Below are 57,671 nucleotides of genomic sequence, written 5' to 3'. Positions count from 1 at the left end.
TGGCCGGGATTGGTTCTATGATAACAACCGCTATCTGATCCTTAAACTCTTCGAAAGCCTTCAACACCGCATCCTGATCGTTCAATGCCACCACGATGGTTTCATCGGCAAAGGCTTTGGGCACGCCGGCAGATGAAGTTTCGCCAAAGGTTACTAATCCGGAGCCTGCTTTTACCAGTAACGCATCGGTATGGCCATGGTAGCAGCCCTCAAATTTTAATATCTTATCGCGCTTGGTGTAACCTCTCGCCAGCCTGATGGCCGACATCACCGCTTCGGTACCCGAGCTTACGAAACGTATTTTTTGGATATATTTATTATTGCTGAGGATAAGCTCGGCCAGTTCGTTCTCCAAAGCTGTTGGTGCGCCAAAGGACATACCCTTCTGCATCACTTCCATCACCTTATTGCGTACCGATGCATGGTTATGACCCAAAATCAGCGGCCCCCATGAGCAGCAAAAATCAATAAACTCATTACCATCGGCATCCCATATGTGGCTGCCATCGCCTTTTTCGATAAAAAGCGGGGTACCGTATACAGATTTAAATGCCCGCACAGGCGAGTTAACCCCACCCGGGAAATAGGTTTTTGCTTTCTCGTACAGTGCTGCAGATTTAGCTCTGCTGATATCAGGTATTTGCATGTTTTTCTTTATTCTATTTCAATCCGTAATTGCGAGGCACGAAGCAATCTCCCGATTTGCAAAGCGATAATCCTTAGCTTAGAGATTGCTTCGTTCCTCGCAATGACGCGGTGGTTGTAGTTTCATTCCCCCCTTGTCATTGCGAGCCAGGGGCGTGCGCTGGACTCGTGCGGCGCGGCAATCTCATTAGCAGGGCGGAATTGCATAGTGCACCTTATGCTGAGGTTGCCACGTCGCTATCGCTCCTCGCAATGACAAATTTTGTTACAACCACTTATTCAACAACACTTCTTTAGCGTGATAGGTTAGTATCGCTGTTGCGCCCGCCCGGCGGATGCTGGTAAGCACCTCCATAGTGGCGCGTTGTTCGTTAAGCCAGCCGTTTTGTACTGCTGCTTTTATCATGGCATATTCGCCGCTTACGTTGTAGGCAGCAACCGGTAATTCGGTGTTGTCTTTTATTAGTTTTATAACGTCCAGGTAGGCCAGGGCGGGTTTTACCATCAGAAAATCGGCGCCTTCCAACTCGTCCAGGTTGGCTTCTATCAACGCTTCGCGCTGGTTGGCGGGGTTCATCTGGTAGGTTTTTTTATCGCCGAATTTTGGTGCCGAATTTAAGGCATCCCTAAAGGGACCATAAAAAGCACTGGCATATTTTGCCGAATACGACATGATAGATACATGGCTAAAGCCCGCATCATCCAACGTTTTACGGATGTAGCCTACACGGCCGTCCATCATATCGCTTGGGGCAATAATATCTGCACCGCTGCGGGCGTGTGCCAGGGCCATTTTGCCTAAAACTTCCAGCGTTTCGTCGTTCAGTATCTCGCCGTTCTCTACAATACCATCGTGGCCGTCGCTGCTGTAAGGGTCCATCGCCACATCGGTTACTACGCAAGCTTCGGGGAACTCCTTTTTTACGGCACGGATGGCACGCAGGTAAAGACTCTCCTCGCGGTAGCTTTCGGTGGCGTATTTGTCTTTAAAGTCGTCGTGTATATTGGGGAACAGGTCGAATGATTTCAGGCCCAAATTGAGGCAGCTGTCCACCTCGCGCAGCAAATTATCTATCGAATAACGAAAAATACCGGGCATAGATGCCACTTCCGTCTTCTGATTCTCCCCATCCACAATAAACAGCGGGAATATCAGGTTAGCTGCACTAACATGTGTTTCCTGCACCATCTGGCGGATCACTTCACTCTTCCGGTTTCTTCTTGGTCGTTGTAACATAAATTCAGTCCATAGACCATGGTCGATAGTCCATAGTCAGCTTCAAAACATATTCTCTTCGTCTATGGACTATCGACCATCGACTATTGACTTTTCTTATATGCCAAACACCGCTTCTGCCAGGCCTATTTCATCAGGAGAGAAAGGCAGCTTGTAACTTACGCCCATTTCTTCAAATTTTTTGCCGGTAGATTTGCCAATGGCTATTACTTTTTGTTGCGGCTGCAGCAGGTTGTCTACAAAATAGGCTTCCACATTGCTTGGGCTGGTAAATACCAGTATATCGGCACCTGTCGGTTCTACGTTTTCTTCCTGTACAGTTTCGTAAACGGGCAGGTCGATAATTTTTGTTTCTGCCGATAAGCCCTGCTGTATACTCCTCATGGGGCTATCTGCGCCGGGGAACAGTATGGCCGTGCCGTTGGCTATGGCCGCAAAATCGGAAGCTACATCGGCTGTATCGGTGCTTTCGCCTACAAAATCGGCAAAGTGGCCGTTCTTGCGCAGCATATCTTCCGAGCCGGTACCCATCACCCCAAACTTCACACCTTTGGGGAATTGAGGCTCCAGTTGAAAAAAGTATTCTACCGCGTTTTTACTGCTAAAGAACACCCAATCGATATTTTTAAGGATATAACTATCGAATTTATTGATGGTACGCACCGTGCGTATCAACGAACGGGCCTCTATCTCTATTTTATTTTTTTCTAATGCCTTGCGGAAGTAACTGCCGGCAGAAATATCGCGTGAAATGAATACTTTCGACGGAAACTGCCTGTCTTTAGCAAATTTTGCTACGATCAGTTCAGGAAGGCCTTCAAGCGTATCGGTTTCTATAAATAGCCTGTCGGGGAAGCTTTCGCCATCCTCGGCCTTGCTGGTAAAAACCTGGAATTTATCGTTCTCCTTACGGCAGTAAACACCAAGTGGCAAGTGGCAGCCACCGCCAAACAGCTTTAAAGTATTACGCTCAACAGAAAGCTCTGCCGCTACATCAGGGTGGTTAAGATCCTGCAAGGCTTCGTATAATATATGGTCGCGTTCGCGTATCTGTATGGCCATTACGCCTTGCGCAGGCGCAGGTATAAATTCGGTTGGCCCAAGTTCTTCTACATGAAATTCACTGAGATCAATACCCAAACGCTTCACACCGGCTTTGGCCAGCATAATGGCATCGTATTTTTCGTCGCGCAGTTTGCCTATACGGGTGGGCACGTTACCACGCAGTTCTTTTATCTCCAGATCGGGGCGCACGGCCAGCAATTGCGCTTTGCGGCGGTTAGATGATGTACCTACCAAGCCGCCAAACTTTACAGATAGTTTTTGGCGAACATCGGTGCAGTCTTTTAAAACCAGCAGCAATTCGGCTGGGTCTTCCCTTTCAGAAACTGCGGCAATGATGAGGCCCGGAGGATTTTCGGTAGGCAAGTCTTTGTGCGAATGCACGGCAATATCAATGGTACCAGCCAGCAATTCTTCTTCCAGTTCTTTGGTAAAGAAACCCTTACCTTCCAGCTTATCGAAGCTGAGGTTAAGGATGCGGTCGCCCTGAGTTTTGATAATCTTAAGTTCGGCGGATATGTGTATCGCTTCCAGGCTATCTTTCACAAAATTGGCCTGCCATAAAGCTAATTCGCTGCCACGCGTTCCTATAATTATTTTTCTGTCCAAAGGGGTAAATTATTTAGCTGCAAATTTAATTTTTTATGGGGATGATAAGGAACAACAGTTGCACGAATTGCAACAATATGACCTAATAGAGGTAAAAGGCTAAAGGTAAAAGCAAAAAGGCGGGTGCTGCCGGCAATTAGGCTATGGCTTTTTTGTTTTTCATCGCCATAAGTGTAGCCAAAACAGCAAATATGATGTACGGTACTAAGTATATCCAAATAAGCTGCCGGGGTGTTCCGCCCAGTCCGAGAATAAATAATAGTGCAATTGCGGAAAAAAAACTTAAAAGCATTAGTGCTAAGGGCAATAGCAAAATCAACCAGCCTTTAAATTTAACATCATTAAAAACCAACACTGTAAAAAAGAGGTATGACAATAATACAGAGAATTTAACAGCCGCTTCTTCTGCGCCACCTTTGTAGTGGACGAATTTTGAAAAATTATTACCCCAATAAAGGGCAAAGCCTATCATTATAAGTACATATACTGCTATAACTAGCAGTTTGCGTTTTTGTTTAAACATCATTAGCCGTGTTAAACCTGGTTTTGCCGATATATCTTTTATTGCAGCGGGCGCGATAGGTATGTAGAAAACCCATCAATTTGCCCGGCTTAATATCCAATTCGGAAATGTCTATTTCTTTGTATCCATCGGGGGAAGAAAAATAGAAGTACGCGGTATCGCCCAAACCGCGAGGCGCCAATTTGGTGTTTTCGCCTGCAATATCTACCCAATAATAAAATTGATTATTGGCCAATTTAACACCATCGTTGCTTAATGTTAACTGCGGCGTACGGTTGCTCAAATGCCGGATAGCCATTACGGCCAACCCCAAACCAACAACAATAAATGACCATGCCAGCCAGGTTAAATCATCTGTACCGTACAGAAAAATACCTGCCGCAACCAACCCTGCACCAACCACTATGTTGCCAAACGCTTTGGTTTTAGCGTAATATATCTCTATTTGCGGAGGCACTAATAAGTCAATGTCAAAAACATTTTGGTTCTCCAACACATCCTCTTTATCAAACTTATGCTGTAACGAAGCCCATTGCAGCTTTCGACTGGCCGACCAAATTTCCGTTTTATTGAAAATGCTACCATCCGGCCATATTAACTTTTCTTTTATTGCTCTGCTTTTAAGTTGGTGTACGTTGCGCACATTGGCAAATGCCCATAGTCGCCATTTAGGTATGGCAACACTCCAGTATAACCAGGCGGCAATAAAGCTTAACACCACAATGCCTGTAGTTAACCAGCCGTTAAATTGGAACTGTATAAACAACCAGATAGTAATAGCGGGAGGTACTAATTGAATAAAATATACCGGGTAGGTAACCATTCGCTTGCCGCGGGCTAAGGCTTCACCAACGGATACGGTTTCGAACATGGGGATAAGGTTTTTGATGCCCTTAAATATAGGAATGTTTGGAATTTATTGAGTAGGGTTACCGCGAGTTTAGCGCAGCATCACTCGCGGTAGCCCGGCAAACAAGAATTATTTACTATTACCTTTAAACTCCCACGGTTTTTGATAATAAGCCAGCAAGATACTAAGATCTAAAGGACTGATGTTTAAATGTTCCACCCTAAGTTTAACTTTACCGCCAGGGTATTTGTATTCTAAACATGGCCGTGCGCCTCTCCCCAATAACTCTCCCGATATTCTTACATCATGGATTTCTTCCCATTCATAAAATGGCGCATTATTGGCTCGCATCCCTTCTAAGTTAATTACTATTTGCGGGCTATCATTCAAACAGATCTTCCCTTTTAGGTAAAGATGGTAAGCAGCAAACAAACAAAACGGCAGCCCAAACCAATACGAGCGTATGTAGAGGAAAGGTATGCCGAAGCTTAAAAAGATAAATAAACCAATGGCCTTAACAAGGGCATCGTCTTTAGAATAGATTATCCTTGTTTCCTGCGGAACAGGGTTACATACAATAATTTTAGGGGTAAAAAGATGCATAGCTTTATGAGAATAAAGCTAACAAATTTTAAAAAGATAGGTAGCGTTTGAATTAATTACTGTTAATCAATATATCCTTTGCCATTATCATAGGCACGCTGATATATTTCTTCTCCATATAGTTCATCACCTTTTCCAGTATCTCGCGCGATTCTTTATCAAGGCTTTGCACCTCTTCGGCAAATACGGTATTAACGGCGTTGTGGCGTATCTCTTTTATCTTCTCGGGCACCTGGCGCATGGCCAATTCTATGCGGCGCTGCTTCAGCATCACCAAAAACTCATTGATGTTTTGCTCAATGATGGCTTCGGCATGTGAAAGTTCATGGTAACGCTCCTGCAGGTTCTTTTTGGCAACCTCGTTAAGAGAGTGTACTTCTATAAAGTTCACATCGTATTGCTCTAAAACTTCTGCAGCAGTATCGTTCGGGATGGCCAAATCTACAATGGTTTTCCTATCAGTATCGCCATTCAGCAACGAAGCGTAAATTTCTGTAGTAATAATGGGCTCTACTGCCGAGGTACAGGTTATAATAGCGTCGAAACCTTTTTTATAAGTTTTCAAGTCCTCCAATTCATAAGCATCGCCGCCCAGGTCATTGGCCAATTGCTGCGCTTTGGATAGCGTTCGGTTAAAAACCGAAAAATTACTAAACTTATGTTTCTGCAGGTATTTAGAAATGTTGCGGTTGGTTTCGCCTGCACCAATGATGAGTACACGTGCGTTAGCGCAAAGCTTCAAATCTTTAAGTTTACGATAAGCCAGGGATACAACCGAAATTGGGTTTTTAGAAATATTGGTGTAGGTATAAACCTCCTTGGCGGTTTTTACTACGCAATCCATTATCACGCGCAGTTTATCGCCGGTGAGGCCGGCCTCACGGCCACTATCGTATGCTTTGCGCAGTTGCGCAAGTATCTCTTTCTCGCCAACCACCAAACTCTCCAGCGAACAAGAGGTGCGCAACAGGTGCTCCATTGCAGCGTGGTCCTCGTAAATAGAGGCGGCATCTAAAAAAGTATCCATCGCATTGGTACAAAGGCCAATGCCCAGCGCATCTATAAACTCCTGAGCAAAATCCCTATCTACCTTTTGCGGGGTTGATAATACAAACTCTACACGGTTACAAGTAGCCAGGTAAAAAATTTCGTTTATGCCAAAACGAACTTTAACTTCATGAAGCTTGTCGGTAAGGTTCTCCTGGCATATAACCAACTTCCCCAATTCCTTCAACTCAATTTGTTTATGCGTAAAAGCTATTACCTTTAGATACTTCAAAGCAGTTTTAAATTTGACCCAACAAAAATAGCATACTGTGTAGGATGCAATGTCAAGGCTTTGTCAAACAGAGGTATTTAGAATGCTTATAAATAAAATGAATTTTACAATATAAGCAATCTCATTTTACAATAATTTCGTTTTTAATAATATTATGGCGGTAAAAATTACAAATATTAAAAAAATAAGCTTAGTGATTTTGGTCATATTCTATTTATTAGCCGGGGCCAACCACTTTTACAACCCATCATCGTATTACCGTTTAATTCCGAAGTACCTCCCTTATCCCGTAGCATTAAATATTTTAGCCGGTATTGCTGAAATTTTATTCGCCTTGTTGTTGCTATTGCCAAAAACAAGGCGTTTAGCGGTTTATGGCATTATGTTAATGTTGCTTGCCTTTTTACCGGTACATATCCAGATGGTTATTGATGCGCCTTTTATATTGGGTACGTTAGCTATATCCCCTTTGGTTGCCTGGATAAGGTTGGTAGTATTGCAGCCGTTGCTTATATTGTGGGCGTGGTGGCATCGCAGGTGAGCGGTGAATAGTTGATTAGAGAATAGTTGCACAAGCTCGAAACCACTCACCACTCACTTAATCAACTACTCACAAAACACAAACAATTACAAACAAACACCGTTACCCAAAACATATGGATCTGCAAAGTATTGAACTTCGTAACCTGGATGTACAGGATTACCAGGAACTGAAGAAATCGATGAAATCGGCGTACATGGATATGGACGAGGATTACTGGGATGCCGCATCGATAAAAAAACTGATAAAACTTTTCCCCGAAGGGCAAATTTGCGTTACCGTAAATGATGTAGTGGTTGGTTGCGCGCTATCCATTATGGTTGATTACAGCAAATTTGGTGATACCCATACTTACAAACAAATCACCGGCGACAGCAGCTTTAAAACGCATACCGATAAAGGCGACGTACTTTACGGCATCGACATCTTTGTGCACCCCAAATACCGTGGCCTGCGCCTGGCCCGCCGTTTATATGATGCCCGCAAGCAACTTTGCGAAAACCTCAACCTCAAAAGCATCATAGCCGGCGGCCGCATTCCCAACTACCAAAAATTCCAGAACGACCTTACGCCTAAGCAATATATAGACAAGGTTAAGTACAAAGAAATATACGACCCTACCCTATCGTTTCAGCTGGCCAACGATTTCCACGTGCGCAAGATATTGCGCAACTACCTGCCCGAGGATAGCCGCTCAAAAGGTTTCGCTACGCTGATAGAGTGGAACAATGTTTATTTTGAAGAGCCAACCACCGCCATTAACAATAAAACCGTTGTGCGCATTGGTTTGGTGCAATGGCAAATGCGCCCTTACAATAACATTAGCGAGTTGTTAAAGCACGCCGAATATTTTGTAGATGCCGTGAGCGATTACCAAAGCGATTTTATCTTGTTCCCTGAGTTGTTCAACACCCCGTTGATGGCCGAGTACAACCACCTCGATTCTGCCCGGGCCATGCGCGAGCTGGCCCAGTACACGCAGCCTATTGTAGAAGCTTTCAGCAAACTGGCGGTATCGTACAACGTAAACATTATTGCCGGCAGCATGCCTAAGATAGAGGAAGATTCGCTTTACAACGTATCATACCTGTTCCGCCGCAACGGCAGTATGGAAGAGACTACCAAAATACACCCTACCCCGGCAGAAATAAACTCATGGGGCATGCGCGGCGGCGATGAGGTGATAGCCTTTGATACCGATGCCGGCAAGATAGGGATCCTGATCTGTTACGATGTGGAGTTCCCTGAGTTATCGCGCATTTTGGCCAGCCAGGATATGCAAATACTCTTTGTGCCCTTCCTTACAGATACGCAAAATGGCTACAACCGGGTTAAGTTTTGCGCCCAGGCCCGCGCGGTAGAGAACGAATGCTACGTGGCTATAGCCGGTTGCGTGGGCAACCTGCCCAATGTAAATAACATGGGGATATCCTATGCACAGTCGGCGGTGTTTACGCCTTCCGATTTTGGTTTCCCCACCAATGGCATCCAATCAGAAGCTACGCCCAACACCGAAATGATTGTAATTGCCGATGTTGACCTTTCCGTTTTGAACGAACTGCACGAGTATGGCAGCGTTCAAAATTTGAAGGACCGCCGTACGGATTTGTACAGTATTATGTTTAACGGGAAGAAGGTGTAAGCTTCCGTCGGTTTCCAACCGACAGCAATGAAGGTGGGATGCTGATTTGTATTCAACATCGGGCGCCAATCCACCTTCATCGCCGTTCCATTCATGGAACGGTATAAACAGCAAGAAGGTGTAAAACAGCTGTCTTCCGTCGGTTGGAAACCGACGGCAATGAAGGTGAGATTCTGATTTCTATTCAACTTCCATTCATGGAACGGATGGGCGCAGAATAAATCTTTTCCATCCCCATCCTTTCATTGCGGCATCATTACTAAATTGCGCTCATGATCCGCAAAAATTATTACACCATCCCCGGTGCCAAAGGCAGGGGTATGCTGGCCGATATTACTTTTGATGATGCCAACCCCAAAGCGCCGCTGGTGATATTTGCCCACGGCATACGCGGATTTAAAGACTGGGGCGCACACAACCTGGTGGCGCAGCATTTTGCCCAAAACGGCTTCCGTTACCTCAAGTTTAACTTTTCGCATAACGGCACCACGTTGGATAAGCCAACCGATTTTGCCGACCTAATTGCCTTTAGCGATAACACCTTCAGCATAGAGCTAGACGACCTTAACGCCGTGATCGATTTCGCCTGCGGCGGCTCCTATGTACCCGCTGTGCGCGAGGTTTACCTCATTGGTCATAGCCTCGGCGGCGGCATCAGTATCGTAAAAACTGCCGAGGATAAGCGCATCACCAAACTGGTTACCATGGCGGCCATCTCCAGCTTCTACAACCTATGGCCCAAACAGGCCGAAGCACAATGGAAACTGCAGGGCGTAATGTATATCGTCAACTCGCGCACAAAGCAAAACATGCCTTATAAAGTAAGTCTGCTGAATGATCTGGAGAAGAACCCCGAAAGACTTGATATACCGCTAAAAGCTGCGGCTATAAAACAACCCTGGCTCATTGTACATGGCGATGAAGATACCAGCGTACCGCTCAGCCATGCCCAGGAACTGCATGCCGCCCAACCCGCGGCACAACTGGCGGTTATAAAAGGGGCCGACCATGTATTCAACGCTACCCACCCCTACCTGCAAGCGGAACTACCTGCCACATTATTGCAATTTTGTAACGTTTGTATTGAATTCTTGAAACAATAGGTCAGTTATTACAATCAATAAGGTAGTTTTTTACGTTATTGCATCAAAATAGCTGTACTTATGAGTATATCCGGATCCCGCAAAAAAGGAAGCAAGTTCATCAATACCACCCCTACCGAATCGGCGGGCTTTGGCAAAATGACACCTATTCTGCGGGAATATATGAACAACACGGCAGAGAACACGCCGAAGAAGACCTTAGGCCCATTTAGTACTGATGTATCGGTTTATGATACGCCGCCCAAAAGCGGCCTGCGCGTAACCTGGGTGGGGCACTCCAGCCTTATTATAGAGATTGACGGCATCCGCATCCTTACCGACCCGGTTTGGAGCCAGCGCGTATCGTTCTCGCAAGCATTTGGGCCAAAAAGGTTTTACCAGCCACCCATAGCTCTGGCCGATTTGCCTAAGATAGATGTGATCATCTCCTCACACGACCATTACGACCACCTGGATAAAGCCACCATTAAGTTTTTTGCAGATAAGCAGGTACCCTTCATCTGTTCGTTAGGCGTAGCACAATACCTCATCAGCTGGGGTATAGGCAGGGCACTCATCCACGAGGTAGATTGGGGCGATGGCGTGATGATTGGCGACTGCACTATAACTGCTGCACCCGCCAGGCATTTCTCGGGCAGGGGTATTACCCACCGCGATGAAACGCTGTGGTCATCTTTTGTGATCAAAGGCCCTGTCAATAATATCTACTTCGGCGCCGATTCGGGTTACTCTCCCGATTTCAAATTGATTGGCGAAACCTTTGGCCCTTTCGACCTGACCATGCTGGAGATTGGTGCCTACGGGCAATACTGGGCCGATATACATATGGGACCGGATAACGCCTCCAACGCCCACCTGGATTTGAAAGGCGATATCATGATGGGCATCCACTGGGGCACCTTCAACCTTGCACCACACGCCTGGTACGAGCCTGCCGAACGGCTGGTGCAGTATGCCAAAGATAAAAACATCAAACTGCTCCTACCCGAGCCGGGAAAACCTATCGAGGCCGATGAGCCTTTGGTAAGCAACTGGTGGAAAAAGTTTATGAGTTAGAGAAATTGCTTTACTCATTTATAAAACAGATATTTAGCTAAACAAAAAGACGTCATGTCAATTCATTTCGGCACCCCACACGGCGGATCCGAAGGACTCCTGTTGAGTAACCGCCGTGCAAAGCGACCTTGCATTGTGGCCACTTTTATGATGGGGTGTTGAAACAAGTTCAACGTGACGTAGGTCTTGCTTATTCATCAATACTTCAGTTGTTTTTATGAGAGAAATTGTCCGCTGCCAAATTTTCGCGATATTGCTCTTTTTTTGCGCATTGGGTGCATCGGCACAAACGGTTATACCCCTTTGGGAAAAAGGCGCGCCGGGTTTCGAGAGCCGCCGCAACGAGCCGGAGCAGGCTAAGGATTATTGGGTAAAGAACATCCACAACCCCTCGCTTACGGTTTACGCCCCGCCTGCCGGTACCGCCAATGGAGCCGCTGTAGTGGTTTGCCCCGGCGGCGGCCATCGCCTGCTGGTTTACAATTCTGAAGGCGTGGCACCGGCCAAATTCTACAATAGCCTGGGCATCACCGTTTTTATTTTAAAATACCGCCTGGGCCGCGATACGCTTTCGCCCTATAAAATTGATGTGCATGCCAAGCAGGATGGTTACCGGGCCATGCGCCTGGTACGCAGCCGTGCTGCCGAGTTCGGCATCGACCCTAACCGCATCGGCCTCATGGGATTCTCTGCCGGCGGCGAAGTGGTGGATATGATTGCTTTCGGCGGATACGATGGCGACCCTAATGCCCCCGACCCGATAGACCGCGCAAACGCCAAACCCAACTTTATTGTGCAGGTGTACCCCGGGCCTTCTTATGTGCCGGCAACTATTGCACCCGATGCCCCACCTGCCTTCCTGGTGGCCGCCAACGATGATGCCTGCTGCTCGCTACCGCTTATCCAGTTGCTGCAACTCTACCGCGAAGCCAAAGTACCCGTAGAACTGCATATGTACGCCCAGGGCGACCACGCCTTTAACATGGGTACCAACCGCAAGCAAAAATCCATCAACCACTGGCCCGACAGGTTAGCCGACTGGCTGGAAGACAGCCACATATTGCAGCCTAAAAAGGATTTGAAGAAGGTGACGCATTAAGGGGAAGGATGAGTTGGAAGGTTTTAAGGTTAGAAAGTTGAAAGGTTGGGAATCTGCAAATACGATAGCTTGCTCGGTACCTTTGCCGATGAGGTAAGATGAGGATGCCGCGCCCCTGCTAAACCATTATATTGCTCCCCTCAATCCAAACCAATGATTAAGCCAGGCCTTTTTTCGTTACTGCTGTTATGTATAACTACCTGTTGTTATGCACAAGACCCTTACCAGGCAACCCGCGCGCAATGGCTTGCCAAAGCGCAGCAATTGATGCCTCAATTAAATGAGACGATAAAACGACCGGTAAGCACGGTGGCATTGGTGAAAGATGAAGGAGCCTTCCAGGGATGGGCAGCTAAGAAAACCGATTCGCTGGATATCTTCTATGCGAGCTCCTTCCGCCAGAAAAAATCAATCATCCTCGATTTTAGCGAGCACCTTACCGGGTACGTAAGCTTCGGCCTGAAGGTGCTTACCGGCACGGCCGATGCGCCGGCCCGTTTTAAGCTCACCTTTGGCGAGGTGCCTTCAGAAATCGCGACGCCTTTCGACCCCTACACAGGTGGCCTTAGCCGCGCGTGGCTGCAGGATGAAGTAGCCACCGTAATGGATATCCCCTCCACCGTAAGCATTGCCCGTCGGGTTGCTTTCCGCTACATAAAAATCGAACTGACAGGCAGTTCACAAAACTTTGATTTTGCCATAGGCGATATCCAATGCAAGGCGGTTACATCGGTTACCAATATACCTGCACCTTTGAGCACTGCAACAGCATCGGGCATCCGTGCCATAGATTCTATTGGTTTGGCAACGCTGAAAGAGTGCATGCAAACCGTGTATGAAGACGGCCCCAAGCGCGACAGGAGGCTGTGGATAGGCGACCTGTACCTCGAATCGCTGGCCAACAGCTACTCCTTCAAAAACCACGATCTTACTAAACGGTGCCTGTACCTGCTGGCCGGCCTCAGTGGCGAGAAAGGTTATTTGATAGGCACCGTATTCGAAAAACCCGAGCCGCACCCGCAGGCCAACCAGTACCTGATGGATTATGCGCTGCTGTATAATTCGGCACTAAAAGAATACCTTACGGCTACTAACGATACCGAAACCGCAAACGACCTTTGGCCCGTAGCCAAACGCCAGCTGGATATCATACGCACGTATTTACAGCCCAACGGCATGATGGATTACGAACGCGCCAACAAAGAATGGTGGTTGTTTTTCGACTGGAAAGATGGCCTCGACCGTGAAGCCGCGCTACAGGGACTGGCCATTTACACCCTCAAACAAACCTACAGCCTGGCCAAAGCCTTGCATAAAGAACAGGAACTGGCCGATGTACCCTCGCTAATCAAAAAGATGAGTGCCGCTGCCCAGAGCAATTTATATGATGCCAAAAGCGGACTAGTTTACAGCGGCAAAGCACGACAGGTTTCTTACGCCTCGCAGATATGGCTGGTACTTTCGGGCGTACTGAGTGATAAGGAGAGCAAGCAGGTATTGCTAAATGTAGCCAAACGCAAGGATGCTTTATACCCCGGCGCACCATACCTGTACCACTACTATGTGCACGCGCTCATCAACGCTGGGTTAAATGCCGAAGCAAAAGCAACCGTGCTGAATTACTGGGGCGGGATGGTGAAAAAAGGCGCGGATACGTTTTGGGAAGTTTACGATCCCAATAATCAATACCTATCGCCATACGGCTTCTTCCCCATTAATAGCTATTGCCACGCATGGAGCTGCACGCCGGTATATTTCATCAGGAAGTACCCCGAAATATTCCAAAAGCAAGATTAAGGCTATCGTAAGCTTGGAAAGGCAATACTAAACGGGATATGTCCACGGTGCCCGGCTAAAATCAAATAGCAAACCAAAAAGTTACTCCCTTTAATGGATTGTTTCTGACACCAATTTCACCATGATGCCCTTGTATTATTTGCGACGAGATATATAGGCCGAGTCCCATCCCGGAGTAATTCTGCGAGGTTTTCTCTACTCTGAAGAACCGGTCGAAAACGTGGCCTATGTTAGCTTCGGGTATACCTATCCCCTCGTCTGTAACGCTCAAACTCACCCGGCTATCGTCTAAGCGTTCAATATGAACTTCAACCGCGCTACCCTCCGGGGAATATTTAAATGCATTCGTCAAAAAATTGCTTAAAACCTGTTCAATCCGGTCATGATCTGCAAAAAGCAGGAGGGATTCATCTCCCCGGATACCAATACTATGTTTCCCGTCCGCCAGTCTGCATTGTTCAACGCACTCGGTCACTAGTTCCATCAGGTTAAATTCGCTCCTTTTCAATTCAAGTCTTCCGGCCTGTATCCTTGTCACATCCAGCAATTCATCAATCAGGTTTGTTAATTTGTTTACCTGTTTGGATGAACGCTGAACAAAGGGTGCAATACCCTTTAGGTCATCGTTTTGGGAAACCATTTTTTCTAAAACCTGCAAAGATGCTTTAACGGTAGTTATGGGTGTCTTTAGCTCGTGGCTGGCTATGCTCATAAATTCATCCTTTTTGGCCATCAACTCCTCTGTAGCTTTAATCGATACTTGTTGCAGCCTCAGCTCCTCCTCTGCTTTTTTTCGTTCAATTATTTCCGCTTCTAACTGGTCAAGCGTTCGTAAGTGATAGATCATCGGTAAAAGCCTATAAAGCGCGTACACGGTGAATAGCGATACGATAGCGGTCATAAACCTTATCAGTGCGCTTAACCGGTAAGCCGGCCACCAAAAAATGATAGCATCCAGTAAATGGGTAGACCCACACAGCAGTATAAATGCGATAAAAAGCCAAAGGATTTTTGGAAATGGAATATCCTTCCGTTTGCTGATGATGCGGAATAACAGTATAGGGATAGCGAAATAGGCAAGCCAGATAGCGGCATCAGAAAGGATATACAACCAACCGTGGAACTGGTCCCAATTTCCGCAGTACCACCTGGCGGGCCAATCGGATGTATGGAATAGCTCCGAAAAAAAGTGTTTCACCTGGCTTAACAGGCTTTGATTTATTGGATGCGACGAAACATTTTTGTTGCCGCATAAAGTACCGCATTTTGCAGGCATGTGCGTCAAGCTCTTGCTACTTTCCATTATTTAAGATTAAATTCCTCATCTAACTTGTAACTCACGCGTATCAAATAAAAAAACAATAAACAGAGCCCAGCTCCCGGCTAAGCAGCCGGCTATGGTGTTACGGCCCTATCGCACGCATAGGTAAACAGGCAGGAAAAACAAATGAAGTATCGGCAAAAACACGAATAAGCCACCACCCATCTTGTAAAAACACCGTTTAAACAATAAATCTCAGTATTGGTTTTTACATCTTTTCTAAACCTACAAAATTAATGCGATACAATAAGCCATTATTTGCTATATATTTGAAAATTAGATACATAGCATCCAATCGCCACTAGCTGATAAATTCGCCTATCGGCATCAATTTATAAATTTAGGTTATGCTGTAATTTAAGAATCGTTTACTGCTACTAATTGGTAACAGGTGCACACTGTGGTAATTAGTAATCTTAAAAAAAAATAATCATGACACCAAAAACCAAACTGCGTTTTGCAACGCCATACAGCAAAATTGTAAAAGCCATTATTGCATTATTTTTCCTGATAAATAGCATTCCATTTGTTCATGCACAGTCAGCAGGCAACACCAGCAAACCGGGTGTTTTTTATGCGGTAACAAGGCCAGGTTCAAAAGACACCTCCTATCTTTTCGGCACCTACCACCTTATTAAGAGCAGCTATATGAAAAATTTGCCCAACGTACAGAAGGCCTTGCAAAAAAGCCATGGCGTTATTACCGAAATAGTGCTCGACTCCTCTAAAATACAGCTGGCACAAACAATGGGCATGTTAAAGGGCAAGACACTAACCGGTATGCTGAATAAATCATTAACAGACAGCCTGGAAACGGAGCTAAAGCAAAGCCTTGGCATAGGGCTGGCCCAGCTGGATCAATTTAAACCTGCAAACATCACACTAACCCTATCAATGGTGTACCTGATCAAAAACAACAAAGCAATGCTTGACAAATACACCGGCCAGCCTTTGGATATTTATTTTACCGATTTTGGCAAAAGCAACCATAAAACTTTAACCCCACTCGAAACCATTGAAGGGCAAATGGACATGCTTTTCAACCACACCAGCGAAGATCAGCAGATTAAGGAATTACAATACTTTCTGAAGAATAAGAGCGAAATGATTGCCATAGGCGACCAGATGATGGCCGGTTGGCTAAATAACGACCTGGCGCAGTTGAATACACTTTACCAAAAAAGCCTAACCCTATCCGGCGAAGCAGATTACTTGTTAAAGGATAGAAATTTAAAATGGATGGATAGCTTGCCAGCCCTGCTGCGAAAGGACAGGCAGTTTATAGGGGTAGGTGCCTTACACCTGGCCGGCGAATACGGATTAGTAGCGTTGCTGCGTGCAAAAGGCTTTACCCTTACCCCTTTAAAACTTTAACCGTGAGCGAAAAAGAGTTTTTACAACAAATAAAGCAAAACCAGGGTATCATTTATAAACTGGTGGGCATTTACGCAGCAGATGCCGAAGAGAAAAAAGACCTGTACCAGGAGATATTACTGAATACCTGGAAAGGCTGGCCCTCTTATAGGGGCGAAGCTAAATTCAGCACTTGGCTTTACCGTATTTGCCTCAATACCATATTTGCGCAAAAACGTAAAGCAATGCGGGTAGAATACAAAGAATCATTAGACGAATTTGCCCGGATTGCCGATGGAAATGCCGCACCAAATGATGATGCGATGCAATTACGACAAGCAATAAGATCATTAAAAGAAATAGACCGCGCAATTGTATCCTTACACCTGGATGGCTATGATAACGCCGAGATTGCAGGGATAATGGGTATTAGCAGCAACCTGGTAGCAGTAAAACTTTACCGCAGTAAAGAACAGTTATCTAAATTATTAAAGAAACAACTATGAACGCCGACAATAGAAACTGGAAACAACTGGAAAGCAATATCGATCAAGACCTGTCGTCTATGATCGATGAATCCCGCATTCCCAAAATACGATCTCAAAACCCGCTTGTGAAAATAAAACAAAACCTCCTTATTAATATGATATGGGGAGTGTTGATTTGCTGCCTATATGTAATCGTACTTATCCGCTTTAATTATATAGAGGTTAGGCTCTGCCTGGGATTAGTGCTTGTCTTTTCATTATGGGCATTAATTACTGCTTTTATCAAGTACCGAAAGATGCACACCGGCATTTTAGCCGACAGCTCTCTGCTGCAAGAATTGAAACACCAGCATTCATCCATCGTTTCCTGGATGAAACAGCAGTCGCGGGTGGCATTGTTTGTTTACCCTATAAGTGCAGCCGGTGGCTTTATGCTTGGCGGCGCTGTAGGATCTGGCAAGTCGGTGGCACTTTTTATGAACAAACCGCTGATTTGGATCATATTTTTAGTGGTAATTGCCATACTGGTACCCCTGTGTCACCTGCTTACCAAGTGGATGTTTAAAATAAGTTTTGGCAATCACCTGAATGCCCTGCAGCAATACATTGAGGAATTGGAAACAGAAAAATAATTGATATACCCCGTAATTTTAATTAGCGTACCGATACTAATTGTTTAAAAACTATTACAACAATGGAAACCGATCAAACAACTTCACGTGCTTTCAATATCAACCGCCCATGTTATATTGTAGCAACCCTGATAGGGATAGTCTTTTTAATTTTGCGCGATTTTTCACAAGCCGCAGTGTTCTTAGGCCTTGGTTTGATATTTGACCCCTTTGATTTGAAGCAGCCTTTTCCACAAAGGCCTTTTTACCAGCAGACATGGCTTATTGTACACTTATCGATTGTACTGGCCTTAATTGCCTTAGAGGCTTACATCAAACTAAAGTAGCAGATCAAAAAGCGTAGATAAGCGCGGCAGGTACCGCGTGAAAGTTTTTAAATAAAAGCAAAACGGGTAGCCCGGCGCAATGGCCGGGCTACCCGTTTTAAATGCGTTGCAACAGTTTGCTATTTTACACGCTCAACGTATTCGCCGGTGCGGGTATCTACTTTTATTTTATCGCCCTGGTTTACAAACAGAGGCACTTTAATCTCCACACCGTTCTCGGTGGTGGCGTTTTTCATGGCGCCAGATGAGGTATCGCCTTTAACAGCAGGCTCTGTGTAAGTTATTTCCAGCTCCACGTGGTTAGGGGCAGTTGCCATAATGGGCTCCTCGCTCTCGAAGGATACAATTACATTCATACCCTCTTTAAGGAATTTAACCGCCGGGCCGAACAGGGTTTTTGGGATGCTATGCTGATCGTAGGTGGTGTTATCCATTACAACCATATAATCGCCTTCCTCGTACAGGTATTGAAAATCGTTGGTTTCTACGCGGCATATCTCTACCTGCTCGTCGGTACCCAGGCGAGCTTCTACCGCCCTGCCGGTTTTAATATTGCGGAACTTATCCAGATAAAACGCGCCACCTTTGCCGGGTGTGCGGTGTAAAACCTCGGTAACAATTACCAGTTCGCCGTTGTAGCGTAATATATTCCCTACTTTAACTTCAGATGCCTTTGCCATGTAAATTCGATCGTAAATTTGTGCGCGAAGATAAATTAATTATATAAAACGCTATCATAAAAACTGTTGGCAGCGCATTAAAAAATAACCGCACACAGCAATGCCGCGTACGGTTATCAGATCAGTTAAAGTAAAAGCTTTTGGTTTATTGTTTCACCCGTTCGCCGGTGCACTCAAACATGCCCAGCAAACTGCCGGTAACGTGGTCGTCGTCCTTTTTCTCCAGGGTGATGTTTACATCGTAGCCTTGGGTGGTAAAGAATATTGCTATGCCTTTTTCGTTCTTATCCACCTTGGTTACCGGCTCATCTTTCTTGGTTTCGGGGTTTTCCATGGTGCCGGTAAAGGCACCGTCTTTTTCGGTTATGGTGAAAAACATATGTACGTCGCCATTGGGCGTGCCTTTTATCAAAATATCCCATTTGCCTGCAAAATAAGCCGGGGGCGTAGTTTGTGCCTGCGCTTTTACCGAGATGAATAAGAAAGTCAGTAAACCGGCCAGCAGTAAGTTGAACTTTTTCATGTTTTTTTTTTAATTATGGTTTTAAAATTGGTGCTTATTTGGTACCGCTGCGTTTTAGTTCATTCTCCAGCAGCGTTAGGAAAGTCGGTTGCGCCCAGGCGCTCGCATCGTGTCCTATAGATGTATAATACGCTCGGCCTTTACCTACCTCCCGGTACCAGGCCACCGGATGGTCTTTGCCCATGCCGAAGTCTTTGTCTTTTACGAACAGTATATTACCGTTGGGATTTATCTTTTGGCCATCTATCGCGTAAATAACATGTGCACCGTGCGTGCGCGGGTTATCAAAGAATACGTACCATTCATCGGGATGCTGCCAGGTTTTGGGCAAACCCTTTACTACTAAACTATCAGTTACCGGGTTTAGCGTAACTGTTGCCTGCTGCAAATGTTTTTCTATCGGATGATGCGAGAAGCTTGCCCCTATCAGGTTCTCTGCGTACCAGGGCCATTGGTGCGAGTTATCGCCCGCGCCATGTATGCCCAGCCAGCTACCGCCGCCGCTAACATAAGCCTGCAAGGCTTTTTGCTGCTCATCATTCAATAGCCGACCTGTGCAGTTGTTAAAGATAACGATATCAAATTTGGCCAACTGCGCAGCGTTAAACACCCCGCCATCATCGGTACTGTATAAAAACCAGTTGTTCTTTTTAGCAAGGGAGTCAAAAGCTTTCTTGCCCGCTTCTATCGACTCACCGTGACGGTAGCCAGTAGATTTAGAAAACAGCAGCGCTGCCTTCTGATTCGTTGGGAATGTGATTACCGGCACCTCCGTTTCGTAAGATACCGGGAAACCATGGGTTACCTTGTAGGCAAACAGCATGATGGCACCTACCGCCAAGATTACGATGGCCAAAGCCGACCGCAGCGCTATTTTTAAAGCTTTCTTCATGTATTACTCATATCGGTTTAATAGCCGGGCGCAAGGCCGGTTTATCGCAATAGCGATTTAATCATCTAAAAATAATTATAATTGGCAACTTCATTTATTCATTTTTAATAAATGAAGGTAGGGGAATTTTATTTGTATTTATTAAAATTTAAGAAATAATTTTTTTGGCATTTTTGTACCGATGGAGAACTTACAGGAAGCACGCGATTTTTTTGAGAAAGGGTACCTGGAGTATCGTCCTAATATCAGCATCGATTGTGCCATTTTCGGCTACCACAATGGTGAGCTTAAAGTACTATTGGTAAAAAACAAGCTGATACGCAAATGGTACCTGCCGGGTGGCTTTATCAAGAAAACCGAAAGTTTGGATGATGCTGCATCGCGCATAACGGCCGAGCGCACCGGGCTGGAAAAATTGTTCCTGAAACAGGTGAAAGCCTTTGGCGATGTGGGCCGCAACTCTACGCTGGATGTGTTTGACGAGGAAGCCTTCGAACAAATAATCGGTTTCAGGATAGATGAAAGCAGCTGGCTCGCCGGCGAAACGGTAACTATAGGTTTTTACGCCATTACCGATATTGTAAACGCCAGCCCAAAAGCCGACTTTTTTTCGGAGGCTTGCCGCTGGTTCCCGGTTGATGCCCTGCCCGAGCTGGGTTTCGACCATGAAGAGATCGTGACTGAGGCGCTATCCCGCATGCGGATAGACCTTTACCACTTCCCCATAGGCAAAAACCTGCTTCAGCCCAAATTTACGCTTAAGGAAATCAAAACGCTTTACGAGGTACTCTCGGGCAAAACGCTTAACCCTACTAATTTCCCCAACAAGCTGATAGCCCTGGGCCTGCTCACCAAACTGGATGAAAAGCGCAGCATAGGCGGCCACCGCTCGCCCACATATTATAAATTCAACGAGGATACGTATGAAAAGGCTTTGGAAGACGGGTTGGTGTTGGTGTAGTATGTCCAATTAATTTGCTGGAAGCTTGCGGATTTCATGGCTGTTTTTTTAACTTTAGCACAGCCTTATCCGCACCATGATGAAGAAATCAATATACCTGCTTCTGCTCCCTGTGTTTTTATTTGCATGCAAAAGCAACAAAACACAGCCCGAAAAAGACTCCGTTACAGCGGCACCAAAAACCCACAGCACTAAAGCACTTATAGCAGAATTCAAGCCCATTATTCAAGGCGTTTGGGTAAAAAGCGATTATGTGGATAAAGTGATAGCTACCAAATCGCCTTTGGCAGCTGCCGATTTAGCGACCGGATTAACAGCCATGAATATCAGTACCGGTAAAATTGCTGGAGATAGCATTATTGCAGAAGGCGGCTGGAGCAATCATGAAGGAGGAGATCTCATACTTAAATTTAAGCCGGGCAAAAAAAAATCCACCATACAACTTGGTCCGGGCGATCTTGGTTATTCTATACAAAACGGCGATACCATTTTAACCACATACTGGCCGGATGATAATAAAAACATCATTGCAACCCGTTATAGAAAAGTAGCAATTAAATCAGCCGAAGGCTTTGCACAAGGAACATTCCAAACGATAAATAAAGGGCTAATTGCCGGCTCCTACAGCTTCAAAGACACTACGGGCACAACGTCAACCGTTATTTTTCGCACTAATGGTACTTTGTCGGGGTTTTTCGCTTTTAAACAGTATCATGTTAATATCGACCTCAACTCCGACGTGATGGATAATTTGGATGAGATAAGTTTCGATTACAAAGCAAGCACATCGTATTCTTTTAAATTTATCGGCGACACCTTAAAACTTTACGATACCCGGCCCAATGAAGATTCTACACTATTGGTTTTGGATAAGTTGAGATACACGTTGGTAAAGCAGAAATAAGAAAAGATGGATAGAAACAAAAAGTCGGCACCTGAGCACGATGCTTATCCCCAACTTTCAGACGAATACAAGCTAATGATGGACAAAATGCTTGATGAGGAAGAAAGAGGGGAAATGAAATACGCATCTTTGGAACATATTAAAAATAAGTTCCAGAGATAAAATCCATCGAACTTATTTTCGAAGCAACATTGTAATTAAATCCTGTTTATCTCAAAAATAAATCCCTTCGTGTTTCACCGCATGTTTTTATTCGGTAAATCCTGAGATTCTGTCAATCCTGATTTAAACTATTCGATCTGTTTTATCACCGCAATCAAATCCTGCTCACCAAATGCTGCCTGTGCTGCCTCGTAAGTTTTTAACGCAGCCTCGCCCAGTGGCGACGACAATCCGATGTCTTGAGCCAGCTTAAGGTCCTTAACGATGTTATTGAGCGAGAATGCCGCCTTGTAGTTATCGTTAATAATGGCATCGCCTTTTATTTTCATGAAAGGGTTGGCCAGCGCGCCGTTATTCAGCAGATTCAATAAGGTTTCTGGAGCGATGCCGTTTTGCTTGGACAGAACTACGGCTTCGGCCAGGCCCTGCGCATGTATGGCGAGCAGGGTATTGATAGCCAGTTTAGCCACGTTCCCCGCGCCTACATCGCCAATAAGGGTAGCGCTCTTGCCCAAAACCTCTAATACGGGTTTTACTTGCTCAAACGTGGCGGCATCGCCACCAGCCATAATAACCAGTTGGGCGGTCTCGGCTTGTTTTACACTGCCTGATACCGGCGCATCTAAGTAGGCATTACCCTGCGCAGCGCAAAGCCCTGCAATTTCCCTGCTGATGGCCGGCGATACGGTGCTCATATTAATGATGACCTTACCCGTAGCTCCTGCATCCAGCAGACCTTTATCGCCGTGGAAAATATCCTTGATGGCCTTATCATCCGTTACCATAATGATGATAATAGCTGATTGAGCGATCAATTCGGCTGGTGTTGGGGCGGTCCCCGCACCCTCCGCTTTCAAGGTGGCTTCCTTATCTTTATTGCGGTTATAAACGGTAACAGGGTAACCTGCTTTTATCAATTGCTGAGCCATGGGCGTACCCATCAGCCCCAAGCCTATCCATCCTATCCTGCTTTTATCCATAAAACAAATATCTGATTATCGGCCCATATTATTATGTATTTTAGTGACGAGAAAAACCCCGAAATGAAGAAGCTATTTTTTTTGCTTGCCCCCATCATTGTTCTCTTATCCTGCACAAGCAACCCCACAAAAAAACACACCGATACCCTTACCGCTGCTAAACCAAAACCTGCTAAACAAAGAACAAATCTTTTGCCTGTTTACCAGGGCGTTTGGGTAAAAAGCGATTATATAGAAAAGATAAGGAGAACCAAATCTGTATTAGCATCGGTAGATTTGGTAGCTGGAATAACCGGCATGCAGATAGATACCGCGACAATAACGGGTGATAGCCTGATGGTAACCGTAGGTTGGGATAACCAAAACCCCGGCAGCGTAGCGATTAGGTTAAAACACGGCAAAAGGCCCGGCACGCTACAATTTGGTGACGATGAGCTGGGCTATTCCGTTGCCAATGGCGATACAGCATTGCTGCTTTATCAGGTTTACAACAAGCAATTATTTACTACGCCATACCATAAAATAGCTAATGTTGACGCTAACAAAAACGTTAGCGACGGCATCAATTACGTCATTAATAAAGCCCTTATAGCGGGCAGTTATGCCGTTAAGGGCGTAACGGGAAAAACCAGCAAAGTTATTTTTACACCCGACGGCACGGTGACCGGCCTGGCGGGATTCCGGAAATATTTTATCGAGAACGACCTTAAACCCGGCCCGCTTAAGAATATGGACCTCATCACCTTCGATGAGTTCAGCAGCAAAAGCGCGGTTTATCATTATGTTTTCGAAGACAATACCCTAAAGCTTTACGAAGCAAAACCTAACACTAAGGCCACCCTGATAGTTTTGGGCAAGCTGAAATACACGCTAACCCGGCAATAGCCCGGCGTGTACATTTTCCTCGAAATATTTTTTTACCAGCAGACTAATGAAACGTTTGAGGTAGGTTTCGTTGAGGAACACGTTGCTCCAGTTATCAAAACGTTGGCACTGTATGCCCAGGTAAAAAAAGTAGAGGCTTACGCCCAAAGCGGGCAGCAATCGCTTTTCTTCGTCGCTTATTTTTACAACCGATTCGTAACCATCCAAAAAACTCTTCTTTTTCAGTTCGCGTTCGGCGGGGTCCTTCTCGGTGCTGTGTATCTGCAATATATTATAAGCAAGGTCATAAGCCAGCCAACCGTTGCCGCAGAAGTCGAAGTCGAAGATGGTTACCACGCTATCCTTGGTGATATTCATGTTATCGAACCAGATATCCAGATGCACCACGCCTTTGCGCATCTGCTTATCATCTGCATTAGCCAGTTCGCTCAACAGGTATTTTTGTGCCGATAGCATCCAGTCCATTTCATCAGCTTGGACAGGGAGGAAATTATTGAGGTATATAAATGGGTCCTGCAGGATAACCTTAGGCGAGTACTGAACCCGCTGAAGTTGCAAGCCCTCCGTTAAGCGATGGATGCGCGCCATGGTTTCCCCAATGCGGTAATGCTGCTCTTCGGATAAATTCAGGAACTTTTCGCCTTCGGCAAAAGAAAACATCAACCCGAAACGCATGCCTTCCGGCGCATCCAGCTGCTGCAGGTACTCGCCCGAGGCATCCGTCAACGGATAAGAAACTGAAACGCCGCCCTCTTTCAGCAGGTTTAATAAGCGTATCTCCTCGTTAATTTTAGTCTCGCTGCGCCAATTCAGGCTATACACCCTAAAAACAAATTTGTCGGCGCCGTCTGTTACCAGGTAACTATGGTTGATACCCGTTTTTAACAATTTGCAGCTTGTGTTTGCCGACAGGCTGTACTTGTCCTTTAAGAATATTGCCAAATGGCTTGCCGAGAGGATAGAACTGATTGACGGGAAAGGACGCATAAAACAAAATTTTTTTTTTTTGGGGGGGGGGTGCAAAGAAACAAAAAACGCTATTACTTATGGCAATAGCGTTAAACTATTGTTAGCATTTAGATTTCACAAATTTAAAAAGTTGTCAAATCTTCACCTGCTCGGGCATAATCCTTCCAGTCTTTCTTGCTGAATACCACTACCTGGCCGGTACTCGTTGAGGGCGTTGCCGGGCGATTGGTATTTTGCCGTGGAGTTCTCATGGGTAATATTCTAGCCTTAAAACAGGTAAGCAAAGCTTTAAAACAAAACATCCCCTTTCGGGGATGTGGGTGTATTGAGATAAGATTAGCAATCCCGTCATTGCGAGGAACGAAGCAATCTCTACGCAGGACAAGCGGATATGCACTCGGCTCTGCTTACCGGGAGATTGCTTCGTGCCTCGCAAAGACGCGGTGGTATTGTGTTTTTTTACACCGCGTCCGATAACGAACTAAACGTAAAGTCTCTCACCTTCAACGGCGGGATAAGGTAACTGCGGTAGCTTTCTACGCTGATGCTCCGTTCTTGCTTGCCCAGGGCTTCCAGGTTGTTCAGCATGATTACGGGGCTCTCGTTGAAACGGAAGTTCTTCACCGGGAATTTTATCTTGCCGTTTTCAATGTAGAACGTACCATCGCGGGTAAGGCCGGTCAACAGCAACGATTGCGGATCTACCATGCGTATATACCACAATCGCGAAACCAATATCCCACGCTCGGTGCTTTTGATCAGTTCTTCGAGGGTGGCATCGCCGCCATCCATAATGATATTGCTTGGGCCGGGCACGGGAGCAACGCCTTTCTTCTGCGCCCAATAGCGGGAGTAAGAAAGATTTTTCACCACACCTTTATCAATCCACATGGTTTTCTCACGCGGAAGGCCGTCGCCGCCCCACGTTGCGCCGGGCAGGTCGGGGTTAAAGGGGTCCGAATAGATGTTTACTTTCGTGTCCATCAGTTGCTCACCCAGGCGGGTACCACCGCCTTTTTTGCTCAAGAAGCTACGGCCCTCTTCGGCACTGCGGGCATCAAAGCGGAACATGTTCTCCAGCATATAAGTTGCGGCAACCGGCTCCAGTATCACGGTGTATTTGCCCGGCTCCATGGCCCTCGCGCCTATCGAGGCGTTGGCTTTCATGGTAGCCACACGCGTTGCGGAAGCGGTATCCAGTTTGCTCACATCGGTAAAGCCGCGGGCAGCATAGCCAGATGCTGTACCGGCATCGTTACGTGTAGTTACCGAAAAATACACATCGGTACTTTTGTTATAGGCAAATAAGCCCTTGGAATTCATCACCGCGCTGAAATTGGTTGAATTATCTAAAAACCCGGCCGCGCTTAATTTGGCCTCTTTGGCAATAGCCAAACTTTTACCTACCATTTCGGCCCTGCTATCGGGTGTCATGGCCGCTGTATTGGCATTATAGGTTATCGATTCTTTAAATTCTGATTGGCCCAGCATAGGCATATATTCCGGATTCTCAGGCGCCAACTGCGCCAGCTCTTCTGAGCGACGCACTACTCTTTCTAACGCAGCATCGTCAAACTCGTTGATAGAGGCCGAGCCGGCCTTTTTACCATAAACCGATGTTACCGAAAGGCCAATGCTGCTTACATCGCCTGCGGTAGAAACCGCGTTTAATGCATAGCGCACGTTGCCCTCGTCGCCCCCGCCGAGGCTTGCTTCGCACTCATCGGCTTTGGAATAGCTCAGCACCTTTTTTAGTAAGGCCTGTGCCTGTTCTTTTGTATATATAGCCATGTTTTAACCGATTTTTCTTTTTGTATTGATTACGTTAACCCCATTGAACCTTGTTGTGGCCGAGCCGTGCGATACCGCACTACTTTGTCCCGGCTGCCCCTTGCCATCGTTAAACGATCCGCCAAGGCGGTAATCGCTTTCGTCGCAAACCTGGGTGCAGCTATTCCAGAACTCCTGCGTATTGGCCTGGTAGGATACATCATTCAGCATGCCCACTATTTTACCTTCTTTTATTTCGTAAAACAATTGGCCGCCAAACTGGAAGTTGTAGCGTTGCTGATCTATAGAAAACGACCCATTACCAATGATATAAACGCCTTTCTCTACGTTTTTGATCATTTCGTCCACGCTTAACTTACCTGCGCCAGGCTGTAAGGAAACATTGGGCATACGCTGAAATTGTACGTCCTGCCAGCTTTGTGCATAGCAACAGCCCTGAGATTCTTTCAGGCCGATGATATGCGCCTGATCGCGGATGGCCTGGTAATTTACCAGCACACCGTTTTTAATAATGTCCCACTTTTTGGTACCTACGCCTTCATCATCATAACCAACCGCGCCTAAAGAGCCTACCTGCGTTTTGTCGCCTACAATATTCACCTTATCACTACCAAATTTAAAATTACCTGATTTCCACTTGTCTAAGGTTAAAAAGCTGGTACCGGCATAATTGGCTTCGTAACCTAATACCCTGTCAAGTTCAGTTGGATGGCCTACCGATTCGTGTATGGTGAGCCAGAGGTGGCTTGGATCGAGCACCAGATCATATTTGCCGGGCTCTACAGATTTTGCGGTCAATTTTTCGCCTGCCTGTTTGGTAGCAAATTTCATATCCTCCAGCATATCATAGCGATTTTTATACCGGGGCGTTACGCCGCCAACCGTTTCAGCAGCAAGAGGCGTTAAATATTCATAACCCATACCTACCGGCGAACTAAGCGCACTGCGGGTTTCAAAAGCACCTTTGGTAGGGTCTATTTTTGTTACGGTAAAACTGGGGTATAAACGGTGAATGTCCTGATCGATATAGGAACCATCTGTAGAAGCAAAATATTTCTGCTCATTTACAGCAAAGATGGTAGAGTTAACAAAATTAGCCCCGGCACCCATGGCAATGGCGTTGGCACCAAGCAGCAGGTCTACCTTTTCTTTTATGGGTACCTCAAAAGCGTTCTTTTCGATGGGTGTTTTCCAACTTACCTCACCGTAGCCTTTTTGGGGAGCCAGTTGTACCGGCGCACTGCCCAGTTTGGCATTGGCTTTGGCAACGGCAACCGCACGTTTGGCGGTTTTGGCAATGCCATCCTTGGTTACATCGTTAGTAGCCGCAAAGCCCCAGCAGCCATTGGCAATAACGCGGATACCCACGCCATAGCTTTCGGTATTGGCTACGTTCAGCACCCGGTTTTCGCGGGTGATCACAAACTGGTTAAGGTAGCGGCCAATGCGCACATCGGCGTAGCTTGCACCGGCTGCTTTAGCGGCGTTTAGCCCGGCGTCGGCCAGCTCCTTTTTAATTTTGGCATCCACCGGGTTCAGGGCATCCTGCACATCGATAGTTTTACCGAATGCGCCGAGATTGGGGAGTGCGGTTGCCGCTGCGCCAAGCCCTGTTAAATAAATAAAGTCTCTTCTTCTCATATTATGATACGTTTAATCATCGTATTGTTATTCTACCGCCCGGTCAAGCGTCCCCGCTTGACCGAAACACATTTTGGAGCGTCCTCGCTCCCGTCGCAGTTAAAAAGTAAGCGTGGACGCTTACAAAGATTATTATTCAAGCGTGGACGCTTGAACAGGCGCAGTTTATATCGCGCGATATTTTCACAACCACTTCCGCTCTACCCACAAGAAAGCACAAGCTACCAGCAGCAGGATATAAAAGTAAATTTTCGGCACTTCAATCCGAAGTTTTTGATGTATCTGTTTCGTTACAATACTGCCCGGCGTATGGCCCGCTGCATATTGCTGCGTGGCGGCGGTTTTCGCAGCCGCTTGTACACCTTTCCATTCGGTTTGCGGCCAGGCGTAAAACCAATCAGTGATATTATCATGCCTTAGGGATTGCCAACCTGCCTCCTTTGGCCAATAGCGTGCCGACCATTCAAAAGGCATCGCAGGATTTTGCTCAGGGGCCAGCACCTCGCCGTTTATACTGATTGGCGAACTTACACCGTTTGCAATGTGTAGCTGCACAGGCTGGCCCGCAAACGGCATAGCATCAACTTCTATCGGTATGTTTGCGCTTGTGTCTCTGCGGGCGGCCTTACTAATTAGGGCACTCCATACCGCAGCATAATCCTGCTGGTTGCCACCTAATGCCCAACTATAGGTATTACCCAAAGTACTGAACACCAATCTCCCCTGCCCTGCAATGCTGCTGCTTGCCAGTACCCTGCCTTGGGCGCCCATAATCAACGGCTGCGTGCCTTCATGATAGCGGATGCCTGTTGTACCATTACCTATTTTAGCTGATGAGCTTCTTTTACCGTTGATATTAAGCGCAGAAAATACCTCTTTACCCTGGATATTTTCCAGCAGGAAATCTTTTTGCAGCCATGATGTTTTGCCGGTACTATCCGCCCGCATAATGATGCCGAGACCGCTATCTTCTACTTCATGTCTTAGGGAAGCGGCGTCCGCACCGCCCAGAGTGTTGAGAGTGGACAGGTCGCCTATCACCACATCAAATTGCGCGAGAGTTGAGGCTGTAAGCCTATCCAATGGCAGTTGTTTAATATTGATGTATTCGCTGTTGAATTTATCCTTGCTGATAGCCGAACGCGCGGCCACGGCATAGCCTTGTCTGCTGAGCCATCCCTTTAAAAATTTGGTTTCGAAACCGGGCGACGCGGAAAGCAACAATACCCTTAAAGGCTTCACCGGTTCTACGCTGAATGGGATGCTACCCTGCAGAACGGTATCGCCGCCGGCAACCGACAGTGCCTGGTAAACCCGTTTACCGTTTGATTTTGGCGTAGCCATCAGCTCAAAGTTCCTTCGGCCCTTTGGTTGGATTGTGGCCGTATCTAAAATCGTATTCAATCCTTTCAGCAACAGCGTTACTTTTTGTGCCGATGGGTTCTGGTAAGTGCCCTGTACCTGCAAGACCCTGCCTGCCTTTAGCTTTTGGGACCAGCTGATATGGCTTACGCCTGCGGGTAATGCTTGCGGGTGGAAAATCACAGGCAGGTTACCCAAATCATCCAGTTGGCTTTTATTCAAGCCATCCCCGTAAATATGCAGGGGGTAGTCCTTCAAGGTATCAGTCAGCATATCTAAGCCTTGAACAAACATGGCACGTGGATATGCCTTTTTAATAGTCGCATCGCAGGTAAACAACCGTGCGTTTGCGGGGATGCTATCGGCAGCAAATCCTGTTGTGAGCAGGGCAAACGCCTCCCTGTCATTTTGCTTTGCTTCTTTTTGATAACTTAGCGGTAGTGCCAAACAAGCCAGCGCAATAGCCGCAATTAACACTGCAAACATCCGTAAGGCTAACCGTTTTTTATTGGCGCGACGGATTTCCAGCCAAACCGCGAACGCCGCCAGCAATATGCAAAGTCCGATAACCATATAAATCCAATTGACTTGCATCATGGCTTGGCGTTTTTAAGGTTCTTATAATAGCTGCGCGATAACCCACCATCCGCCGGTTGTGCCTTTGCAGATGGCAGCACTTGAGGTGCCGTTATGGTTATTTGGATAGCGCGTTCCACCACACCAATATCTATTGCACTTATTTTTTGTGCCGATAATATCCTGCGCATAGCACCTAAAGCCGAGAGATAAGTCCCAGGCTGCGCCGATGCGCGCAAGCTTAATTGCTGGTTGGCTACCTGCAATACGCGGGCATCTGCAGTAGTTAACGTGGGTTTGGCTTTTAGTTGTTCCAATACCTCTATGGCCTTGCGGAGGGCCCCGAAAGCATCTCCCGCAGGTTTTATTTCTTGCTTATTTACCGGTTGGATAATCTTATCCAATTCACCTGTGAGGCGTTTATCCAGTTTGATGGGCGATGGGTTATAGGAAGTTTTAGCCACGAAGGAGCGTGATTTTTGTTGCAAATCTTTCAGCAAACGCAAAGCCTTGTAGGCAAATGGCAATGCTGCCTGTGGTTTGTATAGTCGCAATTGCAGCTCGGCTTTCCACATTTCGGTAAGGGTGGCTTTTAATTGCGCCTTAATGGCCGGCTCAAAAAACTGCGCATCTTCGGCCTTATCGTGATCATCGGTGTACTCCTTTAATATTTTGGCCGCGTTGCTGAAATCTGCCGGGTCGGCCACGCCATCGCTGGTTTTGGGTACCTCCTGGCTTTCATCTTCTTCGCCTAAAAACTTACCGTAACGCAGGCGCAACAGTTTTTGGTCGATACCCAGATCATTACTACGGGCGTTGAATTTTTCAACCGTGATGCTGTCTTTATCCTTCAACAATTGCTCCGCATCGATGATGATTTGTCTTTCGCTGCGGAAAAACTCCGGTTTGAGGTTAGCGCCGCTCAGGATGCCATCCATGCTGAGCAGTTCGGCAGTATCCTGTACGGCAACGGTAAATACATCGGTACGGCTTTGCTGCTGATGCGTGTCGCGGGCCTGCACGTAAAAGTACAGCTCGTCGCCGGGTTCCATATTTAAGGCGGGCAGATCTACCAGTTTTTGCGCATCGTATTGGGGCTGACCTGTAAAGACGGTATTGAAATTCAGTTTATATTCCTTGAATTTAACACCCTCGCCACGGCCCTTTGCCACCGTAGCCATAATCTGCGCATTGGCAATGCCGTAATCATCTGTAAGGGCAGCATCAATAGTGACGCGCTGTGCCTCGCCGGCATCAATGTAAGTATAGGGCTTGGGTGTTTTGACTTGTATCACCGGCGGCGCATCTTTTATCACCTGCACCTGGTAAAGCTCCGACAGCTTGCCATCGATGCTTACCTGGTAATAGCCCGGCCCGCTGATGGTTTTTGCGGCCTGCCAGGTTTTACCTTCGCCGGTATTTCTCAGGCTGATACGCTCCTTATCATTAAATAACAGATACGGCTGCTTAACGGCCACATTGGTACTGATGTGCCAGTTTACGCTTGCGCCATCCTCCACGGAAATGTTGAACCTATCCTGACTGCGTTGCGCCCTCCGGGTATAAGCGGGTGGAGTAATAGTAACGCCGATACCGTCTATCTGCGGGAGGGGTTTTTCCATCGGAAACTTTTGCTCAGCAATGCCTATTCCTCTTGTTCGGCTATTGCCGCCATTTGCGGGGTGGTACAGTATTACAATCGCGATAAAAAACAATGCTGCTAAGGCCATCAACAAAGCCGAGCGCAAAAAGCGTTTGGCGAAGAGCTTATGGCCTACCTGTAAGTTGGCCCATGCTTCCTCAGTGTTTGCGCGCGCCAGCGACTGCAACACATTCAATTCCTCCGCAGGCAGTAACAGCAAGCCCGTACTCTCCTGCAATTCCAGATACTCCCTATCAAGAAAGCTCACGATTTTTTGGTTGCCGATGCGCCAGGGGCAATGCAGGACCAGCATGATACTGAACACGCTCCAAAACACCGGGAAAGCCCACCACACCAACCAGCCCAGCAACAAAAACACGCCAGCAGCTAACAGCGCAATGGCTGCCGACAGAGCCGCATCGGCCAGCACCTGGTAAACAACCCAGCGGCGGCGCAACGCATCTATTTTATGTAATGCCTGCTTAGCCATTGGTGGTAGATTTTATTCTGTGGGATAACCAACGCTCCGCAGCGAATACGAATACGATCAATAGCCAAAAATACGGCGATATATCTTTTGGATCAGTGGCAGTTATGGACGATGGCGTATAGCTATTGATTATGTAATACGGCATTAATTGCTGATGGCTTAGCACGCGCTTTTCGTTTTCCGCAGGCAGGGCATAGGGCTTATCGTTCAGTAATTGCAATATTTGTTTGGGGAAAGCGTCGTTCCAAACCAGGTCGTTCCAGGCGGGGTTGAAATGGGTGTAAAAGTGATAAGTATTGGTTCTATCAGCTTGTTCCCGCCTCAACAATGCCCAGCCGAAGCCATCCTGCCATAACACGGTACCCTCGTCCATATGGGTAGTACGTTTTGTTAAGGCAATATCACCAAGGTTTATTACGGTATGCACATCAAGTGTTTTGTCACCTTCGTACTGAAAAACATTCTTGCAATTTGTTGCTAAGCGGCCATCAACCGGCATATCGCTCAGCCAAAATAACCAGGTTTGCCCTGCGGGGATTTGATTTGGCGATGCGTACTGTTTCACCACAGCCTTGCGCCCCATAAACGCGGTGGCAGCCTTTAACGCAGCTTGCAGGTAATGCGCATCCAAAGCATATTTATCCGTGTAGATGGCAACGCTGATTCTGGAGGTATCCACAGCTATCGCCTGCTGCTTCGCCCCTTTCAGGCTCACCAATGGCCTTCCATTTTGCACAGTTAGCTGCAAATCGCCATCGCCGCCGGCCTCGACTTGCATTTCGCTAAACTGCGTTCCCAGCGGGTTGCTGTTACCCAGCAGTACCTTAACCTCGCCCGAATTATTGAGCCAGGCGCCCGCAATCCAGCGGCTGGTAGAATCTGCCTGGGTGTAGGTGGACCAATTTATACGCGATTTAATTACCGGCTTGCTACCGGTAAAGTGGCATAAGCCATTTGGTGTGTAGAGGTAGATTTGTGGCACGCCACGCGCTTTTTCGTCCAGCTGTTTTACCAGGCGCCAGTAATTGGCCTGCGTAACGGTATCTTTTAGGGTGGTATCTGCCAATACAGGCTTCAGGTCTGCGGTGGTAAAACCTTTATTGAAGTAATGGAACTCGAAGCCTGCTTTCAGCAGAGAATCAACCTGTGGTTTGAATTTTTGATAGCTTTCTTTTAAGTTTTCCTTGGGAATAAGCACCCAACCTTTGGCCTTTTTTTCCGGCGCAAACCAGGCCCACAGCGGTCCGGCCAAAAAGAAAGCCAATAAGGCCAACAGCAGGCAGCGCAAAATAAGCAGTAGGATTTCCAATAACTTAAAGCTGCGGCTGGTGGTTTTGGATGCTTCGGTAATGAGCGAGATGCTACCCACCTTAAGCGTTTTGCCCGGGCGGATATTCCATAGGTGTATCAGTACCGGAATGCCAAGGGCAGCCAGTGCAATGAACCATATGGGGGATAGGAAACTCATCTTTGGGGAGTGGTGAGTAGTGAATGGGGGGTGGTTTTGAAACCCTGGTGTGCCGAGCATAGCGCTAATGTCCGCTTGCAGAGTTGACTCACCCCGACATCGCTATCGCTTGTCGACCCTCTCTGCTCCGCAAAGAGGGTGAAGAAAAATAGCCACCAAGTCTCCCCCTCTTTACGAAGTAGAGAGGGGGCGGGGGGTGAGTCGACTCGCGACGCGAACAAGGCCACTAGATATTGAAACCCTGAGTAGGCAAAACTAAAAAAAGCATGGGATGTGCGATTCCCCTCTTGAGAGGGGTGGAGGGGTGTGTTCTCTGCGTCGAGCTTTTCGCAATTGCTTGGCGGCGAACACACCCCCGCCACCGCGCGGCCTGGCGCACCCCCTCTCGAGAGGGGAGCAAAAAAATCCTTTCGAAAAACTTCGTTTTTAAAAAAAACATGACAAAATGCCAAACCTGATATTCCCGTCATAAAGCCCCCTTCTTCCTTTGTACCAGAAAATCCCGCAGGGCTATATCCAGTGGTTGCGATGTGCTCAGCATGCGGTAGGATATACGTTTGCCCAATAGCGCTGAGCGGATTGCGGCCAGATGCCCCTGCAGGCGTTCGGTATAGGCATCTTTTGCGCGTTGGGTGTTCACCTGTATCGTGTCACCTGTTTCTAAATCCTCTAATGTAGTGTATCCTTTAAAATCGAAATCCAGCTCGTTCTGCCCCATTAGGTGGAAAACGATTAATTCGTGCTTCAATGCCGCCAGCGAGCTGAGCAGGGCATCAATCTCACCGTCAGCCTGGTACATATCAGTGATAAAAACCAGCAATTCCTTGCGGCCATTCCCGGCAAAAAGTTCTTTATAATGTATGGGCTTGGTAAATGTGCCCGATGGCTCGACACCCTGCAAGTGATAATATAAACGTTGCAAATGCTGAGGGTCTGGCTTAGAGGGGAGCGAGAACAACTCGCCATCCTTAAACACGTTCAGTGCAACGCTGTCGCCCTGCAGGTTGGCCAGGTAAGCCAACGATGCCGTCAAGGCTTTGGCATAATCTATTTTCTTAATTCCATCATCATCATGGTTCATGGATGCGCTGGCATCTACCAAAAACCTTACAGAGATACTGGTTTCAATCTCCGACTCGCGGATGTAATACCGGTCGCTGCGGGCGAACATACGCCAGTCCAGCCACCTTAAATCATCCCCTGGCTGATAGCTGCGGTACTGGCTAAATTCCAGTCCGGGCCCCTTTACGGTGCTTTTGTTAAACCCATTCATAAAGCCATCAATAACCGTTTTCGCCAGTAATGGCAAATCTTTGATGGTCATTAATACTTTAGGGTTAAGCATGGGCAGCCCCCTCTAAATCTCCCCCGGAAGGGGAGACTTTTTTGTAATGGGCTTCAAAGCCCTCCCTTCCGGGGAGGGTTGGGTGGGGCTGACTATTCATATGCTGCCGTTTCGTTCTATCACTTTCAACAACTCCTCCGTTACCCTGTCAGAATTGATGCCCTCGGCTTCGGCTTTGAAGTTCATTAGGATGCGGTGCCTTAATACGGCCGGGGCCATGGCGTGGATGTCTTCCATCAATACCGAATACCTGCCTTTTAACAACGCGCGCGCTTTAGCCGTTAGTATCAGCGCCTGGCCTGCGCGCGGGCCTGCGCCCCAGCGCACCCATTCTTTTATATAGGCAACTTCGGTGGTATCGGGGCGGGTGGCACGGATGATCTGACTCACATAGCGCGTCAGATCCTCATTGATAGTTACCTGCCTCACCAGTTCTTGCGCTTGGGTGATTTCTTCGGCGGTGATAACAGCTTTCACGTCGGCCTTTTTGGTGCCGGTGGTGCGGTTCAGTATCGCAAATTCTTCCTGCTCGGTTGGGTAGCCAATTTTTATCAGCAGCAAAAACCTATCGAGCTGTGCTTCGGGCAGCGGATAAGTGCCGGCCTGCTCAATGGGGTTTTGCGTGGCCAGGATAAAGAAAGGTTTATCCAGCGGGTAAGTTTGCCCGCCGTAGGTCACTTCAAATTCCTGCATGGCTTCCAAAAGGGCCGACTGCGTCTTCGGCGGCGTGCGGTTTATCTCATCCGCCAGTATAATATTGGCAAACAAAGGCCCTTTATTGAATTTAAAGAAGCGTTTACCTGTGGCATGGTCCTCCTCCAATATCTCGGTGCCAATGATATCCGTAGGCATCAGATCGGGCGTAAACTGTATGCGCCTGAACGAGAGGTGCAGCGCTTGCGACATGGTTTTTACGATGAGCGTTTTCGCCAGACCGGGCACGCCCTCCAGCAAGCAATGTCCGCCAGCCAAAAAGGCTACCAGTAGTTCATCCAATATATGATCCTGCCCTACGATTACCTTTTGTATCTCGGTTTTTAACTGCGGCAATTTGGCCAGCAGGGCTTTAATGTTAGTCTCGGTAAGTTCCAATCTTATCGTGTTTATATTATTGTTAAATCCTTTTGCCGTAGCGATGGGTTTGAAACCAATCGATATGGCATGCGTCGTTATTTGACTCACCCTGTCTGCCGACAGGCAGGCCCGACGGCCCGCATGCGCGGGCGTCGACCCTCTCTGCTTCGCAAAGAGGGTTAAAAAAGAAGCTCACCCTCTTTTCCGCAGGAAGAGATGGTCGGGCAGCGAAGCGAACCCGGGGTGAGTAAACGGGAAAGCGGCAAGGCAACCATTGCGTTGCATAGCGATGGGTATGTAACCTTGAAAGTTCGCTGCCATTTATATTTAGCATTGCTCATCCGTTCCATAAATGGAGCGGCAATGAAGGTGGGTTTGCGCCTATAACCGCAACCCACCTTCATTGCCGTCGACTTTAGTCGACGGACTACGGCTGCATTAGGGTTTAACCGCGTTCAAATCAATCGGTAATCGTTTAACCGCCATGTTTCGAACACCCAAGGTTTCAAACCCATCGCTGTCCGGGCATTAACCACCTCTACGGATTCCCCTCACAAGATATTACCCTTTTAACTAAATACCCAGTTTTTTTATCAAAAACTCAACAAAGTATCTAAAACTTTACAACCTTGTTAGCTTTTGATACAGGGCGGGCAATAATTTTATCCTAATTTTAGGGTTTTGTAATTGATGGCACAGGGCGCAAAGTTTACTTTTACCAGGTTAAGTTACCACAGCGGCGATTGGGATACCGACCAGCGCATGCCCTCAAACCTGCTCAATTCACTAGTAGAATACACCACCATCCCCATCGATCCGCACGAAAAGGTTATTCCCCTCAGCAGCGACGATATTTTTAATTACCCCTTCTGTTACCTTAGCGGCCACAAACTGGTACAGTTCGACACGAAGGAAAAGGCAAACTTCAAAAAATACGTGCAGAACGGGGGCTTTGTATTCGTAGATGATTGCAACCACGATATCGACGGATTGTTCGCCAAATCCTTCGAGGCGCAAATGGCTGTGCTGTTTGGCCCGGCTGCCTTAAAAAAGATACCCAACAACCATAAGCTTTACCATTCCTTTTTCAGCTTCGATAAAGGGCCGCCTACCACGTCTTTCGAACTCAACGGCTGGGGCGACGACCTGGTGCATGATTACCTTAAGGCTATAGAAGTAGATGACCGCATAGCCGTATTGTACAGCAGCAAGGATTATGGCTGCGAATGGGATTACGATTTCCGCAATAAGCGCTTCCTGGCAGAGGACAACACCAAATTCGGGGTGAATATTATTGTTTACGCCATGAATTCATGATGCGGTTTACCTATGTTTGCTATGGTTAATACTATACAATGAACGATACTTACTACATACAGGACAATGGCCAGCAAACGGGCCCTTACACGCTTAAAGAATTATTAGCGCTGGACCTTGATGTGGACACGATGGTTTTAACGCCAGGTAACGAAGAATGGCAGGAAGCATCGTACATCCCTGAATTATTTGAGTATTTTGAGGATAGAGGTATATATTTCCCTACAGAAGGCAATCTGGCTAACTTTTGGATAAGGCTGCTGGCTTATTTTTTGGATCTGTTTATTATTTCGATAGTGCTTTCTCTTGTTGCGCAGGATTATGTGCTGGAGCTTTCCAAATCATTCAATATCGAAAACCCTAACCAGGAGCAGGCTATCGAACGCTTGAAATTCAGCATGGCGCTGTATGTGCTATTGGCTCTATATAACACGCTCTGCGAATCTACCCCGATGCGCGGCAGCATCGGCAAGAAATTATGCCGGCTTGCCGTAGTTGATGCCGATGGCCGCAGGCTTGGTGTTGGCAGGGCATTATTACGCAATTTTTTCAAAATTTTATCAAGCTTGCCGCTTAACATAGGTTTCCTGCCTATCCTCTGGACAGAACGCCGCCAGGCCTGGCACGATATGATTGCCAAAACCTACGTTATCCGCCGCGACGTGTAATAAAATACATCCTGGGCTGATAAAACCTCAGTCAGGTTGCTTATATTAGGCTTTTAATCGTATCACCTTGAAAAGAAAAGATTTCCTTTACCTTACCGGCATGGGCATCAGCGCCACCATGCTCAGCAGGATGACCGCCATGGGCCATCCCGTAATGCCCGGCACCGTTTTGCGCGATGTTGATGTAGCCCTTAAAAAGCGAATGGCCGATGTTGCCCTCAACGCAGCCCGCTCAAAAGGCGCTACCTACACCGATGCGCGCATTGGCCGCTACCTTAACCAATTTGTGGTTACCCGCGATAAAAACATTGAGAATATTGTGGATACCGAAAGCTACGGCATGGGCATCCGCGTTATTGCCAATGGCTGCTGGGGATTTGCCGCTACCGATAAATTGGATAACGACAGCATAGCCCGAGCCGCCGAAACGGCTGTGGCCATAGCTAAAGAAAATGCCCGCATACAAAGCGAGCCTGTGCGCCTGGCTCCGCAAAAAGGCTATGGCGAGGTAAGCTGGAAAACGCCTATCGAAAAGAACGCTTTCGAGGTGCCAATGAAGGACAAAACCGACCTGCTCCTATCTGTAAATGATGCCGCTTTTAAAAACGGTGCCAGCTATGCACAGTCGGTATTGTTTTTTGTGAACGAACAGAAATACTTCGCCAGCACCGATGGTTCGTACATCGACCAGGACATCCACCGTATATGGCCATATTTTGGCATTACGAAAGTTGACGAAAAGAGCGGCAAGTTTGAAACCCGCAGCAGCCTTAGCGCGCCGCGCGGCATGGGTTATGAGTACTTGATCCCCCGCGAAAGCGATAAAATAAAGAGCCAAACTACCCTGTACCGCGACCGCTACGACATGCTGGAAGATGCAGGCGCAGCGGCATTGCAGGCGGCACAAAAACTCAAAGCAAAATCGGTTGAGCCAGGCAAATACGATCTGGTGCTCGATCCAAGCCACTTGTGGCTCACCATCCACGAATCGGTTGGTCACCCTTCCGAACTCGACCGTGTGCTGGGTTACGAAGCAAACTTTGCCGGAACCAGCTTTTTGACGCTGGATAAATGGGAATCCAAGAAATTCAAATTCGGCAGCGAGCATGTAAACATCGTAGCTGATAAACTGCAGCCGGGTTCGCTTGGCGCGGTGGGTTATGATGATGAGGGCGTAGGCACCAAGCAATGGGATATTATTAAGGACGGCATACTGGTAAATTACCAGGCCATCCGCGATCAGGCACATATCATCGGCCTTACCGAATCGCAGGGCTGCTGTTATTCGCAAAGCTGGCAGGATGTGCAGTTCCAGCGCATGCCGAATATATCCTTGCAACCGGGTAAAACCCCGCTTAATGTGGAGCAGATGATCAGCAAGGTAGAGAAAGGCATCTACATCATCGGCGATAGTTCTTTCTCTATCGATCAGCAGCGCTACAACTTCCAGTTTAGCGGGCAGCTTTATTATGAGATAAAGAACGGCAAAATAGTAGGTATGCTGAATGATGTAGCTTACCAGGCCAACACGCAGGAATTTTGGAACAGTTGCGCCGCCGTTTGCGATAAAAACGACTACCGCTTGGGCGGATCGTTCTTTGATGGTAAGGGCCAGCCGATGCAAAGCAGCGCGGTATCGCATGGTTCATCAACTGCCCTGTTCAAAGGGGTTAACGTAATTAACACAGCAAGAAAAATTTAAGATATGGCTATCCTAACTGAAGACGAATGCAAAGCGATACTGAAAAAGGCGCTTAGCTACTCCAAAGCCGACGAATGTGAAATAAGCCTTAACGGCTCCGATTCTGCCAATATACGTTACGCCCGCAATTCGGTATCAACCAGCGGCGCGTTAAGCTCAAGCAGCATGGCCATTTCATCTGCCTTTGGCAAAAAACTGGGCATCGTAACCCTTAATGAATATACAGACGAAGCCATAGCTGCAGCCGTAAAACGCTCTGAAGAATTGGCGAAACTGGCCCCGGAGAACCCGGAGTATATGCCCTTTTTAGGTCCGCAAACCTATGCCCCCAGTGCCAAGATGTTCGTACCTGCAACCGCAGCCATCACTCCCGCGCAACGCACGGATATGGTAGCGCAAAGCCTTAATGTAGCCAAAGAGAATAAACTGACCGCCGCCGGCTTTTTGCAAAACAGCACAGGCTTTTCGGCCATGATGAACTCGCATGGGTTGTTTGCTTACAATACCTCAACCGATATCAACTTCTCGGTTACGCTGCGGACGGCGGATAGCCAGGGCTCGGGCTACTCCACAAAAAATTACAACGATGTTGCCAAGTTGGATACCCTGGCCTTTACTAAAATTGCTGCGCAAAAGGCGAGTGGCTCGGCAAGTGCCCGCGCTATTGAGCCGGGTAAATACACCGTAATACTGGAGCCTGCAGCAGGTATTGTTTTATTGGAGCAATTGTACGGTAGCCTTGATGCCCGCAGTGCAGACGAAGGCCGCAGCTTTTTGAGCAAACCCGGCGGTAAAACCAAACTGGGCGAAAAACTGGTAGATGAACGCATCAATATCTATACCGACCCATGGCATCCCGACCTGCCCAGCAGCAGCTGGAGCGGCGATGGTCAGCCGCAGGTAAAACGCAGCTGGATAGAAAAAGGCGTGGTGAAGAATTTTAACTATTCGCGCTATTGGGCGCAGAAGAAAGGCGTTGCACCAATCCCCTACCCGGGCAATATCATCATGGATGGTGGCAACCAAACGCTGGAAGACCTGATAAAAGGTACAGAAAAAGGCATTTTGGTAACCCGCCTATGGTACATACGCCCGGTAGATCCGCAAACGCTGCTGTTTACCGGCCTTACCCGCGACGGTACTTTTTACATCGAGAACGGACAGATAAAATTCCCCATCAAAAACCTGCGCTTTAACGAAAGCCCGGTGATTATGCTGAACAACCTGGATGCACTGGGCAAACCAGAACGCACCGTAAGCGGCGAAAGTAGCCAAAGCGCGCTGATACCGCCTATGCGGATTAAAGAGTTTACGTTTACGTCGTTATCGGATGCGGTTTAGTGAGTGGTGCGTAGAGAGTGGTGAGTGGTTTTTAAAACCCTCATCGTTGTAAGCGTTAGCGTACAATAAAAATCTAAATAAGAGAGGCCGGTAAGCAAAATGTTTACCGGCCTCTATATTTGCCAATTCGTCATTGGGAGGCACGAAGCCCTAGCCACTGCGTCATTGCGAGGCACGAAGCAATCTCTACGCATGACAAACCACCACGCAAAGTGTTCATAATGAGTGGCTATCGATAGCCTAGAGGTTGCTTCGTTCAATGACTGCGTTTGTTAATGAAGAACCGGCAATTATATCGAAGAATTACTATTTTGCAATATGGTTTTTCAAGGAGGCGGTTGCGTCTACATCATGACTAACAAATACAACTCGGTTTTGTATACCGGTGTTTCATCAGAACTCATCAGCCGCGTGTGGGATCATAAAAACAAGACTTATCCTAAAAGTTTCACCGCCCGGTATAATTGCTATAAACTAGTTTACTACTGCTTCTACACACATATTGAAGAAGCTATAGCAATAGAAAAAGTAATTAAAGGCAGTAGCCGGGAATATAAAAAGCAATTGGTTAACGCTATGAACCCAGAGTGGAAGGATTTATACGATGGACTACTTGAAGAATAAATTCCTGTGCTTGCTTGACGGATTAGCAGGGCAGAGTTGCAGAGCGGCTCTGCTCTGCACGCGTCATTGAAGTGGTTAATGCGCGGCGGCTTGTATATCCGCTCTGCCTTCGTAGAGATTGCTTCGTACCTCGCAATGACGAGGTGGTGAGTTATGCTGATGGTTTGTTTCGCCAACAATCACAACTACTCACTATTCTCCACTCACCACTCACTAAATATTAAACGTCACCTTCATCAGCAAAAACCTTCCCGGGATATTGTAGGTGCTTTGGGTGAACGAGTTTGCCGAAAGGTACAGCGCACTGTAGGTTTTGGTATTGAACAGGTTTTGGGCACTTAACTCCACATCCATCTTTGTTTTTTTGAATTTATAACGCAGACTCGCATCGGCAAACATGTACTTCAAATCGTTAGCTTGCTGCTGGTGGGTGTAATAATGGTCGCCGCTGATGGCGAAGAACAGGTTATCCGTTGGGTTGTAGTTAACCGATGCCTGCTGTATGAGCCGATCGAATTTGCTGGTTGATGCTACTGCGGAAGATTTGCTGGTGGTTTGGTCGAACCCCGCCTTGTAGCTAAAGTTTACTTTGCTGCTCACTTTGGTATCCGCACCAAAATTCAGGGTTTTTGATACGGTGTTGTAAGGCAGGATAATGTTGTTCAGTATCTGGTTCAACTTAGTAGTTTGCACCGCCAACCCTGCGCTGAACGTGGTGCGCAAGCTGAAAGCGTATTTGCTGATATTCCCCGCCAGCGACCAGGAATCGATATTGTTATCGTATGGCAAAACGATGCGCTGCTGTATGTTATTGGTGAGCACGCTGGATGCGATATTATTGGCATTTTGGTGCATATAGCCGGCGTTTATACTGAAAAAGAACAGCTGTATAGCCCTGCGGAAATTAAAGCCCAGGTTAGCCGACTGCGTTTTGCGTTCGGTTAAGTCGGCATTGTTGGTGTACAGGCTGCGGTAGTTTTTGAGGATATAGCCGTTATACACATCCTGTATGCTGCCGATATCGTTACGGAAATTATACCCCGCGGAAAAGTAATTCTCTACTCCGCTTTGGTATTTTACGTACAGTCGCGGGTTAAAATACAGCCTGTCGAGGTTTTTGTTCAAGCCGTAATAGCCATCGTTGTAATGGATGTTGAGGTAGTTTACCGGCAGGCTGATGTTGATTTTAAGGACGCTGCCGGGAATGTCGTATCCTGCTTCGGCGTAAATTTTTCGCCGCTGCCAATCCAAGTTGTTCAATGCGCTGTCGGCCACCAAATTGCTGCTGTTGTTCAGCTGGGTTAAGCTTAGATCAGATTTCAGCGTTTGCGATTGCAGGCTGAACCCGGCCCTGTAGGTTTGCGTTACGTTATTGCCCGGTATTTTATAACCCGCATAGTTATTGGTAAACCAGGTAGGGATATCGGCAGTTTGGGTGAGCTGCTTATAAGCCTGTCCGTTGTTAAAAATATCGGGGTTTAGGCCGGGGTCTATCACCCGTAGCTCCGGTTCGGTAGAGCGGTTAAGGTAGCTGTAGAGTTCGATGATATCATTTTTTTTGAAGGTTTTCATGTAGTTGAACTCGTTGGATATATCCATCAAATTATCCTTGAAAACCTGGTTCACGGGCGTACCGTTGGTTACCAAAGCCGAGTAGCCTGTGCTTTTGCTGTAATCGGCCACGAAATTATCATAGAGGTAAAATTTATCCTTGTTGATGTTGAGGCTCAGCTGGCTGTGCATATAATCGGGCCGGTACTTGTTTTTCTGCACTTCGGCATATCGTATCGTGTCGGTCGGCAAATAAAACTCGCTGAACTTGGTATAGGTTTGTTTCTGCGTATCGTGCAGGTAGCTGAGGTTGGCCTTCAGTTGTACATCCTTTTTCAGGTTCACCAGATTATTGAGGTTGATGATGCCCGCCTGGTTAAACAGGTAGCGGTTACGCGGCAGGTCGGGGTCGCCGGCGGTACCTAAAGAAAGTACGGTTGCGGGCTTATCATTATCCAACCGCGACAGGTAGCTCGAGTTGTTGTGCGCCACCAAATCGCCCGCTACATCAAAGTTGGTGTTGTTCACTTTAATGTAGTTAATGGCCTTATACTTATCCTTAAACATCATGGCGTTGATATCGGCATAGTATTTATCAGGCAGACCGGCACCCAGGGTTTCCTGCCCCACCAGTTGCAATTTGGCATCTTTCTTTATGGTGATGTTCATGGCTACATCCTCGCTCACCACCTTATCTTTCAGCATTTTGATGGGCTGATGGTTATCCAGCACCTGCACCTTATCTACCACGCCCTGGGGGATAGAACCAGTGGCGATGTTATATTTATCGTCCGTAAGGTTATCGCCGCCGATGTAAAAGTTGGATATGGCCTTGCCGTTGTAGCTGATGGTACCATCCTTCGCTACGGTAACGCCGGGCAACTTTTTAATTACATCGCCAATTACCCTATCCTGCGGACTGGCAAAATCAGATACCTTATAATCCAGCGTATCGCCATGAGCCCGCAATCGGGGGCTGTTATCCTTTATGGTTACTGTTTTCAATTGGTTAGATGCCCAACTCAACTTAAAGTTATAGGGCGATGCAAGCCCCTCAACTTTAACCGTAGCCTTTTTGAAGCCCACGCAGCTTACGGCCAATTGCAGGTTGCTTTTGTCGGCATCAGCAGGTACGGCGAGGGCGTAAGCGCCCTTATCGTTGGTAGTTGCATAGGCCAGTATCAGGTTGCCGCTTTTGAGGTTTACAGTGGCAAAGGAAATCCCCTTGCCCAAACTATCGGTAACCGTGCCTTTTATACTTTGGGCAAGGCACGCGGCGGCACATAGCGTGCATAACATGCACACCAGCGCAAACTTGCATAGCTTTATCATTTCTTTTCGAGCAGCTCTATCGGGTTATTGATCACATCGGGTGTGCCGCTGTTTATTACTACGGAGCGCACCACCCTGTCGCCGCCGCCAGCACCAGGGCCCTGGCCGCCCGGCCTCATGGCCGCATTACCGCCGCCCATAGCAGCCATAAAGGCTTGCGGGTCTTTACGCATAGCCGCCTGCAACCTATCGAACTCTTTTTCGGTAGTTTTTACGGCGTCGGTGGGCAGCGCAATCAAATTAGGGTCAGTATTATCATCGGGTCCACCCATCTTTATTATGGTGCCACCTTGCCCAGGGGCCGGTTCGGCGGCCACTACCGGTTTATCAGATGCCGTAACCTGCTCCATCCCATCGAACTTGAACACCACTTCTTTATTGGTATCGTAAGCCTCTACAATCAGGCCCGGCAGGCCGTTCAGTTTCCATGGCCCGGCGTGGAAGGGCAGGTCGGGGCAAAACCAGGCGGTATAATTGCGCCCTTTGAAATGGCCCATAGCTTTTTGGCAAAGCAGGGTACCAAATGTGGCGGTATCGGCGCTTATCTTCCAGTTGATGATGGGCATAGGCTCCTCTATCAGGTACGGCGTTATGAGGTTTTCTTTGCGTACCAATTGCTCTTTAGCGGCAAACTGGTAGTACTCTACCCGGGTGGTAGGCCTGCTACCGGTTACTTTGATGTTTACATTACCGCTACCTTTTTGCTCGGCCAGTTGCTGCTCTATCTGCTTCTTCATCATGGCATCCTGCAGTTTGCGGTCGTAGCTTTTGTAGGCGCTTGTGGTTGAGCCCAAAAACAACACCATATTTTCGGTGTAGGGTTTGTCTTTCTGGGTGGTATCGCGCAGGTGAGAAAATTTATAATGTACAATGGCCTTCGCCATCTCGGGGCCCTGCGCCTTAACGTTGTGTACAACGATGCCGAACGTTAAAAGTAGAATTAAGCTTTTCATTTTACTGTGGTTAAGTTAAAAAGGTTGGAGTGGTTGAAAAAGTTAAAAAGAAAATCAGGCTTTTCATTTTTTTAAGTTGACGTTTTCATTGAAAATCAGGTTGCAATCAATTACCAGTCAAATATAACTAGCCAATTAGTTAATCTACGATTATTTCGTAGATTTTAACATTTTTTAACGTTTCGGGGAGGGGGAGTTGGAAGGTTGCTTACCACCGCGTCATTGCGAGGAACGAAGCAATCTCCCGATACGCAGGGCGGACTTACAGAGCGGCTTGTCCAACTTAGAGATTGCTTCGTTCCTCGCAATGACGATGGGGCTATTTAAGCAGAAAAGCGAGGACGTTTCCTCGCTTTTCTGCTTAATAATATAATGTTACCAACTGTTTAACCTTCCAATCTATCCTTTATCACTACCGTTTCGGCTATCATATCGTGCAGAGCCTGTTGTTTTTTGCTGAAAAAGATGAAGAAATAGCCAATGAAAAAGGTAAGTACCGAAATTAATTTGGCTGCGTTGCGGCCTAAAGCTCGGGAGGTATCTATGCGTTCGCCGTACATATCGCATACGCGTATCTTGAGCAGTTGCTTGCCGTAGGTGCCTTGTTTTGGGCCGCTTTCCATTACTACCGCGTAAATGAGCCTGGCGGGTATGGCCAGGGCGACTACAGCACCGCATATACCCAGGCGCATATATTTATTCTCATCGCCGGGAAGTATTAACATCAGTGGCAGCATTATCAGGAAAGCTGCCATCACGAACACTGCAAAAACCAGGAACCAATCTACCACCGAGGCTGTTGCCCGCTGATCGAAACTGCCGAAGTACTGCATGGGCACGGGCTGCCTGCTAAAGCCAAAAAGTTGCCGTAGTTCGGCAACTTCATGGGCTTCTTTATAATCGTCCATCCCGGGGCTCTTAACAAAATCGCCCGGCTTTATCTTCCGGCTCTTTAACTCTTCTATGCTGAAGGGCCCCTCGGGTTTGCCGGCTATTACCAGCACATATTTTTGGGTAGTTGTAGGGTTGTTAAGGCCGGGAGCTTGCATATCTGTCAAAATTAAACATTTGTACCTATACCCTCCCGGCCCTTCATATAAATTAGTACCTCTTCACCTCGAAGCCCGACAGGCCACCTTTCAGTTTGATGTACATCTTGTTCTTGGCGGCATTAAAGCCAGGGGTTTCGTAGTGGCTGTTGCCTTTATCATCAAAACCTTCAAAATCGTTAGATGACAGGCCCGAGCTGGTAGTGATGCTGCAGGCAGCATCCTCTGGTATCTGGATGGTAACACCCGATACACCGGTAGATACCTCAATATTAGTATTTACAAGGGGTTGGCCCATCTTCACTTCGAAAGAAGCTGCACCGCCATTGATGATGAGGTTGCGTACCTTGAATTTGCTCAAATCAAAATCAAGCGCACTGGCACCGGTTTTTACGTTAATATCCCATTCCGGCGCAGTATTCAGTTTAATTACCGCCGAGTTCATCTTATCACTATCCCAATGGAAATCTTTGCCTTTTTGGTCCCTCATCTTCAGGTTGGCTGTAAATACGCCGCTGTCCTGGCTGTGAGTGTAATCGTATTTGTTATAAAACTCCTTGGTTACTGCATTGAACAATTCGCCGGTGGTATCTTTTATGGTGTACTCTGATGCGCCGCCGCTGATGTTTAAATGGGCCGATTTGATTGATGCAACGTATGGCTCGCTGTAGGTGGTGGCACCTTCAATTTTTAATACGCCATGCGATGAAGTGGTATCGTTGTCATCGTTATCATCGTCGTCGTCGCTAAAGTTCCAGTTGCCATTATGGTGGTTCCAAAAGTAGCGGTGATTATTTGGCACAAAAGCCAGCAGACAAAAACAAATTACCACTACGCCTATCTTTGTTGCTGTAGCCCACGGGGCCGGGTTGTTTGATAACAGCAGGTTTACGCCGCCCATGATCAAAAATACCGGCCAAAGCGAGATGATATTCTCCCATCTGAAGTTGATCACATGGAAGTTATCCAACAAAAAAAGGGCTCCTATTAAAACCAGGACTACGCCCGGCATTATTTTATTGCTTTTCATGATTATATAGTTGTAGGGTTATCGGTTGATGGTTCGTCGGTTTTTTTGCTCAAATCAAAAGCAGAAGCTTTGGGTTTATCGTCTTCAGTCACTTCGGTTGCGGTTGTAGCAGAAGTTGCGTTCCAATCATGCTTTTCCCACGGTTCTTTCTTTTTACCGGCAAATATTAATGCAGCACCTGCGCCAACAATAATCAGTGGCCAAAGCTTGTCAAAATCCCAGTCGGGGATAAAATTCAACTCATCGGCTAAAAATATGGTACCCAATACGATGAGTACTGCACCGAATATCATACCTGCATTAGACGATTTTTTTGGCGCTACCGGCGGGAAGCCGAACGGTTGGTTAAAGGGCTGACCGAAGGGCTGTGTTGGTGGCACCTGGTAATCTTTATCATCTACCCCCGGCCTAAAGTTAGGGTTAACAAACGAGTTGTTTTTTGGCAACACTACCAATAAGATAATATACATTAAAAAGCCTGCACCATGTGTAACAAATAATACCACGAATACGAGGCGAACGATAGTAGGGTCGATGCCTAAGTAATCTGCAATGCCCGAACAAACACCGCCTATCATCTTGCCGTATTCGTTCCTATAAAGTTTCTTTTCCATTTTGTTTAGTTTTTAATTGCGTTTAAATAATCAGATCTGTCCAAATTTTGGTGTAACGATCATCTCATCTACGTTAGCGCCTGTACTCATGTTGTAAATCGTAACAATGGCTTCTGCTATATCTTCCGGCATTACCATCCTGTTTTTATCAACCGTCATCCCGGCCCACGAATCTGTTAATGTTGAGCCCGGGATTATTGCTGTTACTTTTACTCCGTGTGGCTGCATTTCGAGTTTCATTACCTTATTAAGACCTAGTAACGCATACTTTGTTACGCTATATACCCCCGCCTCTACCACAGGGTTTATAGCTGCAATAGAGCATATATTGAATATATGCCCTTTACCGACAGAAACCATGCTTTTACCGAAGAAACGGTACAGTTCGTAGGCCGGCATCAGGTTGGTATCTATCTGTTTTTGAAAGGAATCGTCGCTATCATCAAGTATAAAACTGTGCTTGTACATACCCACGTTATTCACCAAAATGTCGACGAAACCCATGTTTTTCTCGGTGAATGCGGCAAATTTTTTCACTTCATCGCGTTTACTCACATCGGCAACCAGGGTATGTACACTTATTTGGGGGGCTATTTGTAGTATCTCGGCTTTAAAATCTAATAATTCCTGCTCTTTTCGCGAACAAATTGACAGGTTTATTCCTTGTTTAGCGAAAGCTATGGCTACGGCACGGCCCATGCCCTTTGTTGCTCCGGTTATTAATGCGTTTTTGCTCATGGTAGGTGTTATTGTTTTGGCAATTGCCAGGTAATTTTCTTATTAAAAGTAACTCAATTATAACAGGTCGTAAAGCTTAAAATTAAAAAATGTATTTTTAACCACATTTTGCATTTACCATGTTTTATAGTTTAGGAAAATATATGCTGCTGCTTCGCCTCAGCTTTAAGCGGCCCGAAAAGTTTAGTGTGTACTGGGCCGAAGTGATGCGCGAGATGGTGTCGGTTGGTATCGGTTCGCTGGGTATCATCAGCATCATTTCTTTATTTATTGGTGCAGCTACCACTATACAGGTAGCTTTCCAGCTATCCAGCCCTTTGGTGCCATTAAGCACTGCCGGCAAAATAGCCCGCGATTCTACCATACTGGAATTCAGTCCCACCATATCGGCATTGGTTTTGGCGGGCCGTGTGGGCAGTAGTATTGCATCGCAAATTGGCACTATGCGCGTTACCGAGCAGATAGACGCACTGGAAATTATGGGCGTAAACGCGCCGGGCTACCTCATTGCCCCCAAGATAATCGCTTGTGTTACCATGGTACCCATGCTGGTTATCGTATCTATAGTATTGGGTATGACCGGTGGTTGGATAGCCTGCCTTTTCGGCGGTGAAGTAACGCCGGCTGACTACATCATGGGTCTGCGCGATGGTTTTATGCCGCTTACCATTCAGGTAGCGCTGGTTAAGGCCTGCGCATTTGGCTTCATCATCGCATCTATTTGTGCCTACCAGGGTTTTTACACCTCGGGCGGCGCACTAGAGGTGGGGCAATCGGCTACGCGTGGCGTGGTGTTCAGTTGTGTAATGATATTATTTGCCGATTTGGTTATCACCCGTTTAATGTTATGATCGAGATAAAAGACATCTACAAAACCTTTGGCGATAACGACGTACTTAAAGGCATCAGCGCCACTTTTAAAACGGGCAAAAACAACCTCATCATAGGCGGTTCGGGCTCGGGGAAAACCACGTTGCTAAAATGCATCGTAGGCCTGCACGAACCTACTAAAGGCGATGTTTTTTTTGAAGAAGAGAATTTTACCGATATGGATTTTACCCAGCGCGTTCCCATCCGTACGCAGATAGGTATGCTTTTCCAGAACTCGGCTCTTTTCGATTCTATGTCAGTGGAGGAAAACATCATGTTCCCGCTCAACCTTTTCACCAACCAGTCGCATGCTGAAAAGCTTGACCGCGCCAACTTTTGCCTGGAGCGGGTGAACCTGAAAGATAAAAACAAACTTTACCCTGCAGAGCTATCGGGCGGGATGAAAAAACGGGTGGGTATTGCCCGTGCTTTATCCATGCAGCCAAAATATTTGTTCGTAGATGAGCCAAACTCGGGCCTCGACCCAAAAACTTCCATCGTTATAGATGACCTGATCAACGACCTGACCGCCGAATATAACATGACCACCATTATTGTTACGCACGATATGAACTCGGTAATGGGTATAGGCGACCATATCATCTTTTTGCACCAGGGCCAGAAATGGTGGGAAGGCAGCAACAAAGAAATTGCTCATACCGATAATAAAGAACTGAACGAATTTGTATTCGCCAGTAAATTTATGCAGGCGGCGAAGGAGAAACTGTAGAGCAGTTGGCAGATGGCGGTTTGCAGTGGGCAGTTTGCATGTGGCACTCGCATTAATTTGTAATACTTATATTTGCAGACTTTATCAGCAACGCAAGTTGTTTATTGATAAAGAACCGGCTTAATAACTGCAAACTGCCAACCGGCAACTGCAAACTGAAAAAAAACTGCAAACTGAATAATGATCCAACTCCTTACACCAACCCACTGGAAAGATTACGAGCTGATTGATTGCGGCGACTTTGAAAAACTGGAACGGTTTGGCAATATCGTACTCATACGGCCCGAACCGCAGGCCGTTTGGAGCAAAACCCTAAGTGCCGATCAATGGCAAAAAATACACCATATTAAATTCAAAGGCCGATCTGCCACTGCGGGCGACTGGGTAAAGAAAGACCCTAAAACACCCGACCGCTGGCACATCGAATATAAAAATAATGATGTAGCCATCAAGTTCCGACTGGGTTTAACCTCGTTTAAGCACCTCGGAATTTTCCCCGAACAGGCCGTAAACTGGGATTTTATATCTGATAATATCAAAAAATTCAAAACCCCAACGCCCAAAGTACTCAACCTGTTCGCCTACACGGGCGGCGCATCGTTGATAGCCAAGGCAGCCGGTGCCGATACCACCCACGTAGACTCGATAAAGCAGGTGGTTAGCTGGGCCAACGAAAACCAGGAACTATCGGGCATAAAAGATATCCGCTGGATGGTGGAGGATGCGCTAAAATTTGTGAAACGCGAGCTAAAACGCGGCAAAACCTATAACGGCATTATCCTTGATCCGCCGGCTTATGGTAATGGCCCCAATGGCGAAAAATGGAAGCTGGAAGATAGCATCAACGAAATGATGACCGATGTTATCCAACTGCTGGATCCTGAAGAACATTTCCTCATCCTCAATACCTATTCGCTCGGCTTTTCTTCTGTAATCATCGAGAACCTGATCAGGAAGGCTTTCCCCAAAGTTGAAAATTTAGAAATAGGCGAGCTTTATCTGCAGGCTACCGCAGGCCCTAAATTACCCCTGGGCGTATTTGGTAAATTTTATAAAAATATGGCCTGATAGCCCCTGAATCTATATCTTTACGCGAATTATTTTTATCTAAATATTAAATTATTATCCCCCGCAAGCCGCTCAACGTACATACTTTACTATATCTATGAAATTAAGAAAACTGTTCTTCCCTGTCCTGTTCGTGTTGTGCACGGCTGTATTCTTCACTAATTGTACTTCCGGCGGTGGCGGAAAGGCAACCGATAAAAAAGGCGATACTACAGCCAAAAAAACTACTGACAGCCCCGATACGCTGAGCGTAGTAAAATCGAGCTACCCGCCAACAGATAAAGCATTGTACGATTCGTTGCTGAAATTTAACGCCCATGGTGATACCAGCGGCAGGTGGCCGGTTAAAAACCAACCCACGCCACTAGGCGGCGCTATTTTGCCATTTAAACGCGTTGTCGCTTTTTACGGCAACCTATACTCAAAAAAGATGGGCATCCTTGGCGAATTGCCGCCAAAAGAAATGCTGGCCAAACTAAAAGGCGAAGTAAAGGCATGGGAAAAAGCCGATCCTAAAACACCTGTGCAACCTGCACTGCATTACATTGCCGTTGTGGCACAAGGCGCAGCCGGTAAAGATGGCAAATACCGTTACCGTATGCCGTTTAAACAAATAGACAGCGTGTTGGCCATGGCAAAATCGGCACATGCATTGGTGTTTTTGGATGTGCAGGTATCGTTAAGCACTATACAGCAGGAACTGCCTTTGTTTGAGCCATACCTGAAAATGCCACAAGTACACTTTGGCATGGACCCTGAGTTTTCTATGAAAGACGGCAGCAAGCCCGGTAAAAAAATTGGCACTTACGATGCTGCAGATATCAACTTCGTATCTGATTACCTGGCCAAAATCGTAAAAAAGAACGGCCTGCCGCCAAAAATCCTGGTTGTACACCGCTTCACCAAAAAAATGGTGACCAATTACAAAAACATCAAATTGCGCCCCGAGGTACAGGTAGTAATGGATATGGATGGCTGGGGCGAACCTGACCTGAAAACCGGCACCTACCGCTACTTTATCGACCGCGAACCGGTGCAATTCACCGGTTTTAAATTGTTTTATAAAAACGACATCAAGAAAAAACCATTCCACCTACTTACTCCAACGGAGGTATTAAATAATTACAAACCGTATCCTATTTATATACAGTACCAGTAGTTTTAGTGAGTGGTGAATGGAGAGTAGAGAGTGGTTAATAGTACACTCTTTTGACTATACACAAAAGCCCTAAGTTGACCAAACATCAGCTTAGGGCTTTTTTATTGAAAAGGAAATCGCATTTTTGAAGTTAAGTATGACCAGCCACTCACCACTCACCTCAAACCACTCACCCATCAAATGGGGTATCATTGGCTGCGGGCGCATTGCGCACCGTTTTATGCTTGGATTAAACTCGTTGCCGGATAATGTACTGTCGGCTTCATGGTCGCGCAGGGCGGAGACGGTGGATGCCTTTGTTGCCCAATACGGCGGCCTGGCTTGCACCAGCGTTGAGGATTTGCTGGCCAGCGATATCGATGCTGTGTACATTGCCACCCTACCAAATAGCCATGCCGAATACTGCATCAAAGCCCTGAATGCCGGTAAACCCGTTCTTTGTGAGAAGCCCGCCACCCTTAACCTGCCCGAACTGGATGAAGTGCTTGCCGTAGCACGCGAAAAGAAACTTTTGTTTATGGAAGGTATGAAACCGCCCTTCTTCCCGCTGTACCGTAAACTGACGGAATATGTTGCAAAGGACCCGATAGGTCGCGTGGCGTATGTGCGCGCAGGCTCTTCTGTGGCGGATATAGACCCCAGCCACCCCAATTTTAGTTACGAACTCGCCGGCGGCAGCCTGATGGGCATTGCCATTTACGAGGCTTACCTGGCTATTGCCTGGCTTGGCGAAGCGAAAGAAATACAGGCCATGGGGTATATAGATGATACGCAGATTGATATGTTCAGCATATTCCAGAGCAGGCACCAGCATGGCTACGCCCAAGTGTACTGTGGGTTCGATCTGCACGGCAAGGGCGATGCTTTGATTTGCGGCACCCTGGGCAATGTCACCATCCACAAAAACTGGTGGAATCCCGCCAAAGCTACCATCAACTACCTCGATGGCCGAACGGTGGTGCTTGATGAACCCTTTACCGATGGCGGCCTCAACTACGAGATAGCCCACTTTGCCGAGCTACTTCGCGCGGGCGAGGTAGAGAGCCCCATAATACCTTACGCCATGTCGCGCGGGATGATCGGGATGATTGATGAAGCAAGAAAGCAGGTGGGGCTGAAATTTATTGGGGAGTAGCAAGCCTAACCCTACACTTAATTCCTAACCACCGCGTCATTGCGAGGCACGAAGCAATCTCCCGTTAAGCAGGGCGGCTTTGCATGCCGCTTGTCCTTCTTAGAGATTGCTTCGTTCCTCGCAATGACGCGGTGGAAAAAGACGATGGCTTTAAACGACAACGCCGGCTTTCGCCGGCATTGTCGTTTAAGATTTCTTATTCAATCCCCCTAAACAGCCTGCTCCAGCGGATCTTACCGAGAAAGGAGGCGTTATCGTCCCAACTCATCCAGATGAACAGTGCCTTGCCCACAATGTGGTCCTCGGGTACAAAACCCCAGAAACGCGAATCGGCAGAATCGTGGCGGTTATCGCCCATCATCCAGTAGTAGTTCATCTTGAAGGTGTAGGTGGTGGCTTTTTGGCCGTTTATCTTTATCTCGCCGTTTTGTATCTCCAGCTTGTTACCTTCGTAAACTTCGATGGCGCGACCATAAACCGGTAGGGTTAGGCTATCCAGCTTTACGGTCCATCCTTTTTTAGGGATGATGATAGGACCGAAATTATCTACGTTCCAGTTAAAATCTTTGTCGCCCGGGTGCAGCTTGTATTGCGGCGTTGCAGCCGGGAACACGGGGTTAGTTGGGTCGGCAGCACCGGGTTGTTTGATGTTGGCCGTGATCGATTTGATGTTTGAAAAGGTCCGTACTTTATCGGCAGACTCCTTAGTCATTGTTGGGCCGGCACCGTTTTCGTATTGGGTTATCTTCAGCTCGTCGGTTATCTCGGGGTTAAGGTCGGTACCGTTATTTACGATGGTATAATCGGTTTGCTCACCCGGAGGGTTAGGCATGGCTTTACCGTTTACATACACCTGCGCATGCAGCAAGGCAATGGTATCGCCGGGCGCACCCTGGCAGCGTTTAATGTAGTTTTCGCGTTTATCTACCGGGCGGTTAAAGGGCGCATCAGCTTCCATAGGGTAATTGAATACCACTACGTCACCTTTCTTCACCTCGGCCAGACCGGGCAGGCGGTAGTAAGGCAGTTCGAGGCCGTCCCAATAGGCTTTTGTACCCAGCAGCGGCATAGTATGGTGCGCAAAAGGGAAGGATACGGGTGTCATAGGTGTGCGTGCACCGTAGTTAACCTTGCTTACAAAAAGGAAATCGCCTACCAGCAGCGAGCGCTCCATCGAAGGAGTAGGGATAGTGTATGCCTCTATAAAAAGCGTTCGAATAACGGTGGCGGCTATAACGGCAAATAAAATGGCATCGCCCCATTCTCGAGCTGCGCTTTTTTTCTTTTTGGCCGTTTTATTCTTGTTCCAGAATTTCCAGTTCATTTTTTTAATATTGGGACTAAGCTATCTGCTATTTATTGAAAATTAAACATATCCTCTACCGAGTAAAAACCTTGCTTATCCTGCACCCATTCTGCGGCTAAAACAGCGCCCAGCGCAAATCCATTACGGTTGTGCGCGGTGTGTTTGAATTCGATGGTATCTACTTCCGAGTCGTAAATTACGGTGTGGGTGCCGGGTACGCTATCAATGCGGTGGCTCTCTATCAGTAGCTGGTCGGCTGTTACCGCGCTTTCCTCGGGCGTTGGGCCACCAGTGAGGATATTCACCCATTCCTTTTTCGCATCCAGGTTATCCAGTATGCCTTCGGCGATGGTGATAGCCGTACCACTGGGCGAATCGAGTTTCTGCACGTGGTGTATCTCTTCTACCTGCACATCATAGTACGGGTAGTTATTCATGATTTTGGCCAGCAGCTTATTTACATGGAAAAAGATATTCACCCCAACGCTAAAGTTGGTACCATATAGCACGGTGCCCCCGGCATCCTGGCATTTTTGCTGTACCGAAGCCAGCATATTGTGCCAGCCTGTAGTGCCTACTACTATGGGCACGCCCGCTTCCAGGCAAAGGTTTATATTATCCAGAACCGTTCCTGGCGTGCTGAACTCAATAGCCACATCGGCTTGTTGCAGGTTCTCTACGGTAAGCTCGTGCTGGTTGTCTTTATCTATTTTAAGTACGATTTGGTGTTGGCGGCTGAGGGCTATGCTTTCGATAATTTTGCCCATTTTACCGTACCCTAATAATGCGATTTTCATCCTGATATCTTATTGCAGCTTATTATTTAAGCGTAAAGGTAATTTTTATACCCGGAATATACGCACCATTAAAATTTGATGCAAAAACAGGCTGGTTGATGAAACCCGGGGTAACCCGCATAGAGAGGTTGTTATCTACGGTATAAGAGTTGATGAATTTGGCATCGATATATGCATCTATAGCCTGTACGCCCCAAACGGCCAGCAGACCCAATATGCTGAGGTCGCGGTTGCGCAGGTAACCGTCAGATGCATCGGCAAGGGTTTGGTAATCGTATCGGCTATACAGTTCGTATTCCACTTTGTATTTAACATACAGCGGGTACAGGGGACTGGTTTCGGCAGGTATTTGGCCGGTCCCCACTTTGTTCAGTTTGGCCAGGGCCAAAAACTGCTTAAAATACTGTTGGTTGTAAATTACGGCAGCGCCCAAAAGGCCAAGGCCGCCATATATCAGCGGCACTTTCCAGTATTTTTTGTTATATACCTGCCCCCAACCGGGTACCAGGAGCGAACGTTTTACCGCCAGGCTGGGTATGTGCGTACTATCGGGGTGGTAAACCTTTTCCTTTTTTATTTTGGGCGCGAAGGAGCCACGCGCAACAGTATCGCGTTTGACAACTTTCACGGCATCCTTCGCCCTAACCACCGTATCGACAGTTTGCGCATGGCACAAGCCCGCAAAACTTAAAAAAAGCAAGAATACGAAAGTTTGTTTCAGCATAAGTTACCAGTCCAGCATTTCCAGTATGCGCCCCAGGTCGTCTTCTGATAGGAACGGGATTTCTATGGATCCATTGCCCTGGGTGTTAACTTTTAGCTTAACCCTGGTGCTGAATTTAGAAGCCAGTTCGTCCTGTATCTTTTGCATCTGGAAAGGCAGCGGCTCGGGCTGTTTGCCTTCGCGCTTATTGGGTGCCTGCTGTATATCGCGCGCCATCTCTTCGGCACGGCGAACAGATAGGCCCTGCTTTACAATCTGCTGGTGTATAAAGAGTTGCGTGGTGGCATCGTCAACAGCCAATAAGGCTTTGGCATGGCCCATGCTTATCTCGCCATCGCGCAGGGATATTTGTATGGTTGGCGGCAATTTAAGCAAACGCAGGTAATTGGTTACCGTGCTGCGGTTTTTGCTTACGCGGTCGCCCAGTTCTTCTTGTTTCAGTTTAAGCTCGT

Annotated in this window: 55 protein-coding genes (2 of these 55 running past the window's edge); 24 read left to right on the top strand and 31 right to left on the bottom strand. The window is 47.1% G+C overall.

What is annotated here, in order from left to right; all coding sequences use genetic code 11:
• From hemL to hemA, 7 genes are all read right to left on the bottom strand, one after another.
• A protein-coding gene (gene hemL / locus E2R66_RS10600; RefSeq protein WP_133229049.1) for a glutamate-1-semialdehyde 2,1-aminomutase crosses the window boundary here: on the bottom strand, positions 1-646 show its start. 692 nt of this gene lie to the left of the window's left edge; 646 of the gene's 1,338 nt are visible here — the first part of the coding sequence; the start codon lies at positions 644-646; the stop codon falls past the left edge of the window.
• 264 nt (positions 647-910) lie between these two features.
• Positions 911-1,882: a porphobilinogen synthase gene (hemB, locus tag E2R66_RS10595; protein WP_133229051.1), complete on the bottom strand. Its 972-nt coding sequence runs from the start codon at positions 1,880-1,882 to the stop codon at positions 911-913.
• 96 nt (positions 1,883-1,978) lie between these two features.
• Positions 1,979-3,553 (bottom strand): hydroxymethylbilane synthase, encoded by a 1,575-nt coding sequence (gene hemC, locus E2R66_RS10590; RefSeq protein WP_133229053.1) that lies wholly within the window; start codon positions 3,551-3,553, stop codon positions 1,979-1,981.
• Positions 3,554-3,689: 136 nt separating this feature from the next.
• Positions 3,690-4,079: a hypothetical protein gene (locus E2R66_RS10585; RefSeq protein ID WP_133229055.1), complete on the bottom strand. Its 390-nt coding sequence runs from the start codon at positions 4,077-4,079 to the stop codon at positions 3,690-3,692.
• On the bottom strand, positions 4,069-4,947 hold the full coding sequence (locus E2R66_RS10580; RefSeq protein WP_133229057.1) for a hypothetical protein: 879 nt from the start codon (positions 4,945-4,947) through the stop codon (positions 4,069-4,071). Before E2R66_RS10580 ends, E2R66_RS10585 begins: the two co-directional genes overlap by 11 nt.
• A gap of 108 nt (positions 4,948-5,055) precedes the next feature.
• Positions 5,056-5,529 (bottom strand): hypothetical protein, encoded by a 474-nt coding sequence (locus E2R66_RS10575; protein ID WP_133229059.1) that lies wholly within the window; start codon positions 5,527-5,529, stop codon positions 5,056-5,058.
• Between the two features lie 52 nt (positions 5,530-5,581).
• The gene (gene hemA, locus E2R66_RS10570) at positions 5,582-6,808 is read right to left on the bottom strand and encodes a glutamyl-tRNA reductase (protein WP_133229061.1); all 1,227 of its coding nucleotides are present in this window, start codon (positions 6,806-6,808) and stop codon (positions 5,582-5,584) included.
• A gap of 154 nt (positions 6,809-6,962) precedes the next feature.
• Here hemA and E2R66_RS10565 point away from each other — a divergent pair, with 154 nt between their 5' ends.
• From E2R66_RS10565 to E2R66_RS10540, 6 genes are all read left to right on the top strand, one after another.
• Positions 6,963-7,349: a DoxX family protein gene (locus tag E2R66_RS10565; RefSeq protein WP_240049281.1), complete on the top strand. Its 387-nt coding sequence runs from the start codon at positions 6,963-6,965 to the stop codon at positions 7,347-7,349.
• A 115-nt stretch (positions 7,350-7,464) separates the two neighbouring features.
• Positions 7,465-8,991: a carbon-nitrogen hydrolase family protein gene (locus E2R66_RS10560; RefSeq protein WP_133229063.1), complete on the top strand. Its 1,527-nt coding sequence runs from the start codon at positions 7,465-7,467 to the stop codon at positions 8,989-8,991.
• Between the two features lie 272 nt (positions 8,992-9,263).
• Positions 9,264-10,094 carry an alpha/beta hydrolase family protein gene (locus E2R66_RS10555; protein WP_133229065.1) on the top strand — a complete coding sequence of 277 codons (831 nt, stop codon included), beginning with the start codon at positions 9,264-9,266 and terminating at the stop codon, positions 10,092-10,094.
• A gap of 60 nt (positions 10,095-10,154) precedes the next feature.
• The gene (locus tag E2R66_RS10550; RefSeq protein WP_133229067.1) at positions 10,155-11,150 is read left to right on the top strand and encodes an MBL fold metallo-hydrolase; all 996 of its coding nucleotides are present in this window, start codon (positions 10,155-10,157) and stop codon (positions 11,148-11,150) included.
• Between the two features lie 217 nt (positions 11,151-11,367).
• On the top strand, positions 11,368-12,249 hold the full coding sequence (locus tag E2R66_RS10545; RefSeq protein WP_133229069.1) for an alpha/beta hydrolase: 882 nt from the start codon (positions 11,368-11,370) through the stop codon (positions 12,247-12,249).
• A 153-nt stretch (positions 12,250-12,402) separates the two neighbouring features.
• Complete coding sequence (locus E2R66_RS10540; RefSeq protein ID WP_133229071.1) at positions 12,403-14,046, top strand: alpha-L-rhamnosidase-related protein; 1,644 nt, start codon at positions 12,403-12,405, stop codon at positions 14,044-14,046.
• Positions 14,047-14,107: 61 nt separating this feature from the next.
• On the opposite strand, the gene E2R66_RS10535 is transcribed toward E2R66_RS10540, so the two are convergent.
• A complete protein-coding gene (locus E2R66_RS10535) occupies positions 14,108-15,322 on the bottom strand; it encodes a sensor histidine kinase (protein ID WP_158288374.1) in 1,215 nt (404 codons plus the stop codon).
• A 477-nt stretch (positions 15,323-15,799) separates the two neighbouring features.
• Between E2R66_RS10535 and E2R66_RS10530 the strand changes: the two genes are divergently transcribed.
• The 4 genes from E2R66_RS10530 to E2R66_RS10515 all read left to right on the top strand — a co-directional run bounded on the left by E2R66_RS10530 (position 15,800) and on the right by E2R66_RS10515 (position 18,166).
• Positions 15,800-16,741 (top strand): TraB/GumN family protein, encoded by a 942-nt coding sequence (locus tag E2R66_RS10530; RefSeq protein ID WP_133229075.1) that lies wholly within the window; start codon positions 15,800-15,802, stop codon positions 16,739-16,741.
• Between the two features lie 2 nt (positions 16,742-16,743).
• Positions 16,744-17,226 carry an RNA polymerase sigma factor gene (locus E2R66_RS10525; RefSeq protein WP_158288373.1) on the top strand — a complete coding sequence of 161 codons (483 nt, stop codon included), beginning with the start codon at positions 16,744-16,746 and terminating at the stop codon, positions 17,224-17,226.
• Positions 17,223-17,840, top strand: a complete 618-nt coding sequence (locus E2R66_RS10520) for a hypothetical protein (RefSeq protein WP_133229079.1) — start codon at positions 17,223-17,225, stop codon at positions 17,838-17,840. The genes E2R66_RS10525 and E2R66_RS10520 overlap by 4 nt, the downstream gene beginning before the upstream one ends.
• A gap of 62 nt (positions 17,841-17,902) precedes the next feature.
• Entirely contained in the window at positions 17,903-18,166 is a 264-nt protein-coding gene (locus E2R66_RS10515) for a hypothetical protein (protein WP_133229081.1), read from the top strand.
• 119 nt (positions 18,167-18,285) lie between these two features.
• Here the strand turns inward: E2R66_RS10515 and efp are convergent, their stop codons facing one another.
• The 3 genes from efp to E2R66_RS10500 all read right to left on the bottom strand — a co-directional run bounded on the left by efp (position 18,286) and on the right by E2R66_RS10500 (position 20,261).
• Positions 18,286-18,846 carry an elongation factor P gene (gene efp, locus E2R66_RS10510; RefSeq protein WP_133229083.1) on the bottom strand — a complete coding sequence of 187 codons (561 nt, stop codon included), beginning with the start codon at positions 18,844-18,846 and terminating at the stop codon, positions 18,286-18,288.
• Positions 18,847-18,991: 145 nt separating this feature from the next.
• Positions 18,992-19,369, bottom strand: a complete 378-nt coding sequence (locus tag E2R66_RS10505; RefSeq protein ID WP_133229085.1) for a hypothetical protein — start codon at positions 19,367-19,369, stop codon at positions 18,992-18,994.
• 34 nt (positions 19,370-19,403) lie between these two features.
• The gene (locus E2R66_RS10500; protein WP_133229087.1) at positions 19,404-20,261 is read right to left on the bottom strand and encodes a ThuA domain-containing protein; all 858 of its coding nucleotides are present in this window, start codon (positions 20,259-20,261) and stop codon (positions 19,404-19,406) included.
• A gap of 181 nt (positions 20,262-20,442) precedes the next feature.
• Here E2R66_RS10500 and E2R66_RS10495 point away from each other — a divergent pair, with 181 nt between their 5' ends.
• The 3 genes from E2R66_RS10495 to E2R66_RS28310 all read left to right on the top strand — a co-directional run bounded on the left by E2R66_RS10495 (position 20,443) and on the right by E2R66_RS28310 (position 22,288).
• Positions 20,443-21,222: an NUDIX hydrolase gene (locus E2R66_RS10495; protein WP_133229089.1), complete on the top strand. Its 780-nt coding sequence runs from the start codon at positions 20,443-20,445 to the stop codon at positions 21,220-21,222.
• A gap of 76 nt (positions 21,223-21,298) precedes the next feature.
• Complete coding sequence (locus E2R66_RS10490) at positions 21,299-22,126, top strand: hypothetical protein (protein ID WP_133229091.1); 828 nt, start codon at positions 21,299-21,301, stop codon at positions 22,124-22,126.
• Positions 22,127-22,132: 6 nt separating this feature from the next.
• Positions 22,133-22,288 (top strand): hypothetical protein, encoded by a 156-nt coding sequence (locus tag E2R66_RS28310; RefSeq protein WP_158288372.1) that lies wholly within the window; start codon positions 22,133-22,135, stop codon positions 22,286-22,288.
• A 128-nt stretch (positions 22,289-22,416) separates the two neighbouring features.
• On the opposite strand, the gene E2R66_RS10485 is transcribed toward E2R66_RS28310, so the two are convergent.
• Entirely contained in the window at positions 22,417-23,268 is an 852-nt protein-coding gene (locus E2R66_RS10485; protein ID WP_133229093.1) for an NAD(P)-dependent oxidoreductase, read from the bottom strand.
• Positions 23,269-23,331: 63 nt separating this feature from the next.
• Here E2R66_RS10485 and E2R66_RS10480 point away from each other — a divergent pair, with 63 nt between their 5' ends.
• Positions 23,332-24,153 (top strand): hypothetical protein, encoded by an 822-nt coding sequence (locus E2R66_RS10480; protein WP_133229095.1) that lies wholly within the window; start codon positions 23,332-23,334, stop codon positions 24,151-24,153.
• Here E2R66_RS10480 and E2R66_RS10475 read toward each other — a convergent pair.
• The 9 genes from E2R66_RS10475 to E2R66_RS10440 form a co-directional block, all read right to left on the bottom strand.
• Entirely contained in the window at positions 24,139-25,140 is a 1,002-nt protein-coding gene (locus E2R66_RS10475) for a phosphotransferase (protein WP_133229097.1), read from the bottom strand. The two genes, E2R66_RS10480 and E2R66_RS10475, sit on opposite strands and share 15 nt — an antisense overlap.
• A 104-nt stretch (positions 25,141-25,244) precedes the next feature.
• A complete protein-coding gene (locus E2R66_RS29110; protein WP_262710296.1) occupies positions 25,245-25,373 on the bottom strand; it encodes a hypothetical protein in 129 nt (42 codons plus the stop codon).
• Between the two features lie 208 nt (positions 25,374-25,581).
• On the bottom strand, positions 25,582-26,913 hold the full coding sequence (locus tag E2R66_RS10470; protein ID WP_133229099.1) for a TldD/PmbA family protein: 1,332 nt from the start codon (positions 26,911-26,913) through the stop codon (positions 25,582-25,584).
• Between the two features lie 3 nt (positions 26,914-26,916).
• Complete coding sequence (locus E2R66_RS10465) at positions 26,917-28,554, bottom strand: TldD/PmbA family protein (RefSeq protein ID WP_133229101.1); 1,638 nt, start codon at positions 28,552-28,554, stop codon at positions 26,917-26,919.
• A gap of 183 nt (positions 28,555-28,737) precedes the next feature.
• Positions 28,738-30,513, bottom strand: coding sequence for a hypothetical protein (locus E2R66_RS10460; RefSeq protein WP_133229103.1), 1,776 nt, complete (start codon positions 30,511-30,513; stop codon positions 28,738-28,740).
• Positions 30,510-32,624, bottom strand: a complete 2,115-nt coding sequence (locus E2R66_RS10455; RefSeq protein ID WP_133229105.1) for a DUF4175 family protein — start codon at positions 32,622-32,624, stop codon at positions 30,510-30,512. Before E2R66_RS10455 ends, E2R66_RS10460 begins: the two co-directional genes overlap by 4 nt.
• On the bottom strand, positions 32,617-34,092 hold the full coding sequence (locus tag E2R66_RS10450; protein ID WP_158288371.1) for a BatA domain-containing protein: 1,476 nt from the start codon (positions 34,090-34,092) through the stop codon (positions 32,617-32,619). The genes E2R66_RS10455 and E2R66_RS10450 overlap by 8 nt, the downstream gene beginning before the upstream one ends.
• 466 nt (positions 34,093-34,558) lie before the next feature.
• Entirely contained in the window at positions 34,559-35,437 is an 879-nt protein-coding gene (locus tag E2R66_RS10445; protein ID WP_240049280.1) for a DUF58 domain-containing protein, read from the bottom strand.
• Positions 35,438-35,533: 96 nt separating this feature from the next.
• Positions 35,534-36,529, bottom strand: coding sequence for an AAA family ATPase (locus tag E2R66_RS10440; protein WP_133229111.1), 996 nt, complete (start codon positions 36,527-36,529; stop codon positions 35,534-35,536).
• A 672-nt stretch (positions 36,530-37,201) separates the two neighbouring features.
• Here E2R66_RS10440 and E2R66_RS10435 point away from each other — a divergent pair.
• From E2R66_RS10435 to E2R66_RS10415, 5 genes are all read left to right on the top strand, one after another.
• The gene (locus E2R66_RS10435) at positions 37,202-37,828 is read left to right on the top strand and encodes a DUF4159 domain-containing protein (protein ID WP_133229113.1); all 627 of its coding nucleotides are present in this window, start codon (positions 37,202-37,204) and stop codon (positions 37,826-37,828) included.
• Positions 37,829-37,866: 38 nt separating this feature from the next.
• Positions 37,867-38,496, top strand: coding sequence for an RDD family protein (locus E2R66_RS10430; protein WP_133229115.1), 630 nt, complete (start codon positions 37,867-37,869; stop codon positions 38,494-38,496).
• Between the two features lie 67 nt (positions 38,497-38,563).
• Positions 38,564-40,198 (top strand): TldD/PmbA family protein, encoded by a 1,635-nt coding sequence (locus E2R66_RS10425; RefSeq protein ID WP_133229117.1) that lies wholly within the window; start codon positions 38,564-38,566, stop codon positions 40,196-40,198.
• Positions 40,199-40,201: 3 nt separating this feature from the next.
• Positions 40,202-41,539, top strand: coding sequence for a TldD/PmbA family protein (locus tag E2R66_RS10420; RefSeq protein WP_133229119.1), 1,338 nt, complete (start codon positions 40,202-40,204; stop codon positions 41,537-41,539).
• A 318-nt stretch (positions 41,540-41,857) separates the two neighbouring features.
• Entirely contained in the window at positions 41,858-42,163 is a 306-nt protein-coding gene (locus tag E2R66_RS10415) for a GIY-YIG nuclease family protein (protein WP_262710295.1), read from the top strand.
• Between the two features lie 213 nt (positions 42,164-42,376).
• Here E2R66_RS10415 and E2R66_RS10410 read toward each other — a convergent pair whose 3' ends face one another.
• The 6 genes from E2R66_RS10410 to E2R66_RS10385 all read right to left on the bottom strand — a co-directional run bounded on the left by E2R66_RS10410 (position 42,377) and on the right by E2R66_RS10385 (position 49,430).
• Entirely contained in the window at positions 42,377-45,046 is a 2,670-nt protein-coding gene (locus tag E2R66_RS10410; protein WP_133229121.1) for a TonB-dependent receptor, read from the bottom strand.
• Positions 45,043-45,999 (bottom strand): GLPGLI family protein, encoded by a 957-nt coding sequence (locus tag E2R66_RS10405; RefSeq protein ID WP_133229123.1) that lies wholly within the window; start codon positions 45,997-45,999, stop codon positions 45,043-45,045. Before E2R66_RS10405 ends, E2R66_RS10410 begins: the two co-directional genes overlap by 4 nt.
• Before the next feature lie 386 nt (positions 46,000-46,385).
• Positions 46,386-47,048: an RDD family protein gene (locus tag E2R66_RS10400; RefSeq protein WP_133229125.1), complete on the bottom strand. Its 663-nt coding sequence runs from the start codon at positions 47,046-47,048 to the stop codon at positions 46,386-46,388.
• 52 nt (positions 47,049-47,100) lie between these two features.
• Entirely contained in the window at positions 47,101-48,078 is a 978-nt protein-coding gene (locus E2R66_RS10395) for a LiaI-LiaF-like domain-containing protein (RefSeq protein WP_133229127.1), read from the bottom strand.
• A gap of 2 nt (positions 48,079-48,080) precedes the next feature.
• The gene (locus E2R66_RS10390; protein WP_133229129.1) at positions 48,081-48,692 is read right to left on the bottom strand and encodes a PspC domain-containing protein; all 612 of its coding nucleotides are present in this window, start codon (positions 48,690-48,692) and stop codon (positions 48,081-48,083) included.
• Positions 48,693-48,722: 30 nt separating this feature from the next.
• A complete protein-coding gene (locus E2R66_RS10385; protein WP_133229131.1) occupies positions 48,723-49,430 on the bottom strand; it encodes an SDR family oxidoreductase in 708 nt (235 codons plus the stop codon).
• 119 nt (positions 49,431-49,549) lie between these two features.
• Here E2R66_RS10385 and E2R66_RS10380 point away from each other — a divergent pair, with 119 nt between their 5' ends.
• The 5 genes from E2R66_RS10380 (at position 49,550) to E2R66_RS10360 (ending at position 54,392) form a co-directional block, all read left to right on the top strand.
• The gene (locus E2R66_RS10380) at positions 49,550-50,281 is read left to right on the top strand and encodes an MlaE family ABC transporter permease (RefSeq protein WP_133229133.1); all 732 of its coding nucleotides are present in this window, start codon (positions 49,550-49,552) and stop codon (positions 50,279-50,281) included.
• The gene (locus tag E2R66_RS10375; protein ID WP_133229135.1) at positions 50,278-51,030 is read left to right on the top strand and encodes an ABC transporter ATP-binding protein; all 753 of its coding nucleotides are present in this window, start codon (positions 50,278-50,280) and stop codon (positions 51,028-51,030) included. The genes E2R66_RS10380 and E2R66_RS10375 overlap by 4 nt, the downstream gene beginning before the upstream one ends.
• Positions 51,031-51,210: 180 nt before the next feature.
• Positions 51,211-52,098 carry a class I SAM-dependent methyltransferase gene (locus E2R66_RS10370; protein WP_133229137.1) on the top strand — a complete coding sequence of 296 codons (888 nt, stop codon included), beginning with the start codon at positions 51,211-51,213 and terminating at the stop codon, positions 52,096-52,098.
• Positions 52,099-52,195: 97 nt separating this feature from the next.
• Positions 52,196-53,257 carry a hypothetical protein gene (locus E2R66_RS10365; protein WP_192901960.1) on the top strand — a complete coding sequence of 354 codons (1,062 nt, stop codon included), beginning with the start codon at positions 52,196-52,198 and terminating at the stop codon, positions 53,255-53,257.
• A 136-nt stretch (positions 53,258-53,393) separates the two neighbouring features.
• Positions 53,394-54,392: a Gfo/Idh/MocA family protein gene (locus E2R66_RS10360; RefSeq protein ID WP_133229138.1), complete on the top strand. Its 999-nt coding sequence runs from the start codon at positions 53,394-53,396 to the stop codon at positions 54,390-54,392.
• A 196-nt stretch (positions 54,393-54,588) separates the two neighbouring features.
• Here E2R66_RS10360 and lepB read toward each other — a convergent pair whose 3' ends face one another.
• The 4 genes in view from lepB to E2R66_RS10340 are tightly spaced (at most 32 nt apart) and all read right to left on the bottom strand, a layout consistent with a single transcriptional unit that may run on beyond the window.
• Positions 54,589-55,716, bottom strand: a complete 1,128-nt coding sequence (gene lepB, locus E2R66_RS10355; protein ID WP_133229140.1) for a signal peptidase I — start codon at positions 55,714-55,716, stop codon at positions 54,589-54,591.
• 32 nt (positions 55,717-55,748) lie between these two features.
• Complete coding sequence (dapB, locus tag E2R66_RS10350) at positions 55,749-56,495, bottom strand: 4-hydroxy-tetrahydrodipicolinate reductase (RefSeq protein ID WP_133229142.1); 747 nt, start codon at positions 56,493-56,495, stop codon at positions 55,749-55,751.
• A gap of 22 nt (positions 56,496-56,517) precedes the next feature.
• Positions 56,518-57,219 carry a DUF5683 domain-containing protein gene (locus E2R66_RS10345; protein ID WP_133229144.1) on the bottom strand — a complete coding sequence of 234 codons (702 nt, stop codon included), beginning with the start codon at positions 57,217-57,219 and terminating at the stop codon, positions 56,518-56,520.
• Positions 57,220-57,222: 3 nt separating this feature from the next.
• On the bottom strand, positions 57,223-57,671 hold the final stretch of the coding sequence (locus E2R66_RS10340; protein ID WP_133229146.1) for a ParB/RepB/Spo0J family partition protein. The gene runs 472 nt beyond the window's last position; the window shows 449 of its 921 coding nt (coding positions 473-921); its start codon lies off the right edge, out of view; its stop codon occupies positions 57,223-57,225.

It is taken from the genome of Mucilaginibacter psychrotolerans (genome assembly GCF_004519315.1).
Lineage (GTDB): Bacteria > Bacteroidota > Bacteroidia > Sphingobacteriales > Sphingobacteriaceae > Mucilaginibacter > Mucilaginibacter psychrotolerans.
This window is presented reverse-complemented; position numbering and strand designations above follow the sequence as displayed.

Bases quoted from the DNA above. Each gene is read 5' to 3' on its own strand.
- E2R66_RS10550 (WP_133229067.1), top strand. From the start codon at position 10,155: ATGAGTATATCCGGATCCCGCAAAAAAGGAAGCAAGTTCATCAATACC.
- E2R66_RS10385 (WP_133229131.1), bottom strand. From the start codon at position 49,430: ATGAGCAAAAACGCATTAATAACCGGAGCAACAAAGGGCATGGGCCGT.
- dapB (WP_133229142.1), bottom strand. From the start codon at position 56,495: ATGAAAATCGCATTATTAGGGTACGGTAAAATGGGCAAAATTATCGAA.
- E2R66_RS10485 (WP_133229093.1), bottom strand. From the start codon at position 23,268: ATGGATAAAAGCAGGATAGGATGGATAGGCTTGGGGCTGATGGGTACG.
- E2R66_RS10390 (WP_133229129.1), bottom strand. From the start codon at position 48,692: ATGGAAAAGAAACTTTATAGGAACGAATACGGCAAGATGATAGGCGGT.
- E2R66_RS10450 (WP_158288371.1), bottom strand. From the start codon at position 34,092: ATGAGTTTCCTATCCCCCATATGGTTCATTGCACTGGCTGCCCTTGGC.
- E2R66_RS10545 (WP_133229069.1), top strand. From the start codon at position 11,368: ATGAGAGAAATTGTCCGCTGCCAAATTTTCGCGATATTGCTCTTTTTT.
- E2R66_RS28310 (WP_158288372.1), top strand. From the start codon at position 22,133: ATGGATAGAAACAAAAAGTCGGCACCTGAGCACGATGCTTATCCCCAA.
- E2R66_RS10460 (WP_133229103.1), bottom strand. From the start codon at position 30,513: ATGATGCAAGTCAATTGGATTTATATGGTTATCGGACTTTGCATATTG.
- E2R66_RS10465 (WP_133229101.1), bottom strand. From the start codon at position 28,554: ATGAGAAGAAGAGACTTTATTTATTTAACAGGGCTTGGCGCAGCGGCA.
- E2R66_RS10380 (WP_133229133.1), top strand. From the start codon at position 49,550: ATGTTTTATAGTTTAGGAAAATATATGCTGCTGCTTCGCCTCAGCTTT.
- E2R66_RS10540 (WP_133229071.1), top strand. From the start codon at position 12,403: ATGATTAAGCCAGGCCTTTTTTCGTTACTGCTGTTATGTATAACTACC.
- E2R66_RS10405 (WP_133229123.1), bottom strand. From the start codon at position 45,999: ATGAAAAGCTTAATTCTACTTTTAACGTTCGGCATCGTTGTACACAAC.
- E2R66_RS10575 (WP_133229059.1), bottom strand. From the start codon at position 5,529: ATGCATCTTTTTACCCCTAAAATTATTGTATGTAACCCTGTTCCGCAG.
- E2R66_RS10580 (WP_133229057.1), bottom strand. From the start codon at position 4,947: ATGTTCGAAACCGTATCCGTTGGTGAAGCCTTAGCCCGCGGCAAGCGA.
- E2R66_RS10505 (WP_133229085.1), bottom strand. From the start codon at position 19,369: ATGAAAAAGTTCAACTTACTGCTGGCCGGTTTACTGACTTTCTTATTC.
- E2R66_RS10415 (WP_262710295.1), top strand. From the start codon at position 41,858: ATGGTTTTTCAAGGAGGCGGTTGCGTCTACATCATGACTAACAAATAC.
- E2R66_RS10370 (WP_133229137.1), top strand. From the start codon at position 51,211: ATGATCCAACTCCTTACACCAACCCACTGGAAAGATTACGAGCTGATT.
- E2R66_RS10400 (WP_133229125.1), bottom strand. From the start codon at position 47,048: ATGCAAGCTCCCGGCCTTAACAACCCTACAACTACCCAAAAATATGTG.
- E2R66_RS10530 (WP_133229075.1), top strand. From the start codon at position 15,800: ATGACACCAAAAACCAAACTGCGTTTTGCAACGCCATACAGCAAAATT.
- E2R66_RS10515 (WP_133229081.1), top strand. From the start codon at position 17,903: ATGGAAACCGATCAAACAACTTCACGTGCTTTCAATATCAACCGCCCA.
- E2R66_RS10555 (WP_133229065.1), top strand. From the start codon at position 9,264: ATGATCCGCAAAAATTATTACACCATCCCCGGTGCCAAAGGCAGGGGT.
- E2R66_RS10455 (WP_133229105.1), bottom strand. From the start codon at position 32,624: ATGGCTAAGCAGGCATTACATAAAATAGATGCGTTGCGCCGCCGCTGG.
- E2R66_RS10520 (WP_133229079.1), top strand. From the start codon at position 17,223: ATGAACGCCGACAATAGAAACTGGAAACAACTGGAAAGCAATATCGAT.
- E2R66_RS10490 (WP_133229091.1), top strand. From the start codon at position 21,299: ATGATGAAGAAATCAATATACCTGCTTCTGCTCCCTGTGTTTTTATTT.
- E2R66_RS10345 (WP_133229144.1), bottom strand. From the start codon at position 57,219: ATGCTGAAACAAACTTTCGTATTCTTGCTTTTTTTAAGTTTTGCGGGC.
- lepB (WP_133229140.1), bottom strand. From the start codon at position 55,716: ATGAACTGGAAATTCTGGAACAAGAATAAAACGGCCAAAAAGAAAAAA.
- E2R66_RS10395 (WP_133229127.1), bottom strand. From the start codon at position 48,078: ATGAAAAGCAATAAAATAATGCCGGGCGTAGTCCTGGTTTTAATAGGA.
- E2R66_RS10480 (WP_133229095.1), top strand. From the start codon at position 23,332: ATGAAGAAGCTATTTTTTTTGCTTGCCCCCATCATTGTTCTCTTATCC.
- E2R66_RS10470 (WP_133229099.1), bottom strand. From the start codon at position 26,913: ATGGCTATATATACAAAAGAACAGGCACAGGCCTTACTAAAAAAGGTG.
- E2R66_RS10500 (WP_133229087.1), bottom strand. From the start codon at position 20,261: ATGAAGAAAGCTTTAAAAATAGCGCTGCGGTCGGCTTTGGCCATCGTA.
- E2R66_RS10375 (WP_133229135.1), top strand. From the start codon at position 50,278: ATGATCGAGATAAAAGACATCTACAAAACCTTTGGCGATAACGACGTA.
- E2R66_RS10410 (WP_133229121.1), bottom strand. From the start codon at position 45,046: ATGATAAAGCTATGCAAGTTTGCGCTGGTGTGCATGTTATGCACGCTA.
- E2R66_RS10585 (WP_133229055.1), bottom strand. From the start codon at position 4,079: ATGATGTTTAAACAAAAACGCAAACTGCTAGTTATAGCAGTATATGTA.
- E2R66_RS29110 (WP_262710296.1), bottom strand. From the start codon at position 25,373: ATGAGAACTCCACGGCAAAATACCAATCGCCCGGCAACGCCCTCAACG.
- E2R66_RS10560 (WP_133229063.1), top strand. From the start codon at position 7,465: ATGGATCTGCAAAGTATTGAACTTCGTAACCTGGATGTACAGGATTAC.
- E2R66_RS10420 (WP_133229119.1), top strand. From the start codon at position 40,202: ATGGCTATCCTAACTGAAGACGAATGCAAAGCGATACTGAAAAAGGCG.
- efp (WP_133229083.1), bottom strand. From the start codon at position 18,846: ATGGCAAAGGCATCTGAAGTTAAAGTAGGGAATATATTACGCTACAAC.
- E2R66_RS10445 (WP_240049280.1), bottom strand. From the start codon at position 35,437: ATGCTTAACCCTAAAGTATTAATGACCATCAAAGATTTGCCATTACTG.
- E2R66_RS10475 (WP_133229097.1), bottom strand. From the start codon at position 25,140: ATGCGTCCTTTCCCGTCAATCAGTTCTATCCTCTCGGCAAGCCATTTG.
- E2R66_RS10495 (WP_133229089.1), top strand. From the start codon at position 20,443: ATGGAGAACTTACAGGAAGCACGCGATTTTTTTGAGAAAGGGTACCTG.
- E2R66_RS10365 (WP_192901960.1), top strand. From the start codon at position 52,196: ATGAAATTAAGAAAACTGTTCTTCCCTGTCCTGTTCGTGTTGTGCACG.
- E2R66_RS10565 (WP_240049281.1), top strand. From the start codon at position 6,963: ATGGCGGTAAAAATTACAAATATTAAAAAAATAAGCTTAGTGATTTTG.
- E2R66_RS10360 (WP_133229138.1), top strand. From the start codon at position 53,394: ATGACCAGCCACTCACCACTCACCTCAAACCACTCACCCATCAAATGG.
- E2R66_RS10435 (WP_133229113.1), top strand. From the start codon at position 37,202: ATGGCACAGGGCGCAAAGTTTACTTTTACCAGGTTAAGTTACCACAGC.
- E2R66_RS10430 (WP_133229115.1), top strand. From the start codon at position 37,867: ATGAACGATACTTACTACATACAGGACAATGGCCAGCAAACGGGCCCT.
- E2R66_RS10535 (WP_158288374.1), bottom strand. From the start codon at position 15,322: ATGCCTGCAAAATGCGGTACTTTATGCGGCAACAAAAATGTTTCGTCG.
- hemB (WP_133229051.1), bottom strand. From the start codon at position 1,882: ATGTTACAACGACCAAGAAGAAACCGGAAGAGTGAAGTGATCCGCCAG.